At 70.1% G+C, this 42,329-nt stretch carries 36 protein-coding genes and 12 pseudogenes; 22 read left to right on the top strand and 26 right to left on the bottom strand.

Going from position 1 to position 42,329, the window contains the following annotated elements; translation table 11 throughout:
• Both IH00_RS38065 and IH00_RS38060 read left to right on the top strand, forming a co-directional pair.
• A pseudogene (locus IH00_RS38065) lies at nt 1-963 on the top strand (IS701 family transposase); the annotation flags it as partial.
• 541 nt (nt 964-1,504) lie between these two features.
• A pseudogene (locus IH00_RS38060) lies at nt 1,505-1,925 on the top strand (IS5 family transposase); the annotation flags it as partial.
• On the opposite strand, the pseudogene IH00_RS44520 reads toward IH00_RS38060, so the two are convergent.
• Nucleotides 1,858-1,995, bottom strand: a pseudogene (locus IH00_RS44520) (IS5/IS1182 family transposase); the annotation flags it as partial. The pseudogenes IH00_RS38060 and IH00_RS44520 overlap by 68 nt on opposite strands.
• An 834-nt stretch (nt 1,996-2,829) precedes the next feature.
• Here IH00_RS44520 and IH00_RS44515 point away from each other — a divergent pair.
• Nucleotides 2,830-3,255, top strand: coding sequence for a helix-turn-helix domain-containing protein (locus IH00_RS44515; protein ID WP_234335046.1), 426 nt, complete (start codon nt 2,830-2,832; stop codon nt 3,253-3,255).
• Nucleotides 3,256-3,277: 22 nt separating this feature from the next.
• Here IH00_RS44515 and IH00_RS40955 read toward each other — a convergent pair.
• Nucleotides 3,278-3,430, bottom strand: a pseudogene (locus IH00_RS40955) (IS5/IS1182 family transposase); the annotation flags it as partial.
• A gap of 118 nt (nt 3,431-3,548) precedes the next feature.
• Nucleotides 3,549-3,758, bottom strand: coding sequence for a hypothetical protein (locus IH00_RS40950; RefSeq protein ID WP_078888085.1), 210 nt, complete (start codon nt 3,756-3,758; stop codon nt 3,549-3,551).
• 302 nt (nt 3,759-4,060) lie between these two features.
• Between IH00_RS40950 and IH00_RS0132750 the strand changes: the two genes are divergently transcribed.
• From IH00_RS0132750 to IH00_RS0132730, 3 genes are all read left to right on the top strand, one after another.
• The gene (locus tag IH00_RS0132750; RefSeq protein WP_031079709.1) at nt 4,061-4,600 is read left to right on the top strand and encodes a hypothetical protein; all 540 of its coding nucleotides are present in this window, start codon (nt 4,061-4,063) and stop codon (nt 4,598-4,600) included.
• 675 nt (nt 4,601-5,275) lie between these two features.
• A complete protein-coding gene (locus IH00_RS0132740; protein WP_031079707.1) occupies nt 5,276-5,479 on the top strand; it encodes a cold-shock protein in 204 nt (67 codons plus the stop codon).
• Nucleotides 5,480-5,800: 321 nt separating this feature from the next.
• The gene (locus IH00_RS0132730) at nt 5,801-6,331 is read left to right on the top strand and encodes a hypothetical protein (protein ID WP_031079706.1); all 531 of its coding nucleotides are present in this window, start codon (nt 5,801-5,803) and stop codon (nt 6,329-6,331) included.
• Nucleotides 6,332-7,256: 925 nt separating this feature from the next.
• Here the strand turns inward: IH00_RS0132730 and IH00_RS0132725 are convergent.
• From IH00_RS0132725 to IH00_RS42245, 5 genes are all read right to left on the bottom strand, one after another.
• Entirely contained in the window at nt 7,257-9,170 is a 1,914-nt protein-coding gene (locus tag IH00_RS0132725) for an ABC transporter ATP-binding protein (RefSeq protein ID WP_234335045.1), read from the bottom strand.
• 6 nt (nt 9,171-9,176) lie between these two features.
• Nucleotides 9,177-9,593 (bottom strand): lasso peptide biosynthesis B2 protein, encoded by a 417-nt coding sequence (locus IH00_RS0132720; protein ID WP_031079704.1) that lies wholly within the window; start codon nt 9,591-9,593, stop codon nt 9,177-9,179.
• Nucleotides 9,594-9,732: 139 nt separating this feature from the next.
• Nucleotides 9,733-9,990 (bottom strand): lasso peptide biosynthesis PqqD family chaperone, encoded by a 258-nt coding sequence (locus tag IH00_RS0132715; protein WP_031079703.1) that lies wholly within the window; start codon nt 9,988-9,990, stop codon nt 9,733-9,735.
• Complete coding sequence (locus IH00_RS0132710; RefSeq protein ID WP_234335044.1) at nt 9,987-11,657, bottom strand: asparagine synthase-related protein; 1,671 nt, start codon at nt 11,655-11,657, stop codon at nt 9,987-9,989. The genes IH00_RS0132715 and IH00_RS0132710 overlap by 4 nt, the downstream gene beginning before the upstream one ends.
• Nucleotides 11,658-12,006: 349 nt before the next feature.
• On the bottom strand, nt 12,007-12,120 hold the full coding sequence (locus tag IH00_RS42245; protein ID WP_107064568.1) for a keywimysin-related RiPP: 114 nt from the start codon (nt 12,118-12,120) through the stop codon (nt 12,007-12,009).
• A 745-nt stretch (nt 12,121-12,865) separates the two neighbouring features.
• Here IH00_RS42245 and IH00_RS44505 point away from each other — a divergent pair.
• Nucleotides 12,866-13,241 (top strand): annotated as a pseudogene (locus tag IH00_RS44505) (ATP/GTP-binding protein); the annotation flags it as partial.
• Here IH00_RS44505 and IH00_RS40935 read toward each other — a convergent pair.
• Nucleotides 13,231-13,565: pseudogene (locus tag IH00_RS40935) on the bottom strand (conjugal transfer protein TraA); the annotation flags it as partial. The pseudogenes IH00_RS44505 and IH00_RS40935 overlap by 11 nt on opposite strands.
• Before the next feature lie 221 nt (nt 13,566-13,786).
• Here IH00_RS40935 and IH00_RS0132695 point away from each other — a divergent pair.
• Nucleotides 13,787-13,981, top strand: a complete 195-nt coding sequence (locus IH00_RS0132695; protein WP_158828059.1) for a hypothetical protein — start codon at nt 13,787-13,789, stop codon at nt 13,979-13,981.
• Between the two features lie 146 nt (nt 13,982-14,127).
• Here IH00_RS0132695 and IH00_RS0132690 read toward each other — a convergent pair whose 3' ends face one another.
• The 5 genes from IH00_RS0132690 to IH00_RS45580 all read right to left on the bottom strand — a co-directional run bounded on the left by IH00_RS0132690 (nt 14,128) and on the right by IH00_RS45580 (nt 17,734).
• On the bottom strand, nt 14,128-14,979 hold the full coding sequence (locus IH00_RS0132690; RefSeq protein WP_420710958.1) for a DUF3626 domain-containing protein: 852 nt from the start codon (nt 14,977-14,979) through the stop codon (nt 14,128-14,130).
• A gap of 159 nt (nt 14,980-15,138) precedes the next feature.
• On the bottom strand, nt 15,139-15,312 hold the full coding sequence (locus IH00_RS43025; protein ID WP_158828057.1) for a hypothetical protein: 174 nt from the start codon (nt 15,310-15,312) through the stop codon (nt 15,139-15,141).
• A 1,042-nt stretch (nt 15,313-16,354) separates the two neighbouring features.
• Nucleotides 16,355-16,876, bottom strand: coding sequence for a hypothetical protein (locus IH00_RS0132675; protein WP_031079697.1), 522 nt, complete (start codon nt 16,874-16,876; stop codon nt 16,355-16,357).
• Between the two features lie 481 nt (nt 16,877-17,357).
• On the bottom strand, nt 17,358-17,594 hold the full coding sequence (locus IH00_RS45585; protein ID WP_420710960.1) for an MMPL family transporter: 237 nt from the start codon (nt 17,592-17,594) through the stop codon (nt 17,358-17,360).
• Nucleotides 17,480-17,734, bottom strand: a complete 255-nt coding sequence (locus IH00_RS45580) for a transposase (protein WP_420710959.1) — start codon at nt 17,732-17,734, stop codon at nt 17,480-17,482. Before IH00_RS45580 ends, IH00_RS45585 begins: the two co-directional genes overlap by 115 nt.
• Nucleotides 17,735-18,187: 453 nt before the next feature.
• Between IH00_RS45580 and IH00_RS0132660 the strand changes: the two genes are divergently transcribed.
• From IH00_RS0132660 to IH00_RS44500, 4 genes and pseudogenes are all read left to right on the top strand, one after another.
• Complete coding sequence (locus tag IH00_RS0132660; RefSeq protein ID WP_031079695.1) at nt 18,188-18,514, top strand: GYD domain-containing protein; 327 nt, start codon at nt 18,188-18,190, stop codon at nt 18,512-18,514.
• A gap of 492 nt (nt 18,515-19,006) precedes the next feature.
• Nucleotides 19,007-19,681, top strand: a pseudogene (locus IH00_RS45340) (transposase family protein); the annotation flags it as partial.
• Between the two features lie 83 nt (nt 19,682-19,764).
• Nucleotides 19,765-19,953, top strand: a pseudogene (locus tag IH00_RS45335) (ISL3 family transposase); the annotation flags it as partial.
• A 361-nt stretch (nt 19,954-20,314) separates the two neighbouring features.
• Entirely contained in the window at nt 20,315-20,512 is a 198-nt protein-coding gene (locus IH00_RS44500) for a hypothetical protein (protein ID WP_234335043.1), read from the top strand.
• Nucleotides 20,513-20,693: 181 nt separating this feature from the next.
• Here IH00_RS44500 and IH00_RS0132650 read toward each other — a convergent pair whose 3' ends face one another.
• Nucleotides 20,694-21,611: a LysR family transcriptional regulator gene (locus IH00_RS0132650; RefSeq protein WP_031079693.1), complete on the bottom strand. Its 918-nt coding sequence runs from the start codon at nt 21,609-21,611 to the stop codon at nt 20,694-20,696.
• A gap of 71 nt (nt 21,612-21,682) precedes the next feature.
• Between IH00_RS0132650 and IH00_RS38050 the strand changes: the two genes are divergently transcribed.
• The 4 genes and pseudogenes from IH00_RS38050 (at nt 21,683) to IH00_RS0132625 (ending at nt 24,137) form a co-directional block, all read left to right on the top strand.
• Nucleotides 21,683-22,201 (top strand): maleylpyruvate isomerase family mycothiol-dependent enzyme, encoded by a 519-nt coding sequence (locus tag IH00_RS38050; RefSeq protein ID WP_267882623.1) that lies wholly within the window; start codon nt 21,683-21,685, stop codon nt 22,199-22,201.
• Nucleotides 22,202-22,376: 175 nt separating this feature from the next.
• Nucleotides 22,377-22,961, top strand: coding sequence for an anthrone oxygenase family protein (locus IH00_RS0132640; protein ID WP_078888083.1), 585 nt, complete (start codon nt 22,377-22,379; stop codon nt 22,959-22,961).
• A gap of 424 nt (nt 22,962-23,385) precedes the next feature.
• Nucleotides 23,386-23,652, top strand: a pseudogene (locus IH00_RS45330) (ATP-binding protein); the annotation flags it as partial.
• 89 nt (nt 23,653-23,741) lie between these two features.
• On the top strand, nt 23,742-24,137 hold the full coding sequence (locus IH00_RS0132625; protein WP_063835465.1) for a hypothetical protein: 396 nt from the start codon (nt 23,742-23,744) through the stop codon (nt 24,135-24,137).
• 7 nt (nt 24,138-24,144) lie between these two features.
• Here the strand turns inward: IH00_RS0132625 and IH00_RS44495 are convergent, their stop codons facing one another.
• The 7 genes and pseudogenes from IH00_RS44495 to IH00_RS44490 all read right to left on the bottom strand — a co-directional run.
• On the bottom strand, nt 24,145-25,077 hold the full coding sequence (locus tag IH00_RS44495) for a site-specific integrase (protein WP_234335042.1): 933 nt from the start codon (nt 25,075-25,077) through the stop codon (nt 24,145-24,147).
• Between the two features lie 723 nt (nt 25,078-25,800).
• Nucleotides 25,801-26,115 carry a helix-turn-helix domain-containing protein gene (locus IH00_RS0132615; protein ID WP_031079690.1) on the bottom strand — a complete coding sequence of 105 codons (315 nt, stop codon included), beginning with the start codon at nt 26,113-26,115 and terminating at the stop codon, nt 25,801-25,803.
• Between the two features lie 204 nt (nt 26,116-26,319).
• A complete protein-coding gene (locus IH00_RS0132610) occupies nt 26,320-26,868 on the bottom strand; it encodes an SUKH-4 family immunity protein (protein ID WP_031079689.1) in 549 nt (182 codons plus the stop codon).
• Nucleotides 26,869-27,317: 449 nt separating this feature from the next.
• Nucleotides 27,318-27,736: pseudogene (locus IH00_RS45575) on the bottom strand (DUF6368 family protein); the annotation flags it as partial.
• Between the two features lie 114 nt (nt 27,737-27,850).
• Nucleotides 27,851-28,290 (bottom strand): annotated as a pseudogene (locus IH00_RS40910) (sugar nucleotide-binding protein); the annotation flags it as partial.
• Between the two features lie 372 nt (nt 28,291-28,662).
• Entirely contained in the window at nt 28,663-29,889 is a 1,227-nt protein-coding gene (locus tag IH00_RS0132595; protein WP_031079688.1) for an SUKH-4 family immunity protein, read from the bottom strand.
• A gap of 393 nt (nt 29,890-30,282) precedes the next feature.
• Nucleotides 30,283-30,563: pseudogene (locus IH00_RS44490) on the bottom strand (HNH endonuclease); the annotation flags it as partial.
• Nucleotides 30,564-30,752: 189 nt separating this feature from the next.
• Between IH00_RS44490 and IH00_RS0132585 the strand changes: the two are divergent.
• Nucleotides 30,753-31,157: a hypothetical protein gene (locus IH00_RS0132585; RefSeq protein WP_199819852.1), complete on the top strand. Its 405-nt coding sequence runs from the start codon at nt 30,753-30,755 to the stop codon at nt 31,155-31,157.
• Between the two features lie 839 nt (nt 31,158-31,996).
• Here IH00_RS0132585 and IH00_RS0132570 read toward each other — a convergent pair.
• The 3 genes from IH00_RS0132570 to IH00_RS0132560 form a co-directional block, all read right to left on the bottom strand.
• Entirely contained in the window at nt 31,997-32,749 is a 753-nt protein-coding gene (locus IH00_RS0132570; RefSeq protein ID WP_031079686.1) for a prolipoprotein diacylglyceryl transferase, read from the bottom strand.
• Nucleotides 32,750-33,127: 378 nt separating this feature from the next.
• Nucleotides 33,128-33,454 (bottom strand): TetR/AcrR family transcriptional regulator C-terminal ligand-binding domain-containing protein, encoded by a 327-nt coding sequence (locus IH00_RS38035; protein WP_052411814.1) that lies wholly within the window; start codon nt 33,452-33,454, stop codon nt 33,128-33,130.
• Between the two features lie 186 nt (nt 33,455-33,640).
• A complete protein-coding gene (locus IH00_RS0132560; RefSeq protein WP_078888082.1) occupies nt 33,641-34,894 on the bottom strand; it encodes an MFS transporter in 1,254 nt (417 codons plus the stop codon).
• Nucleotides 34,895-34,947: 53 nt separating this feature from the next.
• On the opposite strand from IH00_RS0132560, the gene IH00_RS0132555 reads away from it, so the two are divergent.
• The 5 genes from IH00_RS0132555 to IH00_RS0132535 all read left to right on the top strand — a co-directional run bounded on the left by IH00_RS0132555 (nt 34,948) and on the right by IH00_RS0132535 (nt 39,121).
• Nucleotides 34,948-35,730, top strand: coding sequence for a phosphotransferase (locus IH00_RS0132555; protein ID WP_324615812.1), 783 nt, complete (start codon nt 34,948-34,950; stop codon nt 35,728-35,730).
• A gap of 122 nt (nt 35,731-35,852) precedes the next feature.
• Entirely contained in the window at nt 35,853-36,443 is a 591-nt protein-coding gene (locus IH00_RS0132550) for a class I SAM-dependent methyltransferase (protein WP_031079683.1), read from the top strand.
• A 711-nt stretch (nt 36,444-37,154) separates the two neighbouring features.
• Nucleotides 37,155-37,445: a hypothetical protein gene (locus IH00_RS0132545; RefSeq protein WP_031079682.1), complete on the top strand. Its 291-nt coding sequence runs from the start codon at nt 37,155-37,157 to the stop codon at nt 37,443-37,445.
• A 280-nt stretch (nt 37,446-37,725) separates the two neighbouring features.
• Nucleotides 37,726-38,127: a hypothetical protein gene (locus IH00_RS0132540; RefSeq protein WP_031079681.1), complete on the top strand. Its 402-nt coding sequence runs from the start codon at nt 37,726-37,728 to the stop codon at nt 38,125-38,127.
• 70 nt (nt 38,128-38,197) lie between these two features.
• Entirely contained in the window at nt 38,198-39,121 is a 924-nt protein-coding gene (locus tag IH00_RS0132535) for an aegerolysin family protein (RefSeq protein ID WP_031079680.1), read from the top strand.
• 17 nt (nt 39,122-39,138) lie between these two features.
• On the opposite strand, the gene IH00_RS0132530 is transcribed toward IH00_RS0132535, so the two are convergent.
• Nucleotides 39,139-41,916: a helix-turn-helix transcriptional regulator gene (locus IH00_RS0132530; protein WP_052411811.1), complete on the bottom strand. Its 2,778-nt coding sequence runs from the start codon at nt 41,914-41,916 to the stop codon at nt 39,139-39,141.
• Between the last annotated feature and the right edge of the window lie 413 nt (nt 41,917-42,329).

Raw genomic sequence — 42,329 nt, 5'->3', positions numbered from 1 at the left:
ACTGGGACGCCGACGAGGTCCTGTACGACGTGCGGGAGTACGTCGTGGAGCATCTCGGCGACCCAGATGCGGTGCTGATCGTGGACGACACCGGTTTCCTGAAGAAGGGCGACCGCTCGGCAGGTGTCCAGCGGCAGTACTCCGGCACGGCGGGGCGGACGGAGAACTGCCAGGTCGGGGTCTTCCTCGCCTATGCCGCCGACCGCGGCCGCACCTTGATCGACCGGCGTCTCTACCTGCCCGCTTCCTGGACGGACGACCGGGAACGGTGCCGACAGGCTGGCATCGGCGACGCGGTCGTCTTCGAGACGAAGGTCGCGATGGCCCGGGCGATGGTTCGCCGGGTGATCGAGGAGGAGATCCCGTTCCGGTGGGTCACTGCCGATGCCGGATACGGCTACTCGAAAAGCTGGCGGACCGAGCTGGAGCGCGCGGATGTCTTCCATGTCATGGCCACCACCCGGCACGACACCGTCGTCACGCGCTGGGCCATGGACCATCCTGTTCACGACCTGTTCCACGGGCTGCCCAGGCAGAAGTGGAAGCGCCGGTCCTGCGGAAACGGCTCGCACGGGCCCCGCGTCTTCGACTGGGCGAGGGTGGAGGTCAGGCCCTGGCACCGGGACGACCGGCGGCACTGGGTGATCGCCCGCCGCAGCGTCCGCCGGCCCGAGGAGATCTCCTACTACATCGCCTACTGCCCTGCCGACACCACACTTGACCAGCTCATTCATGTTGCCGGCAGTCGGTGGCGGTCGAGGAGTGCTTCCAGAGTGCGAAGCAGGAATGCGGTCTGGACGACTACCAGGTCCGCCGCGTCCCGGCTGGCACCGCCACATCACCCTGGCCATGGCCGCCCACGCCTGCCTGACCGTCCTGCGGGCCCGCGAGCTCGACACCCAGAAAGCAGAAACGGATCCTTTGGCCTCGTCCCTCTCAGCCTTCCCGAACTCAGACGGCTGATCCACCGCCTCACCCACCGGCGACCAGCCTCGCTCGACCACATCCTGCACTGGTCCCACTGGCGTCGCCGACGGCAGCACCAAGCACGCACCAGCCACTACAAACGACGCGGTCACACACCACCCGAACCTGCCCAACCATCAGGACAAAGACCGTTGCAGTACTAGGCCGCGTCTGAAAATGATCACCGAACGGAGACGTGGTGCTCGGCGCAATCTTCTTGCTGTGCTGACGTCGGCCGGCGATTCTGGGTCGATGCCAGGACAGGGGAGGAGGAAGAGGCGGCAAGAGGCAGGGAGGCAGCAGCTGGCTGCTCGCACTGCGCCGGACGCCGGACAGTGGGAAGTAGTCCTTGAGACGAAGGACCAGGCAGAGTTGCGTGCGCGCTTGCGGCGTCTTCGGGAGGAGGGGATCGACGAATCGCTCATCCGGATTGACACGCTGTGCCGACGTCCAGTGGAGCAGAGCGCCTATCGGCTAAGCCGGTTCGTGGAAAACACCGCTCGCAGGTCGGATCACGAGGTCTCTGATTATTGATCCCGTGGCGGGTCGAGGTGAGTTGACGGACGCGGCGTGGGAACGGATAGAGCCCTTGCTGCCGCAGGTGGACGGGCGTGGTCGTCGGTGGCGTGACCATCGCCAGGTATCAACGGTGTGCTGTGGCGGCTGCGGACCGGGGCGCCGTGGCGTGATCTGCCGGAGCAATATGGGCCGTGGCAGACGGTCCACGAGCGGTTCGCCCGCTGGGAAGCGGACAGAACCTGGGCGACGCTGCTGGAGCACGTGCAGGTCCGTGACGATGCGGTGGGTCGGATCGCATGGACCGTCGCCGTCGATTCCACGGTCAACCAGGCCCACCAGATGCGGCCGGCGCCCACAAAGGGGGGCGGCGGCGACCGCGGCGCCCTCCACGTCCAGCAGTCCGGCTCTGCGGAGTTCCGCGAGGAGCATCTCGTGCAGGCGGGGCCATACGCCGGCCTCGGTCCAGTCCCGCAGGCGCCGCCAGCTGCCTTCCTGTAGCTTGCCGCCCAGCGCGTTGTTCGCCCACCAGAAACACTGGTCGGTGGGATAGGAGTTGCTCGACCACCAGTCGTAGCACCAGGCCCCGGCCTCCGGGGTGGCGCCGCTGGGGTCGTCCGTGCCTTTCTTGATCTCCTGCTGGACTGCCGGGTTGCCAGCCTCGTCCATGACGTACAGCCACATCCCGCTGCACGTCGATCCCCGCAGCGGCAGCTTCACCTGCCCGCCGATCGACAGAAGTCCCGGGTACGCGGTCGCCCAGGCCGACACCGACACCGGGTTTGCTGGAGCCGCAGCGAAGCTCTGCGCGCCCGCGCCCGACCCGGCGGCGGGACCGCGCTTGATGCGCTTCGCGTCCGGCCGGCTGTGGGGCGTGCCCTTGGCCTTCCGCTCCGGCGCGCCCATGTAGGCGCGCATAGGCGACAGTTCGTGCCGCTCCTTCGCAACCTGCCTACGACGCTCGGCCAGGGTCATGGCCTTGGGCGGCTTAGAACTCGCGCAGAAGGCTCGATGGCACCTCGGAGTACTGCTCACCGCACGGGGCGTGCCGTCACGCCACGTGATAGGAAGTTTCGGCACTATCGTGAGCTGCGTGAGCTCTCTCGTCGTGTCGCCTGCCCTTCTGCGTTGGGTGTCCGGGATCGATGTCGCTACGGCGGGCGCTTCGGCGGCGGTCGATGTGCCCCGATCACGCCACCACACTTCTCCTGCGCATCGACAAGCGTGAGCTGATCCCCCTGGGTCCCCGCACCCGGGCCGCCTATCACGTCGGCGCGCCCGGGCATTCGCGCGTGCGGGTTCGCATGCGGCCGGGGCGTGCCCAAGCCCTGCTCGGCCGTCCGCTGCGTGATCTCGCCGACCGGGCCCTGCCGCTCCGCGAACTACCTGGCCTGGACGTCGACCAGCTCGCCGCCGACCCGATCGCCGCTCTCGAAGAAGCAATGGCCGGTCGGCCGGAGCGGCTCGGAGAGGCGGCACACCTTCTGGTCGGTGGCACTGTTGCCACGACCGCAGCACGGTTGCACATCAGTGAGCGCCGCCCTGCACACCTTGTTCACCGCCGGCACCGGCTTGTCCCCCAAGCACTTCGCACGCATCGACCGCGTTCGCACCGTGCTCGCGGCCGATGCCGGCTGGTGGTCGGACATCGCCGCGACGGCGGGTTACTACGACCAGTCCCACATGACGGCCGAGTTCCGCCACTTCATGGGTGTCCCGCCCGCCGCGTTCACCGCAGGGCGGCGCCCCGCAGCGATCCCGTGCACTGCCTGAGTTTCCAGGACTGGCAAAGGCGGAGTTGCAGCAGCTTGTCGAAGATGGTCCGGTCGCTGATCCGCGTGCGGTGGCAGCCCAGCGGGTGAGTCGGATCGTAGGCGGGCCGCTGCGGCAGCAGCGCCGCGAATTGGTCCCACAGGGGTTCGGTCAGCCATGATGGCAAGGCAGGCACAGGTCTCCCGGTGATCACAGATCGCAACTCCATGGTCGCCAGGGCCTGTTCCTCTTTTTCTTACGAGGTGCCATCGAGCCTGTCTGCGCGAGTTCTGGAGGGCGGGGGCCGCGCCGTCTCATACGTGCGGGTTCGGCGGCCCGCCCTGCGTCTGCTGGTAGTGCAGCAGCCGTACCGCGGCGGCGGGGACGACTTCCTCGGTGGCGACGTTGGGGCGTCCGCCGACCCTGCCGCGGGCGCGGGCGGCGGCCAGGCCCGCGTTGGTGCCGATGAATCCGTGCCAAGCCTGTAGACGCTGTTGCTGCTGCTCTTGGACCCGAGCGGCCAACCCGGGGGTCCACTTCAACGCCCCGGCCGGCTGACCCGTACGGCCCCAGGGGGCGGACCCCGCCGTTCCACCCGTACCGAACGCCCTGGCAGGGCGGTGCGCCCCGGTCAGCCCGCAGGTCGGGCGGGGTGCCGGTGGCGGCCGGAAGACAGCGGACCGCGCGGCACCGGCCTTGCCGGGGGCCCGTGCCCCTGACAGTCTTCCGGCGCGCGCCCTGCGGTGGCCGGGGCACGGGCCAGACCCCCGGCCGGCCCCCACCCGTTGACTCTGCCCGATCGACGAACCGACCAGGAGTGCCCGCCATGCCGCGTACGACCTTCCGTGTGCCCCGCACACTGCTCGCCGCCACGGCGACGGCCGCCCTCGCCCTCGCCACGGCCCTCACCACGGCGACCGCCCCGGCCGTCGCCGCCACGGCCGCCGAAGCTGGGACCTTCGCCCAAGCTCCCAAAGCCGGGTCCACAGGGGCCGCCGGGGCCACCTCAGGCTTCTGGGCCTGCTCCGTCCCGTCCGGCTACACGTACACCTCGTCCCGCAGCTCCTACACCTGTTCGGGAGGCAGCAGCTACCCGACCACCGAGTTCTACGTCCAGCCGCCCGCCGACGGCCTCTGGGCCTGCACCACCATGCCCGGCTACACCCACACCGGGGTCAGGAGCAGCCAGACGTGCTCCGGCGGCGGAAGCTACACGACCAGCCAGTACCTGCTCTACAAGCCCGTGACCGGCATGTGGGCCTGCTCCGTGCCGTCCGGCTTCACGTACACGGCCACCCAGCAGAGCTACACCTGCTCCGGCGGCGCCAGCTACACCACCACCCAGTTCCTGCTGCGCGCCCTGTAGACCCCGAGGGCCCCGGGCCCGGACGCGCGCTGGCTCACGAGCCCGGTCTCCAGCCGGAGGACCACGTTGTGCTGATCCGGCTGCTGCTGCGGGATCCGGGGCTGCCCTCGGGGATCTTGCCGCTGTGGGCGCCGCCCGGCCGAGGCCGCCATCAAGGCCGCGGCCGTCGAGGACCAGGAGGCGGCCGAGCTCGTCGAGGCCGCCGTCGGCGGGCCCGCTGCTGCGCGTGCGGCCGAGTCGCTCGTTGGAGTCTTCTCGTGAGCACGGGTGTACATCGGTACAGCTGTTATCGGTGGGATTGATCATGGTCCCGAGCTGAGGGTCCCCAGCCCGGCACTTGTCCTCGGCCCTCGCGGTGAAGCGGCGGGCGGCGAAGCAGCAGGCCGAGCAGGAGAAGCGGGGCGGTGAGCTGTCGCCGAAAGAGGAGCACCGGCGATTTGCTCGCTGCGCAGGATCGCATCCGTGAGCAGCGGCGTGCCCGCAGTCAGCCGAAAGGCGAGCGCGGCGGAATCTGACGCGCGGCCACGTCAGCGGTTGGCCCCGCGGCGGCGCCTGTGTGGCCGGCTTCCGCACAGCGCCGCGTTTCTCCCTCTCCCCCGCCCGGGCGGCCCGCGATAATCGAAGCTGCGGCCGTGCGGCACGGTGCTGCGCCGCCCATGGATGAGGAGATTCGATATGGCCACCGGCACGGTGAAGTGGTTCAACGCAGAGAAGGGCTTCGGCTTCATCGAGCAGGACGGCGGCGGGCCCGACGTGTTCGTCCACTACTCCGCCATCGCCGCCACCGGGTACCGCGAGCTCAGCGAGGGGCAGAAGGTCCGCTTCGACGTCACGCAGGGACAGAAGGGGCCGCAGGCCGAGAACGTCACACCGGCCTGATGTGGACCAGCAGGCTCTCGGGCTGACGTCGTGTGACGTCGCCCGCAGGTCCCCCGGGGCAAGGGCCTCCTCCCGCCGGACGACGCTGCATGGTCACCCGCCGCCCGCCGGACTTCGACGGCCGGGGCACGACGATCGGCACACTGCACACGTTCCCAGGCTCCCCCGCGCCGAGGCCGCCCGGCCAGCCGACCGCGTAGACCTCTTCCCCTCGGTCTATCGCGTGGAGAAGACACCTCATCAAGTTAAGCCGTCAAGCGGAGACCGATCCTCGGCGGACATCAGGTACTCACCGCGGATACAGCCTGCGAGGCTGTGGGGGTGACTGAGACGACCCCGTATGACGCCGACCGTGCCCGATTCACCCGCCAGGCGCTGGCCCGCCTCGTTCTGTGCGCTCAGGCAGCGGACGTTGCGGATGGCGCCGCCGGTCTGGTCGCCACCGAGAACGACCCCGACACCGGTCACGGAGGCCGGGTAAGCCAGGCATTCCAGCTCATCGAACTCGCGGAGCGCGCTCTGGCCTCGGCCGTGATCTACGAACGCGAGCGAGGCAGCTCCTGGGCAGAGATCGCCCAGTACCTGGGCATCAGTCCAGCAGAAGTGGAAGAGCGGTTTGCCGCGAACCTGGACGGCTGGAACACGGCCTTCGACATCCCCTATCGGCTCGACGACACCGGCCGAAAGCGCATACCGCAGCTGCCCACGGCAGCGTACGACCCGGCCTGGGCATGCGACCGGCTCGATACCTGGGCCAGGAACCGGCTCATTCTTGTCAACGACGAGCGCCCCGTCAGCTCGGGTCTCGTCATGGCTATGCCGGAGAAGGAAGTCCCGTCAGTGACCCCGTAGCGGCGTCTGCTGGAAAGGCGATCGCTTCGTCGAACAGACTGCGCGCGTGAAGGCAGTGGTGAAGCTGGCCGAGCATCCGATTGAACAGATGCCGCAGAGCCTGTCCAATGCTGTTCTCGAAGGCGAGCACGCGGGGCCGCACGGCGCACTAATTCCATGGCTCCAAGGCCCGCCACCTCATCAGCCGTGCGCGGCGCCGCCGGACCGCACGGACGCACGCCGTGTCTAGAGCTCGGAGCTCGTGAGAAGAAACGCGTCACCGTGCGGCAGCTCATCCATCGAGGATCCCGAACCAGACGGGCCTGCGGGGGCACAACGTGCGAGGACCGGCCGGCGCCCAGCGCCACCAGTCTTTTCTTTACAAAGACCTCGCACGGTCGGAGGTGTCGTAGGGGTCACCACGGCACCGACCGGACCACACACGTCCTACCCTGGGCTGGACAACGCCGCCCCGGGCCCCTCAGAGATCCAGAACCTCTCATTGCTAACGAATCAGAGGTGTCGGTGTGCGTGACCGGCTTGCCCGCGGGGGACTCGCGGAAACGAGTGGTGTCCGATTCGCCCGGCTGCCACCTCCGGTCACACCTTCGGTCCCCGACCGGCCGCAACCGTCCAGTCAACGGTTCAGCCGTCTTCGGTGCAACCCTCAGCTGGCCGGGAGGGGGCTCTGCGCAGGCGTGGCGTGGGCCGGGCCGGGTACGCCGAGCGCCTGGTCGCCCTCCGCTCCGCGTGCGCGAACAGCCCGGAACGTTCGGTGGGCATCGCGAGGACCTCGTCGCGGGCGGCGTCCACGGCCTGGTGCTCGGTGCCGGACGTGGATCGGGGCGGTGACGCCGGGACCGACGACGTTGTCCGAACGGCACTGTTCGAGCCGTCGTCTCCCCCGCGGCCCGCCCGCCGGATGCGGACCTGCCGCACCGCACCATCACGCGAGGTGTTGCGCGGCTGCCAGGCGACGGTAGAAGGCGTCGGCCGCGAGCAACTGCGCGTGGGTGCCGGCGGCCCGTACCCGCCCGGATTCCAGCAGCAGGATCTGGTCGGCCGTGGTCACCGTCGACAGTCGGTGGGCGATCACCAGAATCGTGGTGGTGCGGCTGATGTCCGCAAGGGTCTCGTGCAGCGCGGCTTCGTTGGCGGCGTCGAGCTGGGAGGTGGCCTCGTCCAGCAGCAGAAGTCCCGGGCGGCGCAGGAGGGCACGGGCGATGGCCACCCTCTGCCGTTCGCCACCGGACAGTGTGCTGCCGCGGTGGCCGATGGGTGTGTCGAGTCCGTCGGGCAGGCGCGCCACGAGGCAGTCCAGGCGGGTGCGGCGCAGGACGTCGCGTACCTGCGCCGCATCGGCATCGGGAGCGCTGAGGAGGAGGTTGTCCCGCAGGGTGCCGGACAGGATCGGGGAGTCCTGCTCGACGTATCCGATCAGGGCGCGCAGCCGGGACAGCGGGAGACGCGCGATGTCCTCGCCGTCGAGGAGGATGCGGCCACGGTCCGGTTGGTAGAAGCGTTCGAGCAGGGAAAAGACGGTGGTCTTGCCCGCTCCGGACGGGCCGACCAGGGCCGTGGTGGTCTTCGGTGGCACGGTGAACGTCACGTCCTCGTGCACGGGCGGGGCCTCGGGGCCGTAGGAGAAGCGCACACCCTGGAAGACGACCCCGACCGGCCGGCGGGGCTCCGGCGTGGTGGCCGGGGCCTGATGCGGACCGACCGGCTCGGTGTCCATGGAGTGGACCTCGCCGATACGCGCGGAGGCGGCCGCTCCCGCCTGCAACAGACCGACCGCCTCGACCAGTTGCCCCACGCGGGGGGCGAGGGCGAAGACGTAGAGGAGGAAGGCGACGAGGGTCGACACGGTGATGGCCCCGGTCGCCACGCGCGCTCCGCCCACGCCCAGTACGACGAGGAAGGACAGTTGCACGGCGACGGTGGAGGTGGTGGCCGACAGAGCCTGCCACCGGGCGGCCCGGGTGCCGGCCCGACGGGCGTCCTCGGCCGCTTGGTGCAGACCGGCCGTCTCCCGGCCCTCGGCACCGGACGCCTTGATGGTGCGCACGGCGCCCAGGGTGCGTTCGAGCAGGGAGCCCATGCGGCCGACCGCCTCCTGGGCCTGGCGGGCGGCCCGGGCGATGTGGGGAACGGCCGCGGCGACGGTCGCGCCGATCAGCGCGATGGTGACCAGCGTGATGCTCAGGAGCACCGGATCCAGCAGCGCCATGAGGGCCAGCGTCGCCACCACGACCAGCAGGCCGCTGCCCGCTGAGGCGATCGAGCGGGTGGCGACCTGGCGCAGCACCGTGGTGTCGGACGTCACCCGGGAGATCAGCTCGCCCGGCTCGGTGCGGTTGAGCACGGGCAGACGCAGACGCAGGAGGCGCTCCGACAGGCGCCGGCGCGCTGTGCAGGCGACCGACTCGGCGGTGCGCTCCAGCACGTACTGGCCCAGTGCGGCGGTCGCGGCGCCGGCGACGACCAGGGCACTGAGCAGGACCAGTGCGCCGGCCGCGGGGCGCCCGCGGTCCAGGGCGTCCACCATCTGCTTGGCCACCAGCGGCTGGGCGAGCGCCAGCAGGCTGCCCGCCAGGGACAGCGCGCTGCCCAGGAGGATGCCGGGGCGGTGCGGCCGCAGGTGGGTGAGGACGTGCCAGGGTCGTGTCCGCTCGTCGCGTACGCCTGTCCCGGGACGTGCGCCGCCTGCCGCTGGGGAGCCGCTCGGCCCGTGCCTCGGCGGTACGGAAGACTCCTCCCCGGCCAGCACCGACTGTGCGCGGCGGTCCGCCGGCCCGGGCGCGGGCGGTCGCAGGGGAGGCTTCGCGAAATACGGGGAGGGGGACGGGGAGGGGGTCACCTGTGTTCAGTCCACCGTGAAGAACCGCTGGAAGTAGTCGGCCGGGGCTCCTTCGCCGACGAGGACGCCCTCGGCCTCCACCCAGGCGTGCGCGGCGAACGGCGGCTGGGTGCGCACGCCGACGCACCAGGTCGGCCACTGACCGCGCAGGCGGCACAGCAGCACGGTGGCCAGCGACCGGGCAAGGCAGCCCTGTTGCCCTCCGGCGGCCAGGCTTACGGCGAGGACCGTCTCGCGGGCACGGGCGGCCTCGGCGAGCGTCGCCGGCCGGGCGCCCTTGCGCAGCCACCGCAGTACGTCGCGGATACCGGCCGGGGACCGGCGTGCGAGGACATGGGCGCAGACGACGACCAGCCGGGTAACCAGCCGCCGGCCGAGCGGAACCGACCGGGGGTCGTGCGGGACGACTTGCGAGGTGGACACTGCTCTACCCTTCGGAGACGACGACGAATGCGGGCCGCGGACGATGACGGACACGGGCGGAAGCCGGGCCGGGCAGCTCTCGCGAGAACGCCGGGCGGTGCCTGACGGCGACGAGGCGCGTGCCGGGACGAGCCAGGACTCACCCCGTCAGCAGCCGGGCGTCGCGCAGCTCCTGCAGAATGCGGGCGATGTCCTCCTCGACCTGCTCGGCGCTCACGTCGTACTGGTCGGTGAGCGCGGTCACCGCCTGGTCGGTGGTGGTGCCGTCGAGCAGGGCACGCACGATGACGGCGGCAGTGGGGTTCAGGGTGTAGTACTCGCCGCTGCTCTGGTCGAGCAGGGCCATCCCGTACTCCGTGTCGGCCGTCACCACGCCGGGGCGCAGGGTCATCGTCATGCGGGGATGCCTCCTGTGTCGGTTCGGGGCCGGCCCCTTCGGCCGGCGGAATTCTCCCGGGAACGCAGCCAGACCTCGCAGCCGACGGTGGCGTGCAGCAGCGCGCTCTCCAGGTCTGCGGCGAGTGGCCGACGGCACCACGCACGGACGGCCTCCACATCGATGAGTCCCAGGCCGTGCAGATGGGCGTCGTTCCACAGGGCGAGCAATGAGGAGCGGTGCCTGCGCAGCCCGGTTTCCTCTTCGAAGGCCGCGTGGGCCTTGGTGGTCCGCCGGCGGCTGGCGTCGGGTACGACGCCCCGCATGGCCTCCTCGATCAGCGGCTTGTACCGCCAGGGGGTCACACGTTCCTGGGGGCGGACCGCGAGCGCCGCCTCGATGAGGAGGTCGTCGTAGTAGGGGGAGGCGAAGGTGATGCCCAGGGGCTCGGACATCTGCTGTACGTGCCGGGCGAAGCGGGCGAGGGTGCGCATCGTGGCCAGCTCGCGGTGCACACCGTGTCCGCTGCCGAGCGGCTCCGCCTGCGGGGCCTGCGTACGGATGAGGTCCCGCACGGCCTCGACGGCCCGGCCGGTGGCCCAGGGGGGCAGCCGTGGCGGGGTGCCCCACTCGAAGAGGGGTACCGACATGGGCGGTTGGGGCAGCGTGAGGTCGCGGGCCACCTGGTCCAGCCAGGCCCCGTAGGAGCGGCCGTCGAGCAATTGCCGCAATGCCGTCCGGCGCGACCACCGGTGCCTCGTGACGAAGCCGCGGGTGTGCCGCCAGCCCGTACGAGGATGCCGGCGCAGCAAGCCGTGAACATGGGCGCTGGCGCCGCTGAACAGTTCGTCCCCGCCCATCCCGCTCAGGTGCAGCGAGGAGCCACGCTCCGCGGCCCGCTCGATGATGTACATGCGCCGGTGGCGGTTGACGGAGTACAGCGACGGGGTGTCGAGCGCGTCGTCGAGTTCGTGCACGCCGTCGAAGGTCAGGGGTACGGCGGTCGCGGGCACCACGTGGTGTTCCAGCGAGTCGAGCGCCTCCGCCGTGCGCTGCGCGTAGGTGACGTCGTCGCCGAGGACATCGTGGACGGCGGCCGTGTAGGCGACCATCTTCGCTCCTTGGCGGGCCGCGGTGCAGACCACCGCGGTGGAGTCGACCCCGCCCAGGTCGGCGGTGACCGGTCCGCCGCCCGCGACGCGTACGGCGACCGCGTCGGCCAGCCTGTCGCGGACCAGCCGTGCGCCCTCGGCCAGCGACAGCTCGGCCGGCGGCGGCGCCCAGTGCCGACTCGTACGGGCGTGTCCGTCGCGGTCGAGCGTCAGGCGGTGGTCGCCGGGCACCACATCGACGCCGCGCCACACCGTCTGTGCCGTCAGGGGGTGCAGGATTCCGGGGCTGAGCAGGTGGACGGCCAGCCGGCCCTCGTCCAGCTCCGCGTCGACCAGGCCGGCCAGGACGTCGGCGCGGTCGGCCGCGACGCACGCACCGCCCGCGCCACGGGCCGACGCCACGAAGAGGCTGCGTACGCCGGTGACGGTGCCGAGAGCCAGGATTTCGCCGTCGAAGCTGGCGAGCAGATGGTGACTGCCGGGCCAGGTACGGGCGAGCCGCTCGGCCGCTCCCGGGGATCCGGCGCCAGCCGCACGCGCCGCCTCCCGCTCGGTCACCGCGTGCTGTCCCAGCACGCACAACCGGGTCCGTCCGCAGACCGCTGTCGTCACACTGTCCTCCGGCCAGCACCCCAGCAGCCAAGGCCGGCCCGAGGCATGCCTGATCTCCCGTACCGCACGCGAGCGAACCGGTGCGGCCAGGGCCGCGACGGCGTCGGTGTCCGGAAGGACCAGGAACCAACTCGCCCCCGGGGGCAGTGACGTACCGGTCGCCATGCACAGGCCTCTCTTGGTCGATGCGGTTCCAGCAGCGGTACGGGGGACGAGCGTGGGCGGCGCGGTACGCCGCCCACGCTACGGACCCGACGTGCCCCGGGACGTACCGTCGGTGTTCGGATCGCCCGGGGCCGATGGGCGGGCCGGATCAGAGCAGGCTGTGGCCGCCCAGAAGGTCGGGGCTGCCCTGGCCGGCCAGTCCGGTGACCTTCTGGAAGTCGCCGACCTTGGTGAGAGTGGGGCGTTCGTAGGCCATCGTCATGCCCTTTCGTTGTGGGATGAACTGGACTGGTGCTGTTTCCGTACGCGAGTCGGCGCCCCCGGCAGGATCGAGCGGGGCTCGCCGACGCAGTGCACAAAGCTAGGTGCGCGCATTACCTGCGGCAACGGCGCACACAAGCCATTCAGCAAGGCGCTTCCGCAGTATTCCGTGCGTGCTTCACCTGCGGATTTGCATAAATGGCACGAGCGGTCGGTCATGATCCTGCGCAGTCGGGGTATCAGCGATGCCGCTTTCTGCGGGCGCGCGCGTTTCGAGACACGTACGGCGGGCCCCGACAGCACGATTTACGGCTGTCTCCCCGGCCTGACCTGCGGCGACGGACCGTGAGGCCGTGCCGGAGCGAAGTCGATCCGGCCACCCCCTCCCCCGCCGTCCTGGAATGCGCACTTGCGTGTGTCCGGCTCACAGAAAACACGACGTACCCCTCGCCGGCCGCAGGAGAAGAGCGCCGCGTGCATCCGGCGGGAACACCAGACGTTCACTGCGCCCTTACGCGCCGTCTGCACGGAGGAGCGGAAGGAGACACGACCATCCTCCACGACCTCCGCGATGTAAAGAGCGTCACACTGGAGCACCGTCCTTCATCACGCGCCGACGCCCCGTGCCTCGCCGAACCGGGTTCGCCACGGACTCCGGCGAGGTGCGTGCCACGCGTCGGGACGGCCATTGCCGGCCCCCACCCCTATGTAGCGCGGCCCGCAAGCCGCCCGATGAGCCCGCCCGCCGCACCACCATCGGTGCCCAAACCGCCGGCCTATTGAAGGACCTCACCGAACGCCTGCCCGCCACGCTCATCTACGCCGGCATCGACGTCACAGACACCCCCCTCTTCAGCGGGACACGGGGTGCCCAGCTCGCCGGACGCGCCACCCTCATCACCTGCGGCCCCCTCTCCGCCCGCCACGGCACCCTTCCGCGACGTCATCACCGACATCGAAAACAACCTCGACCTCCAACGGCACAAACCCGGCACCCCCCGCCGCGCGGCCTACCTCCACCAGCGCACCGCCGGCCGCATCGGATCCCTCACCCGCTTCATCCGCCAAGCCGCCATCAGCGACGGCACCGAACGCATCACCAAGACCGCCCTCGAAGCCATAGGTCGAAGCCCAGCCCGGGGGTGCGCTCCTTGGCCTTGTCGGTCTTGGGCGAGCGGTTGTGCTCGATGGGCCTGCCCAGCACGGTCGCCCTGGCCTGCGCCGGGCTCCTGCCCTGCGCCAGGAGCTCGCGCTCGATCCGGTCGGCGTCCGGGTGCCGGCCCTCCCCCAGGAGCAGTTCGGCCTGCCGCTCGGTCACCACGTCCCCGTCCGTCAGGCCGGCCGCGGCCAGGCCCCGGCCCTGCCGCGCGCCGGGCCGGACACCGGCTTTCGTCCTGGGCGGCGCGCAGCGGCGTGCCCCCCAGGGCGGTTGCCGTCGCCGGCCATCACGCCACGGAAAAGGTAGCGCCACCCGTTTCCCGGGCGAACTGGCGACATGCTGATCACCGGCCCATGGAACCCCGTCACTGACCTGCAGGAAAGCGCCATCCGGGGCCCTTCCCGCCGGGCGGGAAGCCATCATCAAGTCCTTACCGCGTGGCACCCGCCGGGCCGGCCGCCCGGCCAGCCCGGGACGGTAAGCCGCCGGCGTGTGCACTCTCCCGACCATGAAAATCACCAGGTACGGAGAGCCCTGTCCCCTCTGCCGCACGCCGCTGCTCCTGGACGTGCTCCAAGTGCGCTCCGCACAGTCCGACTTCCCCACCACCGAGCGCGTCACCGGGCGCCGGTGCCCCGGCTGCCGGACGACCCGGCCCGCGCAGTGGAAGAAGGTGATGCGGAGCCACTGCAGCGACGCATGACGGTGCCTTGCGCATACTGCGTCACGACGACGCGACCCCACCAGCCCCGAATCGTGCTGCAACCGACTCCACCGTCATGGAGCGTGCACCACCGCACCACTCCCCCGGGCACGCACCACGACTGAGCGCCACGTCACCGAAGCCGTTCAGTACGAACGGCTGCCAGCCCCTCGACGAAGGTCATTGCCTACGGTCCTTGCCATCAGCGCCGGAGTCACCGATCTGTCAGTGGCATTTCCGGGGGCGCCGAATCGCGCCAGGTAGTGCCACACCTTCTTGAGCGCCTGGGGGTCATGGAGGCCGGCGCGTGCAGCGTCTCCGACGATCCGAGGATCGAGGATGCCGTCGACTGCGATCCGCGTGCCCAGGTCGACGTACTCCTGACCGCGGTAGCCGGGGTGACCCCGGAGTTCTTCGACGCTGAGTCGGAAGCCGGGGTGCCACTCCACCGGGCAGCCGAGGGCCGAAGCCGCGGCCTCAACCGTCGTACCTTGGTAGCAAGGGTCCAGGACCAGTGCCTCCACATCGCATTGCATCCGAACCGACCCGTGCACTTGCGCCTCGATGTAGTCGTCCAGCTCGTCCTGACGATCGGCGAGGGCGAGGTCGATGAGCCCCATGCGGGCTGCGACACCGAAATGCGATGGTTCGAGGAAACTGTCCGGGTAACAGAACGTGGTGCGCGTCAGCGTCTGGGCTGTCAGCCGGAAGTGGGCCGAGCCGAACCGCGGCGCACCTCCTACTGGCTTGAGGCGGAAGTTCAACGCCCCGTAGACGGGCCGCGCCTGAGCGGTCGCCTCATCGTACGCCCCGTCGAAGATCCGGCTCTCCCAGCGCCACCGGTCGCCGCCCGGATGCGCGGTCAAGCCGCCGTTGCTGGTCCCCGTGACGAACTGCGAGTGGTAGACGCCGCCCTCGGCCATGGCATCCAGGATCGGCTTGCCGTGCAGCAGACGGTCCGGGTGGAAGTTGAGGGTCACCCGCAATGTCGGGTCCATGGGAGGACCGGATGCCAGTTCCGCAACATGCCGAAGGGCCCGTTCCTGCGCTGTCTGGGAGGCTGCAGAGCTCATCAGCACAGTGTTCCCCACCCTGGTCAACCGGTGCACGCGGTTTGTCCACCGGCAGCCTGCTCCGGCTAACGAAGCATTACCTGATCACCTGTCGAGGAACGTGGAGCCGCTGATCGACCGGCCTGCCGGCATCGCGTCGATCGGCGCGATCAACTGGGTGAAGACCGCCTTCTGATGGTCCGCCGTGCGGAAGGGGTCGTTGAGGACAGGCCCGTTGACGAGGGGCTTGGCCCACGGCGGCTGCCTGAGGGGCGCCACCGAGGACGAGGGCACAGGCCAGCGCCAGAGCCATGGCGAGGGCCCTGATGAAGCCGCGTCCGCGACTCCGTTGTATGGATGAGGTCATGGGCAATGCGTCCCGGGGTCCGCGCACCGAGTCCGGCCTGGGTGCGGATGACGGAAATGGTGGGTCGACATCCTCGCCGGGCGATTCGGCTTGGTCGTGGGCAGCGGGTGCCATGCCGTTGGCACCCGGCGCCAGAGCGCGCAACGACGTACGGCCCGCCCCCCTGTGCGGGCGGGAAACGGGCGGTCACCTCATCGGGTCGGCGGCGCGGTGCCCGGAGGGGCGGGGCGACCCGGGTTCGGAGCGCGCCGCGGGCAGCCGTACGGCGGGCGGCGAGGGCCGGCCCCCGCACGCGCGGCCACGCGGAGCGGCGGAAGGCTCCGGCGGAAGCCCGGAACCGGGCGCCGGACAGCTCGGGCGGCGGACGGCGCCGAGACCGGCCCGGCGCGTGCGGGACGGGACGGGACGGGACGGGACGGGACGGCGGCGAAGGGGTCCAGGCCCGCGGCGGGCACGAGTGCCACTGAGTGTCCCCGGCCGGATGCGTGGCCTGCTCCCCGGACGGGATGGGCGCCAGGGACGGGATACGTGAGCGCGAACGACACCACGTGCACCGACGGACCGCGCCATGCCGCCCGATGGCATCGGTATCCGTACGAGGGGGAAGCGGATGAGCCTGATCCTGCTGGGGGTGGATGAGGGGTATCTGCTGCTCGGCGCGGACCGGTCTGCCAGCTCCGGCGGCGGAGAGCGGACGGGGCCGCTGCCGGCCTCGAGCGGGCTGTCTACCAGCCTCAGCCGCTCCACCCGCCGCCGGAGCGCTGCCGGAACGACGGCGCGACGGCGGGGCGTGACGTGGCCGCCGCGGTTCCCACACTCCTCGCCGACGGCGACTGCGGAGAGGTGGCCGTGTACGGACCGCGGCCGAGCCGGGGTGGCCGTGGTCGGCGGCTCAGCCGGCCTCACGCCCGCAGGGCCCCGCCTGCTGTGACTGATCAGGCGGCGCCCCATTTATCAGTCGTCCTCGTCGCTCAGTGGCGGACCTGTGTAGCCAAGGTCGAGCACGTAGCGTTCCTGGATGGGCGACTGGGTCCATGCCTCAGTGATTTGGTCCAGTGTCCAGTCGTCGGTGATTCGTTGCAGGACCTGGTCGTAGTACGCCCTGGCGGGTTGCCTTCCGGTCCACCAGGCATGACCGGTGTATACGCCAGGCTCGGGAAGGGTGATTTCTCCGGCGGGTCCGAAAGTGAGCTGGTTGACCACCAGGACGCCAGTCTCCGACTCGAGCGTGACCGGTACTTGTCCTTCGGCGTCGGCGGGTGGTGCGGGTGGTGAGTCCCAGAGCCGGATGGTGACGTTGACGGGCATGTCTGGCTGCAGGCAGAGGAGGTACAGGTGGTAGCCGTTGCCGGCCACCACGTACTGCTCTGCTGCCTCAAGGGCCTGCTCGTCGCCGAGGCAGGCGTCAGCGTCGTAGACCTCGACAACGCACCGGTCAGGGCGGGCTGTGACGCTGTGCTCGGCGACAGGCTTCACGGGCTGCTCCCTGATCAGAGGATGATCTTCACCATTGGAGGGTCACCGTCGAGTATGCGGTTGTCTACATACAAGTTGTTGAGTCTGGGCCCGCGCCCGGCCGGCCGAGGCACCTCGGACCTGACATGCTGTCGCCGACACCGGACCGGCATACAGGACTGATTGGTCTCCCCGGTCGGTGGCGTACCCGCAGTGTCACCCGGCGGAAGGCGGCCATGTACCCATCCTGGTCCGCCTTGGACCGGCACCCGGCCAGCGCCGCGGTCCGCGAGGACGGCTCCGGCGACAGCGTCCGGACCTCGAGCGGATGCGGGCGTGCTTCATGAGGTCCTGTCGGCTCGGAGAGAGCCGGCGTCTGTCAAGAAGGTGCCTGTACGTTCTTGGTGGGGCGGTTCGGCTTTGGTACGAGGTGGGCAGGCCGGTCGGTGAGGGGCCCGCGCTGGCAGAGTCGGGAACCACCAGTTGGCGTCACCGAAGCGGTTCATGAAGGGTGGGACCAGCAGCGCGCGGACCACGGTGCAGTCCAGCAGGACGGCGAGCGCGAGTCAGACGCGAACACCTTGAGCAGCAGCAGGGAGGACGTCGCCAGGGGCGCCGCGGCGGTCACGAAGACCAGCGCGGCCGAGGTGAACAGGCGGCCCGTGTGTTGCAGGCCCAAGGCCACGGCCATCGGTGTCGGGTGACCGCGGCGGTGTTCCTCTCGGGCACGTCCCGCCAGGCGACACCGGCGCGGAACTTCCACACGATCCCGTTCAGGACCCTGCGGTCTTCCAGCCGCTTCCGCCCCCGCAACGACTCTGGCAGCAACGGCCGGACAAACTCCCGCTCGGCATCGGACAGTTCATGGCGAAGTATCACGCCACCGTGATCCACAATCCGAGATCATTTGAAGACACTGCCTAGCATGGCGGCATGGCTGAGCGCCGCTGGGACGCCGGAGCGCTTTGGCGGGCCTCCCGAATCCCGCATGGACCCGTGACACTGCGACCCTCCGCCGTAGCCGGTGCGATCGTCGGCGATCGTCGGTGAGGCGTGGGGGCCTGGTGCCGACTGGGCCCTGGAGACGCTGCCAGCCCTCCTCGGTGCCGAGGACGAGCCCGCCGCGTTCACAGCGCGGCACGGATCGTCGTCCAAGCCGTCCGCCCGTACCCGGGGCTGCACCTGACGCGGACCGGACCCGTCATGGAGGCCTTGGTCGCCAGCATGCCGGGACAGAGGGTCTCCACCCGGCCGTTCGGGGGAACCGCGGGCCACCCCGGTCCTTCTCCCACCCAGCGCGGGCATCCATTGATGGAACGAAAGAGAGTCACGATGCCGCTCTATCTGTCTAGGTTCAGCTACACACCCGAGACTTGGGCGAGGCTGATCGGCCACCCCGAGGACCGGGCAAAGGCCGCTCGGTCGTACATCGAGTCGGTCGGTGGGAAGCTCCACGGCTTCTGGTACGCCTTCGGCACGCACGACGGCTATAACCTCTGGGAAGCTCCGGACAACGTGTCCATGGCCTCGGTTGCGCTGGCGATCAGTGGAGGTGGCGCGCTGAGCTCGTTCGAGACGACCGTTCTCCTGAGCGTCGATGAAACGCTGGATGCCCTGCGCAGAGCCGAGCAAGTCCAATATCGGGCTCCCGGCGCGTAGCGGCCCGGCGAGCGGGCCTGCTGCCCCAGATGGCACGTGCCGGGCAGACAACATCCACCACACGGCCGGTCTGCCCCGACTGCTGGCCGAGCGCCTCACGCACGCCTTCCTTCTGGGAGCCACGGCGTCGTCGGCGACACGGCGGCGGCTGCCTGGACTGGGGCGCAGACCGCCTTTTGGCGTAGTCGTCACGGAATAACGGTCAGTTCCAACGGGCCTGCTCAGCCACATCTCCACGGGTGGCTACGAAAGGGAGAGGCGGGAACGCTTGTCGCTCAGCGCGGAGAGACTCGCTCGTTGCGGGCGCCTGAAATATTGGCGAGTCCTGGGTTCTGGCACAGATCTTGGGGAGTCGTCGCGGAGCGTTACCTCTACGTTCGATTGCGAGGAGACGGGGTCGTGTGAGACGGCGTACGTCTTGTCGTCTCACGGACCGAATTGACGCTGCCTCAGGTGTCTGCCGATCGCTGCTGCGGTCGGTTGTGGACGGTGATGGTGCTGGTCATGCGGACCGATGCACCGTTCTGGGGCTCACTGGTGTTCGAGGGGATAGACGATGTGGATGTCGAGGCGGCTTCGGCCGCCTTCGGCACGGTCGAGGCGGTGGTGACAGGCCGCGCGGCCGGGGCTGCGTGTCCGGACTATGGCCGGTTCTCGGGACGGGTCCACGACCGATACCAGCGCAGGCTGAGGGACCTTCCACTCGCTGAGCAGGGCTTCGTGATCGGGCTGACGGTCCGGCGCTTCATCTGCGGAGCGGCGGACTGCCCGCGCCGGACGTTCGCCGAGCCGTTCTCCCGGCCGGCCGCCCCGCACGCACGGTTCACCACGCGGCTCAACCGTGCCCTGGAGCGGGTGGGGCTCGCGTTGGCCGGGCGGGCCGGCGCCCGGCTGGCTGGCTGGCTGGCTGCCCAGCTGGGCTTCGGAGCTGGCCGGATGACCTTGTTGCGCAGGGTCATGGCATTGCCCGATCCCGCGTTCAGCACGCCGCGTGTGCTGGGCGTGGACGACTTCGCGATCCGTCGCGGCCAGACGTACTCCACGGTCTTCACCAGCGTCGAAGACCATCGCGTGGTCGATGTGCTCCCGAAGCGTGAAGCCGGACCGCTGGCCGCGTGGCTTGTCCGTCACCCCGGCGTGGAGATCATCTGCCAGGACCGGGCGGGCGCCTATGCCGAGGGCGCCCGCCGCGGTGCCCCTGATGCTCTGCAGGTCGCTGACCGGTTCTGTGGCAGGGCCTCGGCCGCGCCGTGGAGACCTGCGTCGCCGTCCATCGCGTCTGCCTGCGCAATCCTTCGCCCAGTGGCATCCTGCCGGAGGCCACCCGGCTGGCTTCCGGTCTGCCGCAGGACGACTCGGTGCCCGTCGGCCGGCGGGCCGAGCGGAAGAAGGCAGCACATGCCCTGGTCCACGAGCTTCTTGCTCAAGGTCACTCACGCCGGGCGATTGCACGGCACCTGGGCTGGGGCCTCAACACCGTGCTCAGATACGCGAACGCCGCGAACTGGCAGGACACCATCCGCGAAAACCGGCCCCGCCCCAGCAGACTGGGCCCCTACAAGCTCCACCTGGAGCGACGCTTCGCCGCGGGATGCACCAGCGTCACCCAGATCCACAGCGAACTCGTCGCCGACAACGCGCCCGTCACCTACCAGATGGTCCGCGCCCACATCGCCACCCTCCGCGGGACTCCCGCCGGCACGCCACCCCGATCTCCGACGGTGCGTCAGGTGACCGGCTGGCTCACCCGACACCCCACTGCGCTGAACGAGGCAGACCGGGCCGGCCTGAAGGATGTCCTTGCACGCTGCCCTGAACTGGACACAGCCGCCGGACACGTCCGTCCGCGACTTCGGCGAGATACTCACCGACCGCCTCGGCTCCACACTCTCCACCTGGATCGACGCAGTCGAATTCGAGCGCCGCACCCTGCCCGACCCCAACAATATTGAGTTGACGGTGTTCGGCTGGTGGTGGACCAGAATGCGAGAACGCTGACGGGCCCCGGACCCGCGCCCTCAATCGAACGACACCGTCACCCTCCGCGACCATTCCCCAAGATCTGTGCCAGAACCGAGTCCTGAGAGCACCCTTTCGGCGTGTCGCGTCAGGCCTCTCTCTTGGTTCTTGCCGACGGACAGCCTGGCAAGAACCAAAAGCGACGTCCTGGGCTCTCGCCCTACGGCGTGGCGGCCTTCGGCAGCGCCTCGCGCAATCGGTCGAGGAGCACCTGGGCCGCAGGGCTCGCGGGCCCGGCGGCGGGCCAGGCGAGGACGATACGGGCACGCATCCGGGGTTCGACGATCTGCAGGGTGCGCAGCGGTCCGCCGAGGTCCACTTCCTCCTCGCCCAGGGGCAGTACGGCGACGCCCAAGCCTCGGGCGGCGAGCTGTGCGAGGACGTGGGGGGATGCTGCCTCGAAGGCGACTCTGGGCCGGAATCCGGCCTGTGCGCAGGCGCGTTCGAGGGCCGCGCGGACTCCGGTTCCCTGCGGCAGGCAGATCAGCGGGCGGTCCCGCAGATCTGCCAGGGGGACGTTGGGGCGGTCTGTGGGGGTGAGGAGCGGGTCGCCGGGTGCGACGGCGGCGGCGAGCGGAGCGTCGATGACCATGCGGTAGGCGATGCCGGGCGGGGGTGCTTCCCCGGTGGGTCCGAGGAGGGCGATGTCGATCTCTCCGGACAGGAGTGCGGCCTGCATCCGCTCCGAGGTGTCCTCGGTGAGTGCGATCTCCAGTGCGGGGTGGGCGCTGTGGAAGTCCGCGAGGAACGAGGCGACGTCGAAGGCGTGGCTCGTGGCGCCGGAGACCAGTCCGAGGATGACACGGCCGCGCAGCAGTCCGGTGTGCTCGTCCACGGTCTGTCGCACCGCCTCCGCGGCCGCCAGTGCGGCGCGCGCGTACGGCAGGACGGCCCGGCCCACCTCGGTCGGGGTCACCGACCGGTTGGAACGGTCGAGCAAGGGTTGACCGAGCTCTTTCTCCAGCTGGCGGATCTGGGCGCTGAGGCCAGGCTGGGCCAGATGCAGCCGGGCGGCGGCGCGGGTGAAACCGCCTTCCTCGACGACGGTGACGAAGTAGCGCAACTGGCGAAGTTCCATAACCAGTGATTCTAGATCGCAGCACATCAATCTATTGGAATTATGTTTCGGTTGGCCGCAAGCTTGCTCACATGGAGAAGGCGACATCTCGCAAGGGCAGGAACGCGGAGGTCACGGCGTGGATCGCGGCGGAACGCCACGAGCCGGCCGACCTGCTCGACGGCCCGCGTGACGACCAGTGGGACGACCCGAGCCTCTGCGCGGGATGGTGGGTCCGTGAGGTCGCGGCCCACATGCCGTTGGGGTTCCGGCTCTCCCTGCCCGCGACGCTCGGCGAACCGGCCAGGGCGCGGGGGAACCTGCACGGGATGACCGACCGTGGCGCGCGCAGGGACGCGGCCGTTCATTTCACCGCCGAGCTCGCCGCGTTCTTGCGGGAGGGGGCGCCGCACTACCCCTGGACGTCACCGGTCGGCGGGTACACGGCGGCGCTCGGCCACGACGTGGTGCACGGACTGGACATCACCGTCGCTCTCGGCCTCGACCGGCGTGTCCCCCAAGGAGCGGCTGCGCGTGCTGCTCGACGGGATTCGGCCCAGAGCGGCCTGAGGTTCTCCCGCCGACATCGCCGAAGTGCGGCCGTGCGCTGAGGACCTGGACTGGTCGTACGGATCCGGCTCTCCCGTGTACGGTGCGCCGCCCAGGACCTCCTTCTGCTCGCCTTCGGCCGCAGGCTTCCGAACGGTCAGCTCCGGGGCGAAGCGAGCGGCCGCTTCACCACCGTTTGAACCTGAGTACCGCTCACTCTCGCAAGGAGGCACCACCATGCGCACGCGTCTGCTCCAGGGACTGTCCCTGCTCTCCACCGGGCTGCTTGCCGGCGCTTTCTGCTACGGCGCCGCGAATCTCATGCCGACCTTCAACGCCGTGCCACTCGACATGAGACTCGACTTCCACACCGAGCTGATGAAGATGAACGGGATCACCGTGCAGGGGACCATGGCGATCTCAGCCCTCAGCTCCCTCGCCCTGGCTGCTCTCACGCGCGGCCGGACACGAGTCCTCGCGGCCACGGCAGGTGCTCTGACTGTCGCGTCCTTCCTGATCACCCGGTTCGGGAACGTACCGATCAACGGCCGCATCAAGCAGTGGGCCGCCACTGCGCCGCCGGCCGACCACGCAGGCATCCTGCACCGCTGGGAACTGTTCAACTACGCTCGTACCCTCACCGCCGTGGTGGCGTTCGCCCTCCTCACCTTCCTGGCACTGCGAGAGACCGCTCCCTCACGAGGCTCGCTTGGACGCGAGAGCCAGGCACCTGATCGGGTTCCTCGCGACACATACCGAACGTCCCGTGGCAAGCACCCTGACGTTCCTAACACTCAGCGACATCACTCCCCCGCTCCATGAAGCGCTCTCACCGTCGAGCATCGAACGTTCTCGGAACTCCTCAACAAAGCCAGGATTGTCGGCGCGGTCCGCGAACAGCAGTAGGCGCGGTGCGTTGCGAGCGACGGCATGGCGAGCCCCCCAGTCCTTGGCCTGCTCGGCCCTCTGCAGCGCCCGCTGCGCTGCCGGCTCGGGGTCGGCGCCCTTCACGTAGGCGTGGAGCGCCTCACGGTACGTGCCGAAGGCGGATCCGTCCGATCCGCCGAAGGCAGGGCCGGTAAGGACCAGCGGGGCGAGGCCCTCGCGCGCACCGGTGATGAGGGCGCAAGCGGTTGCGCTGTGCCGGCCCTGCGCCAGATCACCACATGCACCGCGCCGTCGACCGTCGTCGAACGCCGTTGCAGGAATCGACCGGTGGGCTGAAGACTGGTGGTCTGCCGCCACCGTCGCTCTCTCGGTCGCCGCCTGCCGGGCCGGATTCTCGGTCTACTTCACGAACCTCGACTACATGGTCCGCCAGCTCAAGGTCGCCGAGGCGGCTGGACGACTCAACAGCAAGCTCCGCACCTACCTCCGGCCCGGAACTCTCGTCGTCGCTGAGGTCGGCTACCAGCCCCTCGAACGCGCCGAGGCGAACCTGGTGTTCCAAGTAATCTCCAAGCGCTACGAAAAGGGCTCGATCGTCCTGACTTCGAACAAGACCTTCAGCAAAGCGCACACGTTTCCGGCGAACCTGTGTCAGGCAGCGCCGAAACCTTACGGGTTCCGGCAGGAACGCGGATGCTGCTGCATGATCGAACGATGCTGGTCGAACTGGTGAAGGTCGCAAAGTTTCCTTGGAGCCCCTGGCTGGCCCAGGTCCGGACGCCGTTCGGCGGGACAGCGGTCCGCTGGTGCGGTGACCAGGCCGCGAAGCCGGGCAGGTACCAGGTTGAGTGGACGGTCGATGAGGACATCGCCTGGGGCCAGAACGCGAAACCGGCTGTCGGCGTCGGACCGGGAGTCCGACCTGGCGGGCACTGCGTGGTCCTGCGCGGACGGCTGGATCTCACCGTGGACGGCGCCGCCGTGCTGGATTTCGATGGCTCGCAGATTCTGCTGGACCTTGCTGATCCGCTGCCAGAGGGTGTTGCCGGCACGTGGGTCGAGCTCTTCATAGAGCGGGAGAAGATCGCTCTCTACCCGTACGAACTCTGACCAGAGATCAGTCGTTGGCCGCCGCCCACTCTGCCAAGCGGGTCTCATCAATGCGGTCGGACAGAGAGATCATGGTGGCCTCGGGGTCCATGCCGAAGGCGGCGGCGACAAGCTTGGGGTCCATGGTGTTGACCAGGTCGAGCAGTCGAGTGCAGCGGATCATGCGGGGTGGGAAGCCGCAGGCGTCGAGGACGTGACTGACATAGGCGGTGGACGCCGGCCCCCGGCCGGACTTCGTCTGGCGGGTGACCATCACATGCGGGTTGTCCGTCTTCTGTTCTTCGCGGTGGGCCAGGCAGCGTTCCACTGCCACCCAAGACGGCGGATACAAAGGAACCGGATGCGGACGGTCGCCGAGCCGAGCGGTCCGGGCACGAAAGTCGAGGTCAACGGTGTTGAGTGTTTTGACCTCGCGGCTTGAGGCGCCGTGCAACAGGGCGAGCATGCCCAGCAGGGCCTCGTGCGGCTGGACGGCTGGATCCGTTGTCCAGCGGCGGAACAGCAGACGTTGCTGGTCAAGCGTCAGAGTCGTGCCGGTGAGACCGCTCGGTCCTGTGGCGGTCAGACCGCGGGCGGGATCGACGAGGACGATCTTCCGGGATCGCGCGAAGCGGAAGAACTGTCCGAGCACCACCAGCCGACGCTTTCGGGCCTTGGGTGAGCCGGCTAGGAAGGCTTCGAGATCGTGCACGTCGGTCAGTGCCCAGTCCTCCTTGCCGCGCTCGCTAGCGAGGAACAGGGCGAGGTCACGCACGATGGCCAGTGCGGCTTCGATGGTGCCGTCGGTGCGAGGCAGCGTTCCGGCACGCCGGGATCGCTCACGCGAGCGGATCATGAAGTCGGAGAAGGCCTCCACCAACGGTCGCAGGGGGCCGGGAACCGCGAGGACCCGGCGTTGTCGGCGGCCGGCCGCCAGCCGCTCGGCCTGGTCGGTGGCCATAGCCAGACCGCGACTGGTGAAGAAGGTTTCCAGGGCACGGGCGAGGGAGCCCATTGAACGCCCCGGGCGCCGGGAGCGTTCGAGTACGGGCTGGGGGAGGTTGGGCTGGCCGTCGCGAAGAAGCCGCCCGAGGGAAGTGATCAACGTGCAGGCCCGGCCGACGGAGTACTTTGGGGCGAGATCTGTCGTGAAGTCCTGCAGCCACTCGGGGGGATTGTCGAGTTCGGCAATGAGGTGTTCGGCCCGGACGAAGGGGCGATCGGGGTGACGCTGCCAGCAAGCCGAGCACAGTCCAAGCCCTGCGTGCTTCCGTGCTCTGCCGCATTGCTCACAGGCCCGGGGCGGCTGTTTGGCCTGCCGGGGACGCGAGCAGAGCCCGCACAAGCCGGTGTCCTCGCGCGGATATCCGGGCCGGCTGCAGCGAGGGCACGGATCCTTGGCGGCGTCGCGTTCGGACTTCCGCAGGCAAGTGCGGCAGAGAGCGGAAGATTTGCTCCGCAACGGGTGCCCGCATGCGGTGCATACGCGAGAGCAGGTGATGCACCGGCCCGTGTCCGCCTGGAGGACGCGCTGCTGTCCGCACCGGGGACAAGCGGCACGGGCCGCGGCATCCTTCTGCCGGGCGGTGCAGCGGCAGCAGTAGCGCCGGTCGATGAAGCCGACCGGTGCTCCGCAGCCGGTGCAGTCGCTCTGTTTAACGCCCACGATGCCGCGCTCTCAGGGTCAAAGAGGAGGCATCGAACGGCCCCGCGCGGGGACTGCCTTCGGCAGGTCGGCGACCGGCCGAATCGGGGCCGCGGGACGTTCGACGGGGGTGGTGTCGACCTCGAAGAGGTCGTTGGGGGTGCAGTCCAGCGCGGTGCACAACGCGATCAGAGTGGACATCTTCACCTGGGAGGGCTCTTTGCTGAACAGTGCAGACACCGAGGCGGAGGACATTTGCAGCCCGGCACGTTCGGCCAGCAGCCGCTGCAGCTGGGTGCCGGTCCAGACCTCGCGCTGGGCGGCGGCCATCCGCAGGCGCCATCGGATCTTCATGCGGAGCTGTCCCCCTCGGCGGTCAGCTCGCCGAGCGTGGGTGGCCGCCCCGGCAGCCGGGGCCGCATTCTCCCGCGCGCCGGGACTCCGATTCTGTTGCAGTGCACCAACCACCCCGGATCGATCTCCTCGTGGTTGCTGTGATCACGGCGTCGGAGCCGTGGCATATAACACCGTTCTTCGGAGCGAGCCCGCAGCTGGCGCTTACCAAATCTCCTCAAGTACTTCCCCGAGCATGCGGTTCCATTCGGACTCGGGGTCAGCCAGTGGGGTGCGGTCGAATGCGTTCACCGCCTCTCGGAACGTGTCGACCAGATACTCGATATCAGGGTCGGAGGCTTTGTAGCCGTCCTCGAGCTTCCTAAATTCGGCCAGGCAATGCACCAGGGCCGCGACGTCCCGGTGCGCGAGCTGGTAGTCACGCTCGCTCTCCTGAAAGATGTACACCGATCCTGAGGCGGGGTCGAGAGTGACGAGCGCTGCCGGCAGGTATCCCAGGACCTGCCAATTGCGCGACTCCTCAGGACAATAACGGTCGCCCAAAGCGAAGAGGGGGCCCAGTTCGTAAGGGTCCCGCTGTGAGCCCGTGATGCCAGCACGGGAGGTGAAGAATCTGTCGTTCGGGAGACCGACGGAGCCGAGGAACTGAGCAGTCGGAGCGTCGAGCGGGCTGTGCTCCTGGATGGGGTGGAGAACCACGCCATCGATGCCATAAAACTGAGTCAGGTAGCCATAGGCTACAGGGGTTTTCACGCTCGCATCCTACTCTAGCTCTTCCCGTGCGCTTTCCTTAGGTTGTCCACATACTTGCTGTGCTCTTTTCCCTGGCCGGGGCTGTGCTGGTCGGAGTTGGCGCCGTGTGTCACCTCAAGGTCCGGGTTGGACGATTTGAAGTAGCGGTCCAGCCATCTGTTGCATCGCGGGTTCTTCTGGCACGGCTCACGTTTCGTGAACTACTCTTTTGGCTCCGAGGTGTTTCCCTGTGTGCAGCAGGGAGTGACCGATCTGCTTCTCCGAGTGGAATCCGCCTTCACTGCGTCCGACCAGAACGGACTCGCGGCCGTTCTCCGGGTCGATGTACCTTCCGACGGGGCGTGTCCGCGTACTCATGAGAGTGCTCAGTGAGGTACGGAGAACGCGCCCAGTTCGACGACGGTGTGAGTATCAGCCTCAAGACCGCGCCATGCCTAGGCGCCTGTGGCCTACTTGACGAGGTGGGCGTCTGGGTGCTGTAACCAGGCACCGAGGAACTCCTGGTCGCCAACATGCCGGAACCAGCGGTCGCCGCCGCCCGTGTCGTGGGAGACTTCTCTGACGGTGCCGGAGAGAGATGCCACCAACGCTCGTGCTCGGGCCAGGCCTGCGACTTCCTTCGTCTGATCGCGAGGGTGGGGTATCCAAGGACGCCGTCGAAGTCGATCATCGCGTTGAGCCGACGGGCGAAGGAAAGGGCGAGATGGCCGAGCAAAGTGTGGTTCACCTGCCCCGAAACGCCGGCCGCCAGCACGAGACCTTGAACTGGCGGCGGTGAGAAAGCCGAGCAATCCTCGTCTTCTGCCGGGATGCAGTCGTCCTCGGAGAGAAAGAACATGCCCGCCCCAGTGGAATTGAGGTGGGCACTCCAATGACTGCAGGCTCTCGGACTCGGAAAGTCAGGTCGCCACCAGTCTTTGGCCTCGTCCGCCCGGCCGGCGTACTGCTTCAGGCTGTCGGCCAGGTGGGGCAGGCCTTGCTTAACGGCCGCGTCGGGGCACAGGAGGCGTGCGGCGGTCTCGGCGGCCGCCTTCGCGGCCCCGTACGGAGTGAGCGGGTCAGGAAGGCAGGACTCGTCGTACCAGTCGCGGCCTGTACCGGAGAAAACGGCGTCGCTGGAGACGTGCACCAGGCGGATGCCGCGGCCGGCTGCGGCCAGGGCGAGTCGGATACCTCCTTCGGCGGTGACCGCCCAGTCCGCTCCGCCGCTCGCCGCGTTGATCACCACGGCCGGAGCCACCGTGTCGAGGACCACCTCCAAGCGGAGGGGATCGCGAAGGTCGAGGTGATGCCATGCCGCTCCGTCGTAGTCGCCGGGGCGGGGGTGGAACGTAGCGGTCGGGCGCCGGCCCGCGGATGCCGCCTGGCGTACCAGCTCTCGGCCCCCAGGAAACCGCTGCCGCCGATGATCAGCACGGTCATGCCGCCTCACGCTACTGGCGAGCGCCACCGCCCAGAGCGACTTCGGCAGAAATCACCGGCTAGCCCACTGAGGCGTGAGTGGGGCCGAAGCGAAGTACAAGGAGCTCGCACACCGAGCTGGCCCGGACAACTCCTCGTCACCCGCACCCCGGCGGGCACGGTCGAGGCGGTCTCCCGGGTCGGCCGCGCGGGTACCGGCCCTTGCTCGGCTGCCGGTGGCTCAGCGCGTTGGACCACCGCGCCCGCATCAAGGCCGACCCCGGCAGGGCGCGACCGGCCCGGCTCGCGCCGCCGCCGGACGACGCCTGCGGATTCTGGCACGCCGCCACGTAACCGCAAGCGCCTCAGGGGGCTCCGGACGGAGCTCGGCCGTCACAGCACGCCGCCCGCCTCGTCATGGAAGACCTCCGGCCAGTACCGGTAGTCGTCGGGGCCCTCGGCAGGGCGGCAGGCAATCGGGTCGACCGAGAACAGCACCTCGATCATGGTGTCGGCGAGCTGGTGGTAGAAGTCCTGGGTGAAGTCGTGCTCCTCGTCGAGAGCTTGCTCCCGCTGGTGCAGCCAGAGGGTGAAGGCGAGCGTGGAGAGGTCGGCATTGACCGGGACGACGTGGTCGGCGCCGAGCTCCGTGTAGAAGAGGGCACCGGTCCTGCCGTCGATGAGGACGCTGAAGTCGTGGACAAGCCCGCCGAGCACGACCAGGTGCTCCGCGTCGGGCGGCAACTGCTCGTCGCCGTGCCACAGGTGGGCGTGCCGGGGGTTGCTCTGCGACTCGGCCCAGTCCTGCGGGAGAGTGGGCAGCGGCTCCGGTTCGGGGCCGTAGAACATGAACCCGTCGGAGGGCAGGCCCACGGCGGTCAGGAACTGGCGCGTCGGCGCGTGGACGAGGGCCGACGGCAGCTGATCGTCCGTCAGCCGCATCATGTTCTCGGCGCCGAACTCCCCTTCCAGCAGGCCTTCCGGCAGTGCCAGGGCAAGCCCCCGCCCGGGCCCGGCGATCAGGCCGAGGGGACGGATCACCGCGGCGATCCGCCAGAACGCCGGTATCGGCTGTTCCCAGTCGGACCGCGGACCGGCCGGACCCCAGCCGTCCTCGCCCCACGCCTCCTCGGTGAACACCGCGGTCAGCGCCTGCTCGGCCGCCCGCACCGCCTCGGGCCCCGTCCGCCCGGCCAGGGCGGCGAACCTGCCGCGCAGGCCCCGGAAGTCGTCCACCGCATCCAGGAAGCGGAGCAGCGCTCCGACCGACGGTGCCAGCGGGAACAGCCCGGCTCCGTCCGGCGACTTCTCGTAGAGCCACATGCTGAACACCCGCCCGGTGGCACCGTCGAGGACGACCTCCTCGCCCTCCTCCCCGTCCACGATCAGATGGCCGATCAGCAGCAGTTCCGAGTGGTCCGGATCGAGCCGCGCCGGATCGCCGCCCCGCACGATCAGATGCTCACGGACCGACAGCAGCGACGGCTCGGTGAGCGGGCGGAAGCTGACCAGGCCCTGGCCGTCCAGCCGATTCCCCGGAGCCAGGGCGCGGCGGGTCGGCGCGTGGACGATCGACGGATGCGGCGCGTGCCTCGGCATGACGATGCTGGTCTCGGACATGGTCCCCCCGCGTGCTGAGTTCGAGCGACACCCCACCATAAGACGTCGTTTCCTTTGGCTGAGGTTCGCGCCGGTGACAGGCCAGGTCGGTGTCAGTGCGATGTGGGAGTCTCCGGGACATGAGTGACGACCTTGCTGTCCGGGAAGGCGAGAGGTCGGCGGATGACAAGACCGCCGGAGCGACAGACCAGGACATCCCCCAGTCGATCGAAGACGAGCCGGGAGGAGCTGGTCGACACTCTCGCCCGCGCCGGACGAAGCCGTCACAAGACTGCCGCCTGACGTGCCCTGGCGGTCGCACTCCACGACGGCAGGCCGAGGGGTGAGCCGACTGCTCCAGCCGGTGCGCATGAGGCTCCGCTCTGCGCACCGGCTGGGGCACCCCGACAAGGTTCAGGGGGCTGGCTCGTACGTGAAAGTGGTGGTCGCGCACTGGGTGGCGATCTGGAAGAGGGCCTCGTGTTCGGCCGGGTCGACGGCAAGGCCCCAGCGCAGCTTCGTCGCAGTCCACTCCGCGGCATACCGGCAGTGGGCGCTTCGCTCAGCGGCTTCCACTCACGCGGATCCTGGTCGGCCTTCTGGCGATTTTGCTGGGCGGTGACCGCCACCAGCGACGCATGAGTTCCGAGATCTTTGGCGTACGCCTCACGCCGCTGCGCGGACCACGCCGAGGCGCGGAGTGGCGGGGAGCTCATTCCAACTGTGCTGTATTCGAAGCTGTCGGTGGTGTCGGCCTGGCGCCAGGGCGAGCGCTATGGTGCTTGGCCGTGGACGCTACTGATCTTCACCACCGGCCCCGGACGCGGTCCGGGTGCATCCCGCCGGAGCTGGTCTCGCGGCTGCTCGAACGAGGCCATGCCGACGTGGTGGAGTTGCAGGCCGGACGCGGGGAGTGGTTCTGCGCGCTGGCGTGGGCTCGGGTGCTGGGTGATCAGGGCCGAGAGGCCGACGCGTTGGAGGCGCTCGCCCCGTACGTGTCAACGGGCTGGTGGACGGCTGTCGTTGCCGTGGCCGAGTTGCTGGAGGGCTGGGGCCGCATCGATGAGGCCATCGAAATCACCCGGATCCGCATGGAAGCCGGGCACCCGATGGCTTTGGAGGCCTACACGAGGCTGCTCGCCCGGCACGGCCGCGCCGAGGAGGCGTTCAACATGCTCGTGCCGCACGTCGACGACTGGATGCTCGCCACCGCCCTGGTCGACGTCGCCTCCGTTGCCGGCCGCGACGAGGAGGCGTCGCGCAGCTCAAGACCGCCCTGGAGTCCGTGATCTTGAGCCCCAGCGCAGTTCGCGAGATGGTTGCCCGTGCAGAGACGACAGGCTTCGAGTCCGACGACTGATGCTGTGACCAGCAGGTCTTCTGGAGTCAGGCCGCAAGCCGAAGAGGCCTGCCGTCCCAGCCCCCGATCAGCCGGTCGCCGTCCTGAACTTCGCTTCCGCACCGGACAACGCCTCCTCGCCATGTCGGCGGCTCGGGCTGCGCTGGGTCGTCTTCCCTGCCGACGCGGTCACCAGCCCGTGTCCGACGACTCTCGGACGAGATGCGCGTGGCCCCAGTAGGCGCCGTGTGGGTCGTCCTCCAGGACAGCGTCGCCAGGCTCTGTAGGGGCGAGATGCAGAGCCTGAGGCCCGGGACCACGGCTGACGCGAGGGCGGAGTGGAAGACTTAATCACAGCGAAGGGCCTGTTCAGCGCTGTTCTCGGTCCGTGCGGGTACACCTCATGCGGTTGGGTCAGATGGCGGGGCCGTGAGCCGGGTGTTCAAGCAGTGTCGATGCTCGCGACGAACACCACCAGCGTGAACTGCCGGGCCGCTTCAAGGCACGCTCTGCCGCGCGCATCGGTCGCGCTCCTCGGCGGCCTGCTGCAGCAGACACCCGGCGACGATCGCAGTGTCGACGGCATCGTCCAGGATTTCCGCCACGGGTGTGCGCCAACCTCATGTGGACGGGCTACACGCTCTTCCACGACCACCATCTCAACGACGACGACCTGCGCGCCCCGATCACGGAGCAGCTCGACGACATCGAGAAGGCGCCCGTCGAGAAGCGCGTGCGCATCGCGCCCCCAAGCGCGCCGTCTCCCGTCGTTTACCGTCCGTCCTCTTCTCACATGGTGGTGTCCAGCCGCGGCTTGCGCTTCACGTCGGTGAGTTTCACGTCCTCCGTCTCCGGAGCCCCGAACACCTCCACGATCACCCCGCTGCCGGTACCGGTGACCTCCAGGGCGGCGTGACCGCCCATGAAGCGCAGATCGACCCGAGCCCGGGGCTGGCCCCCGTGGTCCGGCATCCGGTGCACCCGCGCCGCCGGGTAGTCGAGGGCCGTCAGCTTCGTACGCATCGCGTCGTAGCCGTTCGCCTTCTTGTTCTTGAACGCCTCGACGACGCGGTCCGCGTGCCAATCGCCGTAGCACTTCTCGTTGCTGGGCAGCGGGACCTCGACCGGCTGCTTGGGCTTGGCGGAGCCATTGGCGGGGTTCGGCGGCTCGGGAGTGTCCGAGGGAAGGGGAACGGGGGCCTCCTCCGCGTCGCCCGGAACGGCCGGCGGGGTCTCACCCGGCCCGTATATCCGGGTGGGCTCCTCCTCGATCACCAGCCCCTCGGGCACGGCCGCGCCCTCGCCGCCCTTGTCGTCGGGGGCGTCCGGGGAGCAGGAGTCGATCGCCTGGCCCACCAACTCGATGAACCGCACCTCCTGGTCTTCCGCGCTCGGCGGAGCCTTCGGGGAGGTGGTCGCCTTCACGGGGCTGCCCGCGGAGGCCGCGTGATCGGTGGCGGCCTTCTGAGTGCCGCAGGCGGAGAGGACAAGGCAGCCGAGAGCGGCCACCAGCACGGACTTCGGGAAAGATCTCGATCGCATGCACGCATCATGCTGACGCCAGCCATCCCGGGGCATGAGTATGCGTACTCACACCGGCATGAACTGCCAACCGTGCAACTCAGGCGGTCCTTTGGCTCCGTCATACGATGTGCCGGTAGGCGTTGACCTTGGCATGCGGGGGCAGGGGTTCCCTGCGCGCGGGCTCGTCGGCGACGCGTAAGGTCGCCGCGCTCATCGCCGCGGGCTTGTCGCCGTACCGCTCGCGGACCTGCGCCTGATCCTCGTATGAAGCACTCCGAGGCCGCAGGCGGCCCCCGGCCGCGGCGAGGCGCGAGGCCGTCCAGCGTCCATTCGACTGACCCCGTTACGCGGAAGCCCCTGTGCTTTGGTACATGCGGCGCTGCGGCGGGCGCTGCCCTACTGGGTGGGCGGGGTGTCATCGGCTGTGGTCGTGGTGAGCCAGTGGGTGACGACGGTGTCGGTGCAGGTATCGGTGAGGGGCTCGCGGTCGAGGAAGTGGCGGAACATCAACGGTCCGATGAGCAGGTGAACTCGTCGGCCGTCATCCGGATGCCCGGGGACCAGGAGTTCGTCGAGGGCCTGGTGGCGGTCCTGGATCATGCTGGCCAGCGCCTGACCGGCATCGGCGTCGCGGTCCGCCTGGGCGGCCAGGGCCATCAGTGCGCTTCCGGTGGCCGTGTCGGCCAGGCCCTGCCTCAGGCTGTGCGGGTAGGCGGTGAGCACTTTCCGCTGGTCGGTCCGGGCTTCGGATAGCTGTCCGCGTCGCCTTCATGTCGGCGAGGATGCCTGTGCCGGTTCCGGCGTCGAGGCCACGATCACTTTCTTTGATCCTCTCCGCCATGGCGTTGTGGAACGCGGTCAGGCGCGTGGTGTCGGCGAGCATGCGTGCGTGGTGGTGCGCCTCGAACATCAGACCTTCACCTCGGTCGTCTGCTGGGTGGAAAGCGTCGCTTCGATGCGGTCGTTGCTGAGCCAGCGGAAAAGGATCGGCCCGAGAGCGACGACGACGGCGCCGACGATGATGAAGGGCCAGGACAACCCGAGTGCGCGCGCCAGGACTCCGCCCAGGACCGCACCCAGGGCGGAGGCCCCTGTCGACAGCGTGCGGAAGACGGCGGTGACACGACCGAGCATGTGGTCGGGGATGAGCCGGGCCCGCAGGCTCACGCCGATGACCGATTGCGTCAACACGACGAATCCGTCCACCGCCATCAGGGCGCTGAGGACGATGACGTGGTCGGCCAGTCCGATGGCAGCGATCGCCAGGCCGGATACGACGGTGGTCCACAGCAGGGTCGTACCGGGGCGCGTGAGTCTGCCGATTCGATCGCCGTACGTGCCGCCGAGGAAGGCTCCGACGGTACCGCCGGCGAGGACAAGACCGAAGGTGGCGGGGCTCGCGTCGAGACGTTCGACGACGGTCAGCGCGACGAGGCCGTAGGCGGCCGAGCTTGCCAGATTGCCGACACCGAACAGGACACACAGGGAAATGAGAAGGGGTGAGCCGGTGAAGCCACGAACTCCCGCTTCGAGATCTTTCACGAAGGTGGTCGGGGCCCTGCCGGGCGTTCGCTTGCTGTGCGTGAGGGGGAGCACGGTCAACAGCAGTGCGGCCACGGCGTAGCCGGCTGCGCCCAGGGCGAAGGGGGCGGCGACCGCGAGGGCGAAGAGGCTGCCGCCCAGAGGGGGGCCGAAGAAGCTGTTGGCGACGGTTTGGGTGGCGTGGAGCCTGCCGTTGGCCCGTTCGAGCTGGTGGTCCTCGACGAGGGTGGGCACGAGTGCCGAGGAGGTGTTGTCATAGAGGGTTTCGGCCAGGCCGAACAGGAACGACAAGGCGTACAGCATGAGGATGTGCACATGCCCTGTGGCCAGGGCCAAGGCCAGCAGGCCGACGCCCAGGGCCCGGGTGGCGCTCGCTATGCGGAGCAGAACCATGCGGTCGACGCGGTCCGCCAGCGTCCCCAGCGGTACGGAGAACAGCAGCCACGGAAGGTACTGCATGGCGGTGACCGTGGTGATGGCCAGGGGATCGCGGGTGAGGATTAGCGCGACCAGTGGTGTGGCGGACAGCAGCATTCCGTCGGCGAGGTTCGACGCGGCCGTGGATGCCCAGAATCGTCGGAACCCGCGCCAGGCTGCTTGGTCGTGCGTCGAGTCTGACATCGTCTTTCTCCTATGACGAGCTTGCGGTGCCGTGACGCTACAGGCGTCCCTTCGTGACCGCGGAACGCGCCGGGTGCGCTGTGGGCCGAAGGTTTTCGTTGCGGCACGACCGTTCTGAGAAGTTGTTCACCCGCGAGGCGAGGGCATACGGCGGCGTCGACCTCACGCTCGGCCACAGCCGGGCGCCTCACCTCATCGTCAGGGGGGCGGGCTACCTCGCCCTGCTGCTCACCGCGGTACCCGGCAGCCCGGCGGTCCGGGCCGTCATGGGCCCCGCCGAGTGGCGCGCCGTGCACCGGCAGGCCGGTTCGCTGTGCGCGCGGCTGCACGAGGCCGGTGCACTCGACCACGCCGACCGGGCCGAGGCCGAAGCAGCTCTGGACGCCGCCGCCGACGGAGCGGAGAAGTACCTGGACCGCACCGCTGACCGGCCCACCGAGAACGAGCAGCAGGTGTTCCGCGGCTACGCCGCTCAGCTCCGCCGCATCGGCCCCCTGCCCGTCGGATACATCCACGGCGACAGCCAGCCACGGAACTGGCTGATCTTTCCGGCGGGGCTCGCGCTCGTCGACTTCGAACGCACCCGGCCCGCCGCCCGCATACCGGACCTCGTCATCCTCGCCGTGACCGAGTGGCTCGACCACCTCGGCCGCGAGAAGGCGTTCTTCCAGGTGTACGGGCGAGCGCTCACTGGCGCCGAGTGGCACGGCCTGCGCTGCCTGACCGCGCTGGACGCGGTCAACTGTCCTGGCCGGGGCCCGGACAACGACGATGCCGAGGTCACCGCTCGGGGCCGGCGGACCCTGGACCGGCTCATGAGGCAGAACAGGCCGTGAATCGCACCACCGCAGCATCTCGTACGGGAGGGACCTGCCGCTGGCCTCCACCGTCCCAACCCTGCGGACGTATCCGCTCGGTCCGGCCCCGCGGCCGGGCCGCCAGCCTGTGAAGGAGCTTCATGACCACAATCGAGTCCAACGCGAGCACGGCCGACTGGGAGCTGCTATGGGCCCAGGGGCGCCGATACCGGCGGCTCGATGATGCCGAGAGACGGCTCATGGACGAGTACCTCGGTCCAGGGCGCGGTCGCCCGGCCCTCGACATCGGCACCGGCGAAGGCGCCGTGGCCCGGCACCTTCAGCACGAACTCGGTTACCGTGCCACGGGGGTGGACTGCTCGCCCAGCGCCGTCGCGCTCGCCGCCTCCCAGGGCACCGGGCCCGGCGCCGGGCCGGCATGGCAGTGCCTGGACATCACCGCCGACGATCTCGCCGCCCTGCCGGAGCCGGCGTACGCGGTCATCACCTGCCGCCTGGTCTACCGGTGGATGGACGACAAGTCGGCGTTCCTCAACCGTGTCCGCCACCTTCTGGCCCCGGGCGGCACCTTCTGGGTCGTCACCGAGGTCGAAGGCCGCCGCACGACCACCGACCTAGCTCTCCTGAGGCTCGGGGTCACCCCCGTGGAAGCCGCGATCCTCACGGCGGGCTGGTCCGTCGTACGCACCGCCGACCTCGACGTCCTGCGCTGCTACGCGCTGCGCCCGTGACCCCGTCTACTGCCGGAGCACCCATGTCAGACATCGAGACAGAGAACCGGGACACCTGGACCGTGTACGGCACGCACCAGTTCACCAGGGGCGTCGAGTTGCCCGAGCTGGAAATGTGGGTCTGGGACATCCCAGGAGCCGGTCCCGGCGTCGAGCTTCTCGGCGGCGTGACGGGGCTCCGTGTGCTCGACTTGGGCAGCGGACCGGGGCGGCACGCCGCATTCAGGTCGCCCTGGGCGCGAGGGGCACCACGGTGGACTCCTCACCCACCCAGCAGCAGCGCGCCGTTGCCCGCTACGCCGACATCCCAGGTCTCCGCCTGGTGTGCGCCGACGCCGTGGGTCACCTGCGGTACGTCAAGCCGTATTCTCACGGCTCACCCCGCTACGGCAGATCAGCGCGGATGGCCAGGGACGCAGCCCCGGGCGGCAGCGGGCGCAGGCCCGAGGTCAGGGCGGCACAGCAGCAGCACGGCGCAACGCGGCGGAGGGACGGCAACGCCCGACGGCGGACGGCGGCCGGGAGGCGGCGGGGCGACACCCCGGCAGACGGACTCCTGCTCTCCGCTCTGCCTGGAAGGCTTTCCGAACTACTTCTTGGGGTCGAAGCAGACGGGGACCCACTCTCCTCGCGCTCGTGGTGAGTGTGCACGGAGACCAGTTCATGATGTACCCGATCCTTCCGGTCACTGAGACGAGAGAGGAACCCTGCATGGGTCTGGGAATGCGGCGGCTGAACCGCGCGCAGGACGTCATCGAGCAGTTCGACGACGACGCGGAGGACACCTTCCTCGCGCTGTGCGGCCGAGCGCCGGACACCAGCCTGCGGCGGGGCATCTCGCCCTACGACCTGACCATGTTCAACACCCCTCAACTGGAGCGCCTCGTCGTCGAGCTCGAAGAGCTGCCGGAGGACGTGAAGAGCCCTGTGGTGAGACGGGTCATCGAGGAGGCCCGCGAGGCGATTCGTCGCTCGGGCTACCTGTTGTTCATCGGGGACTGAGTAGCTGCGCGCGGGGGGTCCGGCAGCTCTCGCTGCCGGACCCTCCTACTTGAGAGGGAGTGAACCTGGCAGCAGCCCCTTCGCCGATTGGCGAGATCCGCCCGGAAGCGGCTGCTCGACGAGCGGCGCGGTCGGCGGTCGGCGGTGCACACGGTCGGGCACGTCGCCATCCGTCGCGTGAGTTCGTGGATTTCCACGATGCCCGGACCCTGCCCCGCACGACAGTCTGATGCCCGGGCAGTCGCCCCGCACCGTCCTCCTCCAACACCGGGAGTTCCCCATGCGTGTCACCACGACCGTGCTCGCGGCCGTCCTCACCGTGGCCGTGGCCGGCGGATCCGCCGTCGCCCACGCCACCGCGGCGGACGCCGAACAGGCCGGCGCCACCGGAGCGCACATCACCGCACCCAGGCCCGCCGCCACGGTCGTCGCGCACCCCGCCTCCACCGCGGCCGCCGAGACACGCGCCGGGGACGCCGTGGACACCGTCCGCTCAGCCACCGCTCACCGGGCCGAGGCCGGCGCGCAGACCCTGCGGCGGGAAGGCCCCTACCCCAACCCGGAGATCGCCACGGGGGCCGCCCAACTCACCATCGCGCTCGGCCTGGCGACCGGCTACTACCTGGTCCAGGTGTGGGACACGGTGCGGCAGACCACCAACTGGTGGATCAACTACACCTGAGCCACCCGGGCCGCCCGTACCCGCGGGTCGGCTGACGGACCTCCGATCCTCCTCCGTGTGAAAGGCAACCGTGAACACCAACACCACGTCCCAGGCCTCCCGGCCCCCGCGCACCCCTCGCACCGCCGCCAAGGTGCTGCTCGGCGCCGTGCTCGTCCTCGGCGGCACCGGGGTCCTCACGTCCCCGGCCGCGGCCTCGCCGGCCCGTGGCGACGCGCCGGACGGCCGGCCGGCGGCCGTGGCCCTCCCGCCGGCCGCCCAGGCCGCCCGCAGCACCAAGGTGGAATTCGACAACAGGACCGCGAGCGGCATGCAACGCATCCAGTCCGAACTCCAGCACGGATGCTGGACGACCCTGGTGCCCGAGTACATCTCCGGCCACCAGCTCCGCTCCTGGGAGAGCGAGTCCTGCGGCATGATGACGGGAACGGAAGGGCGCGCCTCGTTCTCCGTGCCCGGCGGCGAGGTCGCCATCCACTGGAACAACCCCTATGTGGGCAGTAACACCTACCACTGCACGGCACCGTCCGGATACCGCTGCGTCAAGGATTCGTCCACCGGCGGCGGCAACAACGCGACGGTCCGCTTCCAGCTGTCCGGGGCCCCGGCCCTGGTGGCCAAGTCCGGCACGGCCAAGCCACCGGCGGCCCAGGCCGCACGCAGCACGCACGTCACGTTCAACAACCACACCGACCGTCTGATGGCGCGTACCGACGCGCGCCTGTCCTGGGGGGTGTGGACGGCCAACCAGTACCCGCCGGAGGCCATCCCGCCGGGCAACACCCGCTCGTGGCAGAGCGAGTCCGAAGGGTTCGCGACCGGCACCGAGGGCGAGGCGACGTACGTGCTCCAGGGCGTGGGCAACGTGAAGGTCAGGTGGAACAACCCGTACGTGGGCAGCAACAGCTACGAGTGCTCGGCGCCCGCCGGTTACCAGTGCCGGCGGTCCGGCGGTGGGGGCGACAACGCCAGCCCGGTGTTCACCCTGTCCTGAGCGTACGGGGCGCCGCGCTACGGCCGGCCCGGCGCCCCGGCGGGCGTGGTGACGGCCATCGTCGTGGCCGCGGGGGCGGTCCCGTCCGTGTCCCGGGCCAGTACCGCCGCCAGTTGGGTGCGCCGGGTGACCTGGAGCTTCCGGTACGCGCTGGTGAGGTGGCTCTCGACGGTGCGCCGGGTGAGGTGCAGCGCGGCACTGATCTGGGCGTTGCTGTGCCCCCCGGCCGCCAGCCCGATGATCCGCCGCTCGGCGGCGGTCAGCGCCGCGCAGCCGGTGCCGGCCTGCGTCCGGCCGCGTACCCGCCCCTCGCGCAGCGCCTCCTCCGTCATCCCGAGGAGGCGACCGGAGAGGGACGGGGCGCCGTCCCCGGCGTCGGGAGCGGCCACGGCGAGCCGCTGCGCCACGGTGTGCGCCTCACGGAGGCGGTCGCGGCCCTTGCGGCCGTTGCCGGCCTCGATGTGCGCCCGGCCCAGGTCGACCAGCGCCTCGGTCAGTTCGACGGGTGCGGGGCTCGGCCGGAGCAACTCGACCGCCTCGGTCAGCGATTCCAGGGCCAGGCGACCGCCCACCGCCGCCGCGTGCGCCCGCAGCGCCCGGCCGATCGTACGGGCGGTTCCCCAGGTCCGGGCGTGGCGCAGCTCCTCCTCGGCGAGCTCCCGGGCCTCCGCGGGCCGTCCGAGCCGCACGAGGGCCAGCGCCGCGCCCGAACGCCACGGCGTGGCGACGGGGCTGACGAAGTCACGGGCGTCCTGGCCGTCTCCGCAGGCCAGGTGCTCGTCGAGAGCGGCCTGCCAGTCGCCGTCGGCCGCGTGCAGCAGCGCCCGTGCGTAACTCAGCTCGTTCCACTCCCAGGAGCTGTCGGCGCCGGACGGACCGGGGGCGGCCAGCACCTCCCACGCCGCGGTGCGTTGGCCGGCCTCCGAGCGGGCGGTCGCCACCATCGCCACCAGGTGCGGCAGGCGAACGCCGTGACCGGCGGACGCCTCCACCAGCGGGGTGTTCTCGGCGAGGACACGGGTGAAGTCCCCGGCCCACAGGGTGGCTTCGGCCCGGACGCTGTGCAGGCACTGGAGGCCGGCGTCGGTCAGGTCGGGGGGCGTGGGCGGGGCGGGCAGGCAGCTGTCGGCGAGCCGGCGAGCCTCCGGCAGGCAGTCCGCCCACTGGAGGAGGGTGGCCGCGCTGCCCAGCCAGGCGGTTCGCAGGCGCGGGTGCACCGGTGCCGTGAGGCGCGGCCGGATCCGCCGGAGCGCCTCCGCCGCCGAGCAAAGCCCTGCGCCGGCTTCGTACTCGGTGATCAGGCCGCAGACCAGGGGCTCGATGGTGGCCGGTGCCGTCGGTGCGAGCACGCGCAGGCCCGCGACGGCGCTGCGCCACGCCACGGCGTCATGGGAGGAGATGAGTGCCGCGAGCGTCTGGAGCACCTGGACCAGTTCGTCGTCGTCCGCGCCTCGGCCTGCCTGGTGCAGGACGCGCAGCGCGATGTCGGTGCGCCGGCCGGCGACGAGAGCCGCGCTCAGGGCGTGTGCCGCGGCTGCCCGTTCCCGGACGTCGGTGTGGAGTTCCAGGCCGGTGCTGAGCCGGCGGATGCCGGCGGTGGCGCTGTGCGGGAGTTCCAGGGCGCCCAGGCGGAGGCTGAGCGTGGCACGCCGGTCGGCATCGAGCGGGCCGCTCAGCGCGTGGCGCAGGTACGCGGTGGCCTCGGCGACCCGGCCGGCGCTCGCGGCCTCTTCCGCGGCCTCGGCCAGGGCGCGGGCCATCCATCCGCCGGTGGGGCGGTCGAGGTGCAGGAGCCGGTCGGCGACGGCCGTGGCGGGCGCTCCGCTCTGGTCGAGCAGTTCGGCCAGGCATGCGTGGAGCGCGGCGGTCTCGTCCGGTTCGGCGGCGGCGAGGACGGCTTCGCGGGCGAGGGGGTGGCGCATCAGTCCGCCGAGTCGGCGTACCGAGCGCGCGCTGGGCGGGTGCGGGTGCGGGCTGAGGTCGGCCGTCCGGTCGAGGAGGCCGGGCGCGGCGGGCGTGTCGCCCTCGGCCGCGACGGCGAGTGCGACGCAGACGTGGCGTGAGCGCGGATCGGCCCGGTGCCGGAGCCAGTCGGTGATGGTGTCGCGGTAGCGGCTGCGTGCCGGGGCGGACGGTGAGCGGGGCAGAGGTCCCTCGCCGAGGTCGGCGACGAGCGCTTGGACGAGGGCCGGGTTGCCCGCGCCCGCCTCGACGCAGGTGGCGGTCTGCTCCTCGTCCAGGCCGGCGACCCGGGCGAGGCGGGTGACGGCGGACGCGCTGAGCGAGCGCAAGGCGACGGACATGCCGTGGTCCGGTGCCGGCGGGGTCGGATCGGACTGGTCGAGGCACTCGGTGAGCACCAGCAGGACGGGGAGTTCGGCGATGCGCCGGGCGAGGTATCCGATCCAGCGCCGGGACTGCTCGTCGGCGTGGTGCAGGTCGTCCACGGCGAGCAGTACCGGGCGTTCGGCGGCGGAGCGGGCGAGCCGGGTCACCAACCGGTGGGACACCCGTTGTTCGTCCGGCCCGGCCGGCGCCGAGAACGGGACGTCGTCGTCCTCGGGGAAGACCTGCCGGACGAGCCCGAAGGGGAACTCCCGCTCCTCCGGTGCGCAGCGCGCGTGCACCGCCCGCATGGCGCCGCCGGCGGTCTCCCGCCGTACGATCGCGTCGAGCGCCGCGGTCCGGCCCAGGCCGGCCGCGGCCGCCAGCAGCATCCATCGTCCGTTGCCGGCCCGTGCGGCCCCGGCGGCCGCCGCGGCCGCGCTCCACACGTCGTCGCGCTCGAGCAGCACGTGTTCCGTCCCCCTTCGTTCCGGTGCCGGTGCCGGGAGCACGCGGGCACCGCCCGTCCACTGGTCGGGTGGACGGGCTCCCGTAACGAATCATGGAGGATGAGCGGCGCTCGGAAAGGAGGGGCGTCGGCCACGTTCGCCCAGGCAGCGCGCTGTTCCGGCCAGGCGGTGCCGGGGCGTGGCGGGCGTCCCCGTGTCCGTGGACGGACGCGGGACACCGGGGACGTCCGGTCAACGGTGAGCGGGTCCACGAGCACAGCCGTGTGGTAGGCGTGGGCGGTGGCCCCCTGGCCGAGGCCGCCGAGGCTGGGGCACCTCTCGCCCTCCTCCTGGTCGCCGTCGTCCTCGCGGTCGCCGGATGAGCAGCTGGCCGTACGCGCTCGCCCAGATCCTCACCGCGGCCGCCGCGTCAC

It is taken from the genome of Streptomyces sp. NRRL S-118 (assembly GCF_000716335.1).
GTDB lineage: Bacteria > Actinomycetota > Actinomycetes > Streptomycetales > Streptomycetaceae > Streptomyces.
This window is presented reverse-complemented; position numbering and strand designations above follow the sequence as displayed.

What these genes read in the sequence shown, in the direction of transcription:
- IH00_RS0132740 (WP_031079707.1), top strand. Translation starts at nt 5,276, where the DNA reads ATGGCCACCGGCACGGTGAAGTGGTTCAACGCAGAGAAGGGCTTCGGC.
- IH00_RS0132715 (WP_031079703.1), bottom strand. Translation starts at nt 9,990, where the DNA reads ATGACGATGACCCTGCGCCCCGGCGTGGTGACGGCCGACACGGAGTAC.
- IH00_RS0132545 (WP_031079682.1), top strand. Translation starts at nt 37,155, where the DNA reads ATGGGTCTGGGAATGCGGCGGCTGAACCGCGCGCAGGACGTCATCGAG.
- IH00_RS0132695 (WP_158828059.1), top strand. Translation starts at nt 13,787, where the DNA reads ATGAAAATCACCAGGTACGGAGAGCCCTGTCCCCTCTGCCGCACGCCG.
- IH00_RS0132615 (WP_031079690.1), bottom strand. Translation starts at nt 26,115, where the DNA reads ATGAAGATCCGATGGCGCCTGCGGATGGCCGCCGCCCAGCGCGAGGTC.
- IH00_RS44495 (WP_234335042.1), bottom strand. Translation starts at nt 25,077, where the DNA reads ATGGCCACCGACCAGGCCGAGCGGCTGGCGGCCGGCCGCCGACAACGC.
- IH00_RS0132640 (WP_078888083.1), top strand. Translation starts at nt 22,377, where the DNA reads ATGCGCACGCGTCTGCTCCAGGGACTGTCCCTGCTCTCCACCGGGCTG.
- IH00_RS0132540 (WP_031079681.1), top strand. Translation starts at nt 37,726, where the DNA reads ATGCGTGTCACCACGACCGTGCTCGCGGCCGTCCTCACCGTGGCCGTG.
- IH00_RS0132660 (WP_031079695.1), top strand. Translation starts at nt 18,188, where the DNA reads ATGCCGCTCTATCTGTCTAGGTTCAGCTACACACCCGAGACTTGGGCG.
- IH00_RS0132570 (WP_031079686.1), bottom strand. Translation starts at nt 32,749, where the DNA reads ATGCGATCGAGATCTTTCCCGAAGTCCGTGCTGGTGGCCGCTCTCGGC.
- IH00_RS38050 (WP_267882623.1), top strand. Translation starts at nt 21,683, where the DNA reads ATGGAGAAGGCGACATCTCGCAAGGGCAGGAACGCGGAGGTCACGGCG.
- IH00_RS0132550 (WP_031079683.1), top strand. Translation starts at nt 35,853, where the DNA reads ATGACCACAATCGAGTCCAACGCGAGCACGGCCGACTGGGAGCTGCTA.
- IH00_RS0132690 (WP_420710958.1), bottom strand. Translation starts at nt 14,979, where the DNA reads ATGGACCCGACATTGCGGGTGACCCTCAACTTCCACCCGGACCGTCTG.
- IH00_RS0132650 (WP_031079693.1), bottom strand. Translation starts at nt 21,611, where the DNA reads ATGGAACTTCGCCAGTTGCGCTACTTCGTCACCGTCGTCGAGGAAGGC.
- IH00_RS0132560 (WP_078888082.1), bottom strand. Translation starts at nt 34,894, where the DNA reads ATGTCAGACTCGACGCACGACCAAGCAGCCTGGCGCGGGTTCCGACGA.
- IH00_RS0132595 (WP_031079688.1), bottom strand. Translation starts at nt 29,889, where the DNA reads ATGTCCGAGACCAGCATCGTCATGCCGAGGCACGCGCCGCATCCGTCG.
- IH00_RS0132750 (WP_031079709.1), top strand. Translation starts at nt 4,061, where the DNA reads ATGCCGCGTACGACCTTCCGTGTGCCCCGCACACTGCTCGCCGCCACG.
- IH00_RS0132625 (WP_063835465.1), top strand. Translation starts at nt 23,742, where the DNA reads ATGCTGGTCGAACTGGTGAAGGTCGCAAAGTTTCCTTGGAGCCCCTGG.
- IH00_RS42245 (WP_107064568.1), bottom strand. Translation starts at nt 12,120, where the DNA reads ATGACGATGGCCTACGAACGCCCCACTCTCACCAAGGTCGGCGACTTC.